This window comes from Sulfurimonas sp. (assembly GCF_041563035.1).
Taxonomy (GTDB): domain Bacteria; phylum Campylobacterota; class Campylobacteria; order Campylobacterales; family Sulfurimonadaceae; genus Sulfurimonas.
In genome coordinates this window covers 1-57671 of the sequence record NZ_JBFFNS010000015.1, presented here as the reverse complement: position 1 = coordinate 57671, position 57671 = coordinate 1, and the positions used below count along the sequence as shown (strand labels likewise).

Here is a 57671-nt window from a genome sequence, read left to right as displayed (position 1 = left end):
TGCTGCTATGAAATCAATGTCAATTCTTGTTGATGAAGGCAAAAGTTCTAAGTTAGAAGCCAGTATTGATAATATCAAAGTAAATATATCTTCAAATACTCAAGGAACAAAAGCAGAGTTTTACGTGAAAAGTTCTCTTGGTGAGTTTAAATTTAATTCTAAAGATGCAAATGTTGCAGCTTCAGGCTTTAACTATGATATCTCTTTAGATGGTGTTGAAAAAGATTCATATGAAGAGTTTAGAAAACTGACTTCTCATACAAATGCAAACTACTCTCCTGAGTTTGAGCAGAAGCTTCAAGAATCAGTTATAAAGCTACTATCAAAAGGTTTATCACTTAGTGTCGCTGATATGTCGGTAAAAAAGATAACTATAGAGAATCAAAAATCTATTGATGGCTTTAGCTTGATGGCAAAAATGGTTTTAAAAGAAGATGCAGATTTAGCGAGTAAACTAAAGACTTCCCCTATGTCTCTTAGCAAAAATTTAAACCTTGCATCTACTATCAAGTTTTCAAAAGAGTTGTATGCTCTGTTAAATAAAGAAGCACCAGTAACAGGCATGGCAAATTCGCTAGCTCGTGAAGATGGCAACAATCTTATTTTTGAGATTAAACTCAATGATGGCAGATTGAGTGTAAATGATAAACAGTTAAACTAAGAGCTCTATTGTGAGACTTTTACTCTTTCTTTTTTTATCGGTAAATATATTTGCCTCAACCTTGCATCTTGCAACGTCGGCAAATCCTTCTAGGCTAAATCCGCTTCTTGCTACAGACTCTAGTTCATCTGAGATTGCAGGGTTTTTATTTAACGGACTTGTTAAGTTTGATAAAGACTCTTCGACGATAATTGGTGACCTGGCAAAAGAGTTTTATTTTGAAAATGATACTACCCTTATTTTTAAACTTCATGAAAATGTACTTTGGCATGATGGAGAGAACTTTAGCGCCAATGATGTTCTCTTTACGTATAAGATTTTGATTTCACCACAGGTTGTCTCACCATATAGTGCAAACTTTAGATTTATAAAAAATGTAGAGGTAGTTGATGAATTCACCGTCAAAGTGATATATAAACAGCCTTACTTTAAAGCTTTAGAGACTTGGATGATGGGTATTTTACCACAGCACGTTCTAAAGGATGAAAATAATCTGATGAACTCTAAGTTCAATACGGAACCAATCGGGACGGGCGCATACAAACTTCATCAACTAGAACACTCTAAAAATATTATTCTTGTTGCTTTTGATGATTACTTCAAAGGACGAACAAAGATAGATAGAATATCTTTTCATGTAATAGCAGATCCTATGACACGATTTTTGATGCTAAAGTCAGCTGCATTAGATGTTGGTGGAATTGAACCTATGCAGTTTGAGAGGCAGTTAAATCCTGATTTTTTTGATAAGTTTAATATTTATGAAGAGATCTCTCACTCATATACCTATCTCGGGTTTAATCTAAGACGTGAAAAATTTCAAAATCCAAAGGTTAGAGAAGCTCTTTCACTTGCAATAGACAGACAAGAAATAGTGAATATCTTGTTCTTTAAACATGCGAAGGTGTGTACCGGACCATTTCTTCCAAAAACAAAGGCTTTTAACCCTGATGTAAAAGCACCAGTTCCAGACCTGCAAAAGGCAAAAAAACTCTTAAAAGAAGCTGGTTATGATGATAAAAATCCTTTTTCATTTGAGATAGTTACATCAAACTCAAGTGCTATAAGACCATATGCAGCACAGATACTTCAACATCAACTCAAACGTGCCGGAGTAATAGTAACTCTAAGAGTGATGGAGTGGCAGGCCTTTTTAAATATGGTAGTATTTCCAAACAAGTTTGACAGTGTACTCTTAGGATGGGGACTATCATCTACACCAGACCCGTACCTCTTCTGGCACAGTGACAATGACAAGCAGGGCGGCTTTAATCTCGTAGGCTATAAAAATTCCAAGATAGACAAGATGATAGAAGAATCACAAAGTATAATTGACAGAGAAAAGTTATCACAACTTTGGCAAGATATGTTTAAGATTATCGTCGAAGACAACCCATATCTATTCTTGTATATTCCAAACTCTATAACAACTGTAAATAAAAATATTAAAAATGTAGAGCCAAGCCTGAGTGGCATCTGGCATAACTATATAGAATGGGAAAAAAATTGATAATACTTTTTGACTTAGATGGAACTTTAATAGACTCTACAGATGCAATTCTTGAGACTTTTCACCACTCATTTAAAGCACATAATTATCCAAATCCAAAAGATGAAGATATAACTGCTCTTATTGGTTACCCGTTAGATGTTATGTATAGAGAGTTAGGTGTAGATGAAGATGTTGTTTGGGACTATGTGCATACGTATAAAGAGTACTATCGCGTAATATCTACACAAAGAACAACTCTATTACTTAATGCTAAAGAAGCAGTTATTCAGGCTAATGAGTTTGCAATTCTTGGAATTGTCACAACAAAAACAGGAAAGTATTCTAGGGTGTTGATGGAGCATTTTGATCTTATGAAATACTTTGAAGTCTTGATTGGGCGAGAGGATGTTGAGAAGCCAAAACCAGATGCGGAACCTATTAACAAAGCATTGGACGCGCTTGATACTGCTAACAGAGAAATATGGATGATAGGAGATACAAAACTTGACCTTATATCTGCAAAAAATGCGGGTGTAAATTCTATAGGAGTTTTGAGTGGATATGACAACTGTGATATTTTAAAACAACACACAGATGTGATATTTAGTGACGCTCTAGAAGCAGTAAAATATCTCCAAAAGAAGAAAAAAACACACATTTCCTTTACTTAGTAATAAAGTGTATTATTTCAAGCTATATTTAAGAGCAACTTCCCTAAAATACATATAATTAGAACTGAAGATTCTTATGTATTAAAAGAAGGAGAATTTATGCTAGAAATTAGATGGCATAGTCGTGCTGGACAGGGTGCTGTTACAGGAGCAAAAGGTTTAGCAGATGTTATTTCTACAACAGGTAAGCATGTACAGGCATTTGCATTTTATGGATCCGCTAAGCGTGGAGCTGCAATGACAGCATACAATCGTGTTGATGATGCGATGATTATGAACCATGAAAAGTATATGGAACCAGATTTTGTTTTTGTAATTGACCCTGCGTTGGTTTATACAAGTGATGTTACTATAAATCATAAAGATAGTACAAAATATATTATTACCACTCACCTAACTAGAGAGGAGCTTGTTAAGGCTCAACCAAAGCTAGAAGGTAAGGACGTATATACTGTTGATTGTATTACAATTGCAAATGAGACTATTGGTCGTCCTATTCCAAATACGCCAATGCTTGGTGCATTTATGAAAGTTTCTGAGATGTATGATATAGAATTTTTCAAAGAAAGTATGAAGAGAATTCTCGGAAAATTACCACAGAAGATCGTTGATGCAAATATGATTGCAATTCAACGTGCTTATGATGAAGTGAAATAAGGAGCATATGATGGCAAATAGAGGATGGGATGAATTCGAAATTGGAGCTATGCTTCGCTCATTTGATGGTAAAATAGATGATATTGCAGGTACTGCTCAAATAGATCGTGCATATTCTTCAAGTAGTTCATATACAGCAAGTGTTGCTGACTGGAGACTAGTTAAACCTGTATTCAATAAAGATTACTGTATTGATTGTCAGTTTTGTTGGATTTATTGTCCAGATGTTTCAATCATTTCTAGAGATAAGAAGATGATTGGTGTAGATATGGATCACTGTAAAGGCTGTGGAATTTGTGTTGAAGTTTGTCCTACAAACCCAAAATCACTTTTAATGTTCCCAGAACAAGCAGAAGAAGAGGCAGAGATCGCATCATGGCCTGCAAAAGATGAGGAGAAATAGTAATGGCATTTGATAAAATGGAATTAAAAGATATTGAAGTATGGGACGGTAACTTTGCAGCTGCTCAAGCTATGAGACAGTGTCAAATTGATGTTGTTGCAGCTTACCCAATTACTCCATCAACTCCAATTGTTGAAGGTTATGCAAAATTCTTAGCGGACAACTATGTTGAAGGCGAGTTTGTAATGGTTGAATCTGAACATGCTGCAATGTCAGGATGTATCGGTGCCGCTGCTGCTGGTGGTCGTGTTGCTACTGCAACATCTTCACAAGGTTTTGCACTAATGGTAGAGACTCTTTACCAAGCATCTGGTATGCGTTTACCAATCGTTTTAAACGTTGTTAATCGTGCTCTTGCTGCTCCACTTAATGTTAATGGTGACCACTCAGATATGTATCTTGGTCGTGATAGCGGTTGGATTCAGTTTGATTCTTACTGCCCTCAAAATGCTTATGACTTAAACTTTATTGCTTTTAAAGTTTCTGAAGATCATGGTATTAGACTTCCTGCAATGGTACACCAAGATGGTTTTATGACTTCTCATACAGCACAAGGTGTTCAAACATTAACGGATGATGTTGCTTATAACTTTGTTGGTGACTATAAGCCAATGAATGACATGCTTGACTTTGAGCATCCTGTAACTCACGGTGTTCAGACTGAAGAAGATTGGCATTTTGAGCATAAAGCTCGTCAACACAATGACTTGATGACTAAAGTTTTCCCTAAAATTGAAGAAGTATTTGCAGATTTCGAAAAACTTACTGGTCGTAAATATAACATCGTTGAAAAGTATGATATAGATGATGCTGATGTAGCTGTAGTTTGTATGGGTACCTCAGTTGAGACTGCTCGTGAAGTTGCAACTGAGATGAGAGCAAAAGGCATTAAAGCCGGTGTAGTTGGAATACGTGTTATTCGTCCTTTCCCTTTCATGCAAATAGCAGAAGCACTTAAAGATATAAAAGCTGTTGCAACTCTTGACCGTTCAGCTCCTGGTGGAACGGTTGGTATGTTATTTAATGAGTTAGCAGGTTGTATGTATAACTTAGAAAAACGTCCTATGCTTTGTGGAAAAATCTATGGTCTTGGTGGTCGTGATTTAACTAAAGCACACTTAGTAGAGCTATTTACTGAGCTACAGGCAAATGTTGACGCTGGTAAAATAACAACTCCATTACAACAATTTATCGGTGTTCGCGGACCGAAACTATCATATTTATAGGAGAATACTGTGAGTGAAATGAAAAAAATTAAAAACTTAAAAGAGTTCTCAACATCAGCTGACCGTTTTGAAGGTGCAAACCTTTTATGTCCTGGTTGTGCGCACTCGATTATTGTTCGTGAAGTATTAAATGCTACGAATGATGACTTAGTACTTTCAGCATCTACAGGGTGTCTTGAAGTATGTACTGCTGTTTATCCATATACATCATGGGATGCTTCTTGGATTCACATCGGTTTTGAAAATGGTTCTACTGCTGTTGCAGGTGCTGAAGCAATGTATAAAGCACTTAAGAACAAAGGTCGCCTAAAGCAACCTGATCGCAATCCTAAATTTGTATCTTTTGCAGGTGATGGTGCTTCTTATGATATCGGTTTCCAATGGATCTCTGGTTGTATGGAACGTGGTCACAACATGATGCACGTTGTTCTTGACAATGAAGTATATGCAAACACTGGTGGTCAAAGATCATCTTCAACTCCAATTGGTTCTAGTACAACAACTGCACCAGCTGGTCGTGTTAGCTATGGTGAAAAGAAAAATAAAAAAGACATGGTATCTATTATGGCATCTCACCATATTCCATATGCAGCACAAGTTTCTCCAAATAAATGGAAAGACATGGTTAAGAAGATTCAACACGGTTTTGCAGTAGATGGTCCAGTATTTATCAATGCTGTATCTCCGTGTACAACTGAGTGGAAATTTGATCCTAAAGATACAATGATGTTAGCTGACCTATCAACTGATTCATTAGTGTTTCCATTATATGAAATTATCGATGGTAGAGAGTTGAATATTACTTACCGTCCTAAAAATGTTGTTCCAGTTGAAGAGTATTTAGCTGCACAAGGTCGTTTCAAACACTTATTTAAAGATGAGTATAAGCACTTAATCAAAGAGTGGCAAGAGCGCGTTGATGACAATTGGGCATACCTACAAAGACGTGAAGAAGCAAGAGTTTAATCCAAACTTCTAGCTTTCACATATCTTGCACTAAACTCCACCACGGCAGGCTATTAGCCTAGCCTTAGTTGGAGTTTTGCACAATCTACATAAAATCTAAAACTTTTCTTTTTACTATTAACTAACAAACTTCAAAAAACATAACAAAAAATTTGCTACAATACATTCAATAAAATTAAGGATTTATAACTATGCCATTATTAGACTCATTTACAGTTGACCACACTATCATGCCTGCTCCCGCAGTTCGTAAAGCTAAGGGAATGAAAACTCCAAGTGGAGATGATATTACAGTTTTTGATCTTCGTTTCGTAAAACCAAACGAAGACATTCTTTCATCAGAAGGTATTCACACATTAGAGCATCTGTTTGCAGGTTTTATGAGAGATCATTTAAACTCTAAGGATACTGAGATTATTGATGTATCACCAATGGGTTGTAGAACAGGTTTCTATATGAGTGTTCTTGGAAAACCTGATGAAGAAGTTGTTGCTCAAGCTTGGGAAGCATCTATGAGAGATATACTAGAAGTTAAAGAGCAAAAAGATATTCCCGAACTTAATATATACCAGTGTGGAACTTATAAGATGCATTCACTATCAGATGCTAAAGACATAGCTTCTGCTGTACTTCGTAAAGATATTGATATTATGGATAATGAGGCATTGACACTGGATCTATCAAAAGTAGAAGACTAATGTATATATTACTGCCTATGGATAGTGATGAAGTTCAAGAAGCTCGTCTCACTAAGCTTGAAGATGTAAAGATATGGGCTCAGATGCTTATAGAAGAGGGACAGCTAGTAGAAGTAAATCACTCTAGTGATAAAGATAGCTTTGAAAACTTAAGCGAGTGTGTTGTAGTAGCAAATGACAATGAATATGTTTGGCCATTTATGGAAAAAAACATGATGGTTTTAGTTGCTCACACGCAAAGAAGTATAGATGATATTGTTGAAGCCTATCTCTTTAAAGAGCTACACGATTTAGCTTATTAAGATGAACTTAGATAAATTTTTACAATTATTCAATCCTCTTCCAGGGAATCACTATCTACAAGTGGCTCTTTGTGAAGATGAAATAACTGTCGCATTAAGATCTATGATGGATAGTGTTAGCGGTGAATTTAACCTTGCTCTTTATAATGAAGACAACTTAAACTTTTCACAACCTTTTCGTGCAATGCCTAGAGACCATGACATGGTAATTCTAAAAGATATTTTTCATAAACATGAGAATCCAAAAATGATTTTAAAATTAGCATACTTAACACTTGCAAATACCGCACATGTAATCATCATGGAAAAGAAGGGTATTATGGATGTAGAGGCTACAAAAGCTCTATTAGAAGAGTTTGAGTTCCGTGCACCTAATGAAATTGATATAGTTGATGGATATGATTTGGTTATTGCAAAGAAGATGCATATGTGGGGCAACGGGCTTTAGTGGATAAATTTAACGATGAACTACACGAGATAGTTCTAAGTGAAGACGGTTCATTTACAGCATATTCAAAAGAGTATGATGAACACTATCATTCTACAAAAGATGGAGCGATGAAAGAGTCGCTTTTAAAACATGTATTACCGGCTTTTAAAATCAAAAAAAATCAAGAAGAGATAAATATACTAGATATCTGCTTTGGACTCGGCTTTAATACTCTGGCAACAATTTACCATCATAAAAAGAACTCTCTATACTCTAAGCTGAATATTTACTCTCCTGAGTTAGATACAAGCCTTATATCTTCACTAAAAAACTTTACTTATCCAAAAGAGTTTGATGGCTTTGAAAATATCATTTTAGAACTCTCCGAGAAAGGTGTTTATAGTGATGAGAATTTTTATATAGAAATATTTTTAGGAGATGCAAGAGAGTATGTCAAAAAATTTCAAGAAAAGTTTGATATAGTATATCAAGATGCATTTTCACCAAGCTCTAATCCTGGTCTTTGGACATTAGAGTATTTTGCAGATATAAAAAATGCAATGAAGAAAGATGGAATGCTTACAACATATTCTATTTCATTGGCAACTAGACTGGCATTATTTAGAAATGATTTTAAAGTTTATATAAACAGTGCAGACGGAATAAGAGCTGCAACAGTTGCATCTCAAGATGAACTACAAGAGTTTACTCTTGTAGATATGAAACATAAAATATCATGTAATCCAGATGCTAAGCCATTGATGGATTAAGTTTTAAATTTATCAAGCTGAGTTTTTAGTGTTTGACTGACGCTATGTAGTTCATCAGAACTAGTTGATATATTTTGAGCATTTTCTCTATTTTGTTCAACAATGTTGTTTATTTTTTCTATGTTATTAAGTACAATTTGAGCTTTTTCTTGAACCGCTTGCGTACTTGATAAGGATGATGAAGCCAAGTCAGCTGTACTCGTAATAATATCTTTTGTGTGTTGAAGTTTATCTCTCATAAGCTCGGAGTCATTACTCAGAGTTCTTGTTTTTTCAACGTTTGAATTCATCTGGTTATTAGCATCTATGATTGATTGAGTAATAACACTGATAGTTGAGTTTATTTCCCCTACAGCTTTTTGTGTACTTTCAGCAAGTTTACGAACTTCATCTGCAACAACAGCAAATCCACGTCCATGCTCTCCGGCACGCGCGGCTTCAATAGCGGCATTTAGTGCTAGAAGATTTGTTTTATCGGCAATATCTTCTATGATACTCAAGACGTCTCTAACTGAAGAAGCATCTGTTGATAGTTGATTTAGATGACTCGCTATGTCTTCTTCTACTTGTGCATTTTCTTGGATTTTATCAACTATATCCAATACATTTGTTTGTAGTTCTTGAAGGTTATCTTCTGCTTGTCTAGTGACTTCTTGAGTTTTTTGGACATTATGTGTAGTAGTTAGAAGCTTCTCCTCCATATCATCACTCATACTTTTAGTCTCATGGACTAACTCAAACTCATGTTCAGCACCTTTACTGATTGATGAAGCACTGTTTCTCATATCATTTGAATATGAACTGTTTCTTTCTGATGAACCTTTAGCTTCATTTAGAACTTCTTGTACTTCTTGAAGCAGTTTAGTAAAGGCTTCAGATACTTCTCCAAGCTCATCTTGGTTTTTGTACTTTATGCTTTCTTTTGATAAGTCAAGTGAAGTTAACGTTGAGACTATATTATCTCTAATAGTGTTTATGGATTTTTTAATGAAGCTATACAAACGTAAATTTAGTATAGTTGAGACAAGTACAAAAAATATGATTAAAATCAAAATATCATAAAACGTTTTCAAAAGGTTAGAAGAAGTGTCATTGTAGATATCTCTGATTTTTATATTTACTTTTTGCTCTATTATATTGAACTGCTTATTTATAATAGCACTAGATAGCGCCCACTCATTAGATGCAAGCTTTTCTAGAGTCTTTTTATCCTCTTTTGTATATGCAACTTTTAGTTGCTCTAGCAGATTGTTGGAATTTTTATATTCATTGATGATAATAGTAAAAGAGTTTCTAATATTTTCATCTTTATAAAATGAACTATTTTCTATATTGACTATAACATTTTGCATATTTTTTCTAGTTTGCTCGAGAGCAATTCTTGCACCCTCAAAAGCTATTAAACCTGTTAAAGAGTTAGAAAGGTTATTGGATATTGAATTAAAATCATTTATCGCGTGTAGAAGTTCGTTATGAGGTTTAAAATTTTCTTCATAGATCATATTTATGGCTTTTTTACCATCGTTAGATGCATTTAGTGAGAAGTAGCCGATAACTATCATACTGATAGAAACTACAAAGATATTACTTAGTAGTTTTCTAGATATTAGTAGGTCTTGTTTGTTAATTAAAATTTTAAATATAAAATATAGAGCTATAAAAAGAACTAGTGCAAGTATTACTCTGGTTGTAATGTGAGTTGATAAACTGTCGTCTGGCTCTTGAGCTTCGATTTGTGGCATGATGTTTATGCCATCTAGTTTATATCCATCTTTTTTCCACTGTCCTATACCGTCTTGAAGCCAGTAAATATTTGAATAACCATCTTCGGCAGACATAACAGCTGCTTTATAAGACTTCCAGCACTTTGCACCATTACAGTAAAAAATCAGACTTGTTTGTTTATCGCTTGGCAGTCTTGAGTTATGGTATATATCATTTGAATTATCAAAATCGACAACTTTATTTGCGTTGCCACCTTTCTCATCGTAGTATGCGGAGATAGCACCATCAATATGCTCAATAGCATATTCTGGTACTTTTCGAGTATCTACAAAAATAGCACCATTCTTTTGTTTCTCTTGTGCTTGTTTAGTACTTAGGAGTTTTACTTTGTACTTGAGCGCAGTGCTTGCATCTGGAGTGACAGGTTTTGCAACCAAAGTGAGAGACAGAGCACAGAGAATAAATAGTGTCTTAATAATGTTCATTTAAAATACCCATTAAATTGAATTTTATTAAGTATATCAAAAATAAAATAAAATTATTATTTTTAATATCTCGCTGTAATTGAGTCCACATCATCCCACGTAATATTGGAGCTGTTTTTAGATTGATGAGAGATAATATGCGAAACATATCTAGCGAACATGTCAGTCTCTACATTCACTTTAGAACCTTTTCGGTAGTTTTTAAAAAGTGTCTCTTTCATTGTAATAGGTATAATTGTAAGTCTAAAGTTATCCGCATTTACATCATTAACTGTTAGGCTTACTCCATCTATAGTTATTGAGCCTTTTGGCACAATATATGGAATGAATTTTTTGTCAACACTTATAAAAACATCGAAAGAGTTTCCACTGTTTTTTATATCCTTAATTGTTCCAATTGCATCTATATGCCCCTGAACGATATGCCCTTCAAATCTATCACCCATCATCATTGCTGGCTCAATATGAACTTCATTTTTGTAGTTTTCAAGAGCAAGGTGTTTTTGAGATTCTGGAGATAATTCTACACTAAAGCCATCGTTAGAAAGCTTGACAACACTTAAACATGCGCCGTTGATTGCAATTGAGTCACCAAGTTTTGCTTTGTGTTTTGATCTTATACTTAACTCGCTTCCTGAGAAGCTTTTAACTGTAGCAATTTCTCTTATCAGACCTGTAAACATTAGTTGGTACTCCTAAAAAACAATTTTTCCATTTTCTTGTAAGCCTTTGATTATATCTTTAGCTTTAGCATGACCTTTGTAGGCTGCTTTTCTACATAAGTCAAGTGCTTTGTCATGATCTTGTTCGCATCCAAAACCTTGATCGTATAGTTGACCCAGATTGTATAGACCTTCAGCTAAACCACCATCGGCTGCTTTTGAAAAGCAGATAAAGCATCTAGCCTCATCCTGAGGAACTCCATGGCCTTCTTTGTAAAGAACACCTAGATTATTGAAACTCTCAAGGTGACCTCTTTTGGCTCCCTCTTCATACCAAAAAGCAGCCTCAGAGTAGTTTTGCAGACAACCAAGGCCACGCTCTAACATAAGGGCTACCTCATACATTGCAGGAGGTACTTCTCTTGTAGCTGCTTCCATATGAAGTTCATGTGCTTTGAACTGATCGTGTCGAACCCCACACAAGCCATTCATATATAAAATAGCCAGATTAAAAAGTGCGTATGGTTGTTTTAGCTCTGCAGCTTTTTCATAGTACTCTAACGCTTTTTTATCATCTTGTTCGCAGCCTTGTGCATTTTGATACATATAACCCAAAGATGTTAAGGCATCCGGATTTGCTTTAGATGCTAGTTCTGTGTACATTTTTAGTGCTGTTTTATAGTCACCACTGTTGTAAGCTTCATGTGCTTTTTCTATCATTATTTCTCATTCTCAGTTCTAATAGGTTGTCTATAGCTTCTTTTATTCGACTTTTTTCCAATAATCTCTTTAAAAAGATCTTCTTTTGTGCTTAAATGATCTTCTCTAATCTTATGTTCATCACTGCCATCGATTTCTTCATCAAATTCAACAACTTCTGGAACATAATCCTTAAATAAATCTTTTGTATCTTTACTCATTTTGAAAAACCTCAAGTAATTCTATATATATTATGCAAATGATACTGAAAAATGATAAAATTCGGCTAAATTAAAAATTGAATTTTTTTTTCTCGTAAAAGGCGAAGCTTCAGTTTGAGAAGTATAAATATTAGGAATAAATATATGAATTATGATGTAATAATTATTGGAGGGGGACATGCTGGTGTTGAAGCAGCTTTATCATCTGCAAGAATGGGTAATAAAACTCTGATGATCTCAATGCTTGCCGAAAATGTAGGTGCTACAAGTTGTAACCCTGCAATCGGTGGTTTAGCTAAGGGGCACTTAGTACGTGAGTTAGATGCTCTTGGTGGTGAGATGGGTCTTATTACAGATGAAGCAGGTATACAGTTTCGCATCCTTAATCAAACAAAAGGTCCAGCTGTTCGCGGAAGTCGTGCACAAATAGATATGGACAAGTACAGAGTAATAGCGAGAAATAAAGTACTAAATACTCCAAATCTTGATTTAGTTCAAGAGATGGCAGACTCTTTAATTATAGAAGATGAAGAAGTAAAAGGTGTTAAGACTAACCTTTTAAATGAATACAAAGCTAAAAGAGTAATTATTACAAGTGGAACCTTTTTAAAAGGTGTTATTCATATTGGTGAGATTAAACAAGAGGGCGGTCGTTTTGGTGAACAAACCAGTGTCGGGTTAAGTGATTCTTTAAAAGAGTGTGGTTTTGAGATAGGTCGTCTAAAAACCGGAACTTGTGCAAGAATTGACAGCTCATCAATCGATTTTTCTGTTATGGAAGAGCAGGGTGGAGATGAAACTCCCTGTCCATTCAGCTTCAGAACAAATCGCCAAGAGTTTAGAGCTACAAAAAAACAAATACCATGTTTTATAGCTTATACAAATGAAGAGACTCACAGCATCATCGAAGGAAATTTTTATCGTGCTCCACTTTTTACAGGTCAGATAGAGGGAACAGGTCCAAGATACTGTCCAAGTATAGAAGATAAGGTAAACCGTTTTAGAGATAAAGATAGACATCATCTTTTTATAGAGCCTCAGACGATGGATAATACTGAGTGTTACATAAATGGTATGAGTACGTCACTTCCACCTGAAGTTCAGCAGCAGATGATTCATTCGGTAAAAGGAATGGAGAATGCAAAGATCGTTCGTTATGGATATGCAATAGAGTACGACTTTGTTGATCCACGTGAATTAAAACATTCTTTAGAGACTAAGAAAATAAAACATTTATACTTAGCCGGACAGATAAATGGAACTACTGGTTATGAAGAAGCAGCTGCACAAGGATTAATGGCTGGAATCAATGCTTCTCTTTCATTACAAGGAAAGGAACCTCTTGTCCTAAGGCGTGATGAAGCATATATAGGTGTTCTTATTGATGATCTTGTTACAAAAGGAACTAAAGAGCCTTACCGTATGTTTACATCTCGTGCAGAGTACAGATTACTTCTTCGTGAGGAGTCAGCTGACACAAGACTTAGTCATTATGGACACGAACTTGGACTTTTAAGTGATAAATTTTATCAAAGTGTTGAGTTGAAAAACAAACAGATAAAAGAGGGTGCACAACTTTTAGAAGATACAAGGTTTACTCCAAACAAAGAATTTATAGCATTTTTAGATTCAATGGGTGAAGTTCCAATCAAAGATATATCCACAGCTCAACAACTTGTTGCCAGAAAAAGTTTTGATGTCCAAAAGATGATAAAAATAGTTCCCCAACTAGACCAGTATGATGACTATATAAAAGAAGAGATCTTGGTAGAAGGTAAGTATGCCCGCTATATAGATAAGCAAAGCGAAGAAATAGAGCGAATGAAAAAGTATCTTAAAATTGCTATACCAGAAGGGTTTGATTTTAAACACGTAAGCGGCTTATCTAAAGAAATAGTCGAGAAACTAGAAACTTTCAATCCACCTACACTTCAATCAGCAATGCAGATAAGCGGAATAACACCGGCAGCTATAGAGATATTACATATATATATTAGAATAGCAAGTAAGAGAAGATAGATAATGAAGACATATTATTATGTACACACAGGGCACCGTATAGGATTAGATAGATTCAGAAGAGCTTGTACAATTATTCGCCTTCTAAAAGGTGTTGATATTACTTTGCTTTGTTCAGATTTTCGTATTGCACAGATTGCTTCTGAATTTGGTGTAGAGAAAAGTGTTGGAATTGATGTAGTTAGAAATATTCCTCAAATATCACATAATGGTGATAAAATTATATTTGATTCAGATGAAGCAAATCCAATAATGTTAGATGATATGAGAAAGTATTTCTCTAATTTTATTAGAGTCAGTGATAAAATAGATGATAAAAAAGAAAATAATGAGTTCTTGATATCACCATACTTAAATCAAGCTGATGTTTGTAATGTAGTTGTAATTGATGAGAAATATTTTGAACAAGTGGAAAAAACTATAGAATTATCTTTCTTTTTTGGAGATGATGATTATGACAAGCAGCTAGAGCAGAATTTTTCTCTTTTGGATGGTTTAAATCCAGATTTACTTTTAGGATTTTATTACTTTTTTGATTATGAAGACATGCTGAAAGAAAAATTCAAGAATTATCACGAATTTGAAGATTATGATGATGTCATAAAAAGCTCAAAAATTTTAATAACTGCATCTCCACAAGCAGCTTTAGAAAATTTAGCTTCTGGTGGTAAACCGGTTTTTATTCAAAGATATGATTATCCAAGAGATTTTCAAGAATTATTTAAAAAAATGAATGTTCCTATCGTAGAAAACTATGAAAATAGGCAACTATTGACAATATTAGAAAACCTTGCAGAGCACGAGTATTACAAAGTGGAACATAATAGTAACTATTTAAGTAAATTTATAAAAGAGAACTTAAATTTATAAATAATTAAAACTACTTTAGTATATAATCAGGCTTTAAAATTCACACTAAAGTGAGCAGATATGGAAAATAATAGCCGTAGAGGTTTTATGGGGAAAGCATTTGGTGCCGTTGCGGCAGTAGGTGCGGTAGGTTCATTGGTTGCAATGAAAAGTAGTTGGGATCCATTACCAAGTGTAAAAGCTGCAGGTTTTACTACTCTTGATATGTCAACATATGAAGAAAACCAGTTAGTAACGGAGAAGTGGAGAGGGAAGCCAATCTTTGTTCTTAGAAAAACTGCTGAAATGGTTGCTAAACAAACTGATGTACAAAAAGAGCGTGATGTTGTTGTTGATGGTATGCATTTTATGCTAGCAATTGGTTTATGTACACACCTAGGCTGTATTCCAGCATACAAGGGTGAAGAAGATGGTTTCTTATGTGCATGTCATGGTGGTCAGTTCGACTGGGCTGGTGCTGTAACAAAAGTACCACCACCACGTGGTTTTGATATACCTCCATTTAAAATTGACGGAAACAAGTTAGTTTTAGGTGAAGCTGGTCCAGAATACACAAAGATGAAAGAAACTGGCATAACGCTATAGAAAGGGGAAAATAAATGGCACATTTTACAAAGGCGACAAGTGTTAAAGATTGGTTAAACCAACGATTAGCAATTGAAAAAGTTGAAAAAGTTATGGCATCTGAATATTGGATTCCAAAAAACATTAACTTCTTGTGGGCAATGGGTATGGTTCTTGTAATCACATTCGTACTACTTTTAGTTTCAGGTATATTTTTATTGATGTATTATCAACCAAGTGTAGGGGAAGCATTTAACAGTGTAAACTATACAATTATGAGAGAAGTTGGTTATGGTTGGTTATGGAGACACGTACATGGTGTTGCAGCATCTGTTGTTTTCTTAATTATTTATATTCACATGTTCACAGGTATATATTACGGTTCTTACAAGAAGGGTCGTGAGATGATTTGGATTTCAGGAATGCTTTTATTTATTGCATTTTCAACTGAAGCATTCTCTGGTTATATGTTACCATGGGGACAAATGAGTTATTGGGCTGGTATGGTTATTACTAACTTATTTAGTGGTGGTTCATTACATGCAGACGGTTTAGTTGAGTGGATTCGTGGGGATTATGTTCCTGCTCAAGCATTCTTAACTCGTTTCTTTATGCTGCATGTACTTCTTGTTCCAATAGCTATTATGGGTCTTATCGGGCTTCACTTTGCAGCTCTTAGAATTCCACATGTTAACAACCAAGATGGTGATGAAATTGATTTTGAAGCTGAGTCTAAAAAATATTTAGATGGCGACAAAGCTGGCTCAAAAGTTATGAGATTTGCTAATGACTTTATGTCTAAAGATATGATGGTTGTTGGAGTTTACTTAGTATTCTTCTTTTATCTAGTATTTTATAATTATGGTTTTGCAATGGATCCAGTAAACTTTGACCCTGCAGATGGTCTTAAGACACCTGCACATATTTACCCTGAGTGGTATTTCCTATGGTCTTATGAGATTTTACGTCCATTCAATATTGACCTTGGTTTAGCATTATTTGGATTTGCACAAGTTATCTTTGTTTTCTTACCTTTCTTAGATAGAAGTCCTAATTCAGTTCCTGCGTCTCGTCGTGGAGCATTTAAGTACTGGTTCTGGGGAATGCTTATTGTAATGATCGTTCTTACGGCTATGGGTAAACTACCTCCAGAAGGTATATTTAGTACGATTGGTCTTGTTGCAGCTATTATATTTATAGCTATGTGGATTGCATTACCAATTATTACATCATTAGAAAAAAAGTTATAAGGAGATAAAGATGAAAAATAAAGAACCATTAATATTAGCAGTTGTAGTATTCTTTTCACTTGTAACTTATTATTTGGTTGAGCCTTACGCTCACCATGTAATGCACAAGCACGTAGAAAGTGAAAATTTTGCATATGCAGATTTACCGGCGATAACAAAAACTGGAAATGCAGCAAATGGTAAAGAGTTAGTGATGAATGCTGGTTGTGCTGGCTGTCACTCAATAGAAAAAGCTGGAATGCCTGCTCCAATGGACGCAGTAATGGCAGCTCAAAGCTATGGTGTAAACCCACCTGATTTAAGTGATGCTGGTGCTATATATGATGCTAAATTTTTAGCTGATCTAATTAAAAATCCTGCACATGCTTTAAAAGTTGAACATAAATTTGATGCTGCAAAAGGTCAAATGCACCCAATGGTTCCTTTTTATGGAATGGGCGGAGATATAGATCAGGAAGTTGCTGACATGGTAGCTTACTTACAGTCAATTGCAATTAGTCCTGCTGATGTTACACCTAAAATTGCATTTGAAAATGCTTGTGGTAGATGTCATGCTGTTGGTTATGAAAATTGGACTCAAATTGGTACTAAATCAGCGTTTAAACATAAAAAAGACGAGTTGGCATTTGAGATTAAAGTATTAGAATATCAAGATTCACTTAAAGCTTATATGGGTAAATTACCACCAGACTTAAGTATGTATATCCGTTCTCGTAATGAACAGTTTATAAGTACTTTAATTGAGAATCCTCAAAACCACTTAGCTGGTACTGCCATGCCACGTGTTGGTGTTACTGCAGATGCTGCTGCTAAAGTTATTGAGTATATGAAAGATGCTGGTGATACTAAGCGTCACGAAAGAGCAGAAGTAGGTAGAAATGTAATGATTTATGTTATTATCTTCGCTATATTTGCACTTCTATGGAAAAAACAAGTATGGAGAGACTTACACTAGTAAGTCCATAAAATGGAGTAATCCATTTTACTCCGCTTGGACCGCTAAGGTCACTAAAGCTTGCCTCTTTTGAGGCAGACTTTTTACTTTTACACTTTCTTTTTAACTACAATTATAATCTTGCCAAACAAATAATTTAAAACTTTTATCTTCTATATATTAATGCTAACTAGAATGAGTATAACTGTCTGTTTATGTGTAAAGGTAAGATGTACTAATTATGTTTATATCTACTGAGTAATAATTGTGCTTGATTCCAACGCAATAGCGTTAGAAGAGCTGTGAAGTTGTTATTAATTAGAAAGCTTATTTCTTTTCAGTTACTACTAAAGTTCCACATATTAAATCATGAAGAGCTTTTTTATCTTTTCTATAAAACGGAAGAAGTAGACCTAAAAGCGTTGTAGCTGTGAACAAAAATGCTAAAAATCTAAAAGCCGCTTTAAGAAAACCAATGTGTTCACCTGTCTTATGATCTACAACTTTAATCTCATAAGCTTTTTTACCAGGAGTGTGCCCAAATTTGCTTAGCAGTAGAGCGTAAATAAGTCCATATAGAGTAATACCTAGAAGAGGTGCTATTTCTGATGATTGAAAATCATCCTTCCCATCCATTATAATATAAGCAGTTACGTATAGTATAGGTGCATATATCATAAACATATCTGTAATAAATGCTTTTACTCTATCTGTATATTTTGCATATATATATTTTGGCTTAGGTGTTTCAATCACCTGTTTTTGCTGTTTTTTAATATTTCTGAATCTCATATGCTGATTATATCAAATTAATTCTTTGCCTTAAGTTTATAAAGCTTTTTATAAGTTTTTCTACTAAATGTCTTAAAACTAATGAGAAATTGATCTATTAGACCCCAAAAGTAAACAATTAGCTAATAAAACTCATGGTTTAAACTTAATTTAAAAATTACCTCTGTACAATATGTGGTCTCAAAATGTATCACAAGATGAGAAGTGATAGTGGAATAACAGCTTCTGTTACTCTGCTATCACTTCTTTAAGGTGATAACATTTAAATAAAACAGGAGAATTAGAATGAAAAAAACTTTAGTTTCTTTAGCGGCAGCGTCGTTAATCGTTACATCAGCAATGGCTGCTGACAAAGGTATAGATATCGTAACAACTGGTCAAGCAGTAGTTTATTATGAAACACACCAAACAAATGGTACAAATGACAATTACCCTGGAACTGGTGATACTAAATTATTTGACCAACAGAGTTCAACTGCAAATGTTGGAGTTCAGTTAAATTTAGATGCAGATCTTAAAAATAACTTTACTTTTGGTTCTCAACTTACATACTTAGGTACTGCAGGTTTAGAAAAAAATGTTGTTAATAAAGTTAAGCAATCTGGTGGTGCAACTGCAGACACTAAGGATCAAATAAATATAACAAAAATATTTATTGCTAAAAAAATTGCTAATACAACAGTTAAAATAGGTCGTCAAGAACTTCCTAAATCTCTTTCTCCATTTGCTTTCTCTGAAGGTTGGAATGTATTTAAAAATACTTTTGATGCAGTTTTAGTAGTTAACAGTGATATCCCAGATACTACTGTTGTTGGTGCTTATGTTTCTGGTGGAAATTCATCTACTAATATTGGTACAATGAATAACTTAGCAGTTGGTAGAACAAGTGCTGGTGCTGGTGTAGCTGTTAATGGTGCAGCATATATGTTAACTGTTGCAAATAAATCAATTCCTATGACTTCTATTACAGCTTCTTACTATGATTTAGCACAAGTTCAAGCTGCTACTAATGAAGGTGCTTCAGTTATCTGGGGTGATGTTAAAGTAGCTGGTAAAGATTTACCAATGGGTCTTAAATTAGGTCTTCAAGGTGGTCAAATTAAGCCAGAAAATGGTACAGCACTAGCTAATACAACAGGTCTTGGTGTTAAAGTTGGTTTAGCTCCAATTGATGCATTAACTTTATGTTTAGCATATACTACAGTTGACGGAGACAATACTAAAACAAATGTTGCTCTTAAAAATGCTGGTGGTATCAAAACACCTTTATATACTCAGATGATTTATAATCAAGATGCAATTGCTTTAGATAGTGATACATTCATGGTTAAAGCTGCGTACAATACTGGTGACTACGGTAAAATCATCGCTCAATATGCTGGTTCAACAACTGGTAAAAACTCATCTTTAATTACTAGAAATGCAAAAGACACTGATTACGGTGAATTTGACTTAATCTATAAAGTTAAAGCTGGTGGTGTTCAATACTTCGCAGCATGGATTAACCGTTCATGGTCAGAAAAAAATACTGCAACAGCTGATTCTGATAACGTAGTTCGTGTTTGGGCTCGTTACAATTTCTAATAAGCACTTAGTTTAAAAGAAAGACGATAAGTCGCAAAACAAAACCTCATTCCCACACTTTAGGTGTGGGAATACCTTCAATATTAATTTTAATCCAAAAACTTTATGATATAATCTTTCTTATTTTAAAAGAGAGAGAACCATAATGAAAATCACAAAAATACTTATACTATCGATAACTCTTCTATTCATAACAGCATGCGGAAATAGAACGCAATTTAAAGCACAAGAACCACTTGAAAATGCGGCTTTAGTATACATCTATTCTCATATGCAAATTAGTACTGATGACAGCTCTGGCAGAGCTGAATATAATATTCGTATCAACAACAAACCAGTTATGGAAAGAATAAGAGATGGTGAATATATGGTTTTTAATTTAAAGCCTCAACCTATGACTATCTCAGCTACTAAAAATCAGATTCGAGAAAAAGTACTAAACTTAGATTTAAAATCAGGTCAAATTTATTATCTTAAAATTAATGATAGCCAAGATGGCAGTACATTTGATTTTATAGTAGTAAAAAATTCTCTTGGAGCACAAGAAATAGCTAAAACAGGACTTGCAGGTTCATCTGAAGAATCACAAGATAACATAATTACAGAGTTTGTAAACCCTAAAGAAACTGACTCTATGGAAGTAAAACCAACAGTTGCTCCTGCTACTGCTGTAGCACCAATTGCAGTTCCTCAAGCTTCTACACCTGTTCCGGCTGCTTCAGCTGCTACGCCAATGTCAAAAACTGACGAGATTATGAAAGCTTATGAGATGAAAGAAAAAGGTATTGTTAGTGATGAAGAGTTTAAGGCTCTTAAAACTAATATACTAAACAAGTAATAATATGCTTATTGACAGTTATGACAGAGTAGTTGACTATCTAAGAGTTTCAGTAACAGAACGCTGTAATTTTAGGTGTCAATACTGTATGCCTGAGAAGCCTTTTTCTTGGGTTCCAAAAGAAAACCTTCTTAGCTTTGAAGAACTTTTTGAGTTTATGAAAATAGCTATAGATGAGGGTGTAAATAAGATCCGTATAACCGGTGGTGAACCACTTCTGAGAGAAGATTTAGACAAATTCATCAAAATGATTTATGACTATAAAAATGATGTAGATCTGGCAATGACTACAAATGCATTTCTTTTAAAAGGTACTGCTCAGAGGTTAAAAGATGCAGGATTAAAGCGTATCAATGTAAGTATAGATACTCTGAAGCCTGAAGTTGCACAGCAAATCGCTCAAAAAGATGTTTTAAAAAATGTACTTGAAGGTGTAGATGAAGCGCTTAAAGTTGGGCTAAAAGTTAAAGTTAACATGGTTCCGATGAAGAGTGTAAATGCAGAAGAAATCATAGATGTTTTAGACTATTGTAAAGAACGTGGTATGAGCATAAGATTTATAGAGTACATGGAAAATTCTTTTGCAGCTAAAGATATCAAAGGTATGAAGTCAAATGAACTTTTAGAGCTTTTAAGTTCTAAGTATGAGTTTAGTGATGATGGCTTTGACGGCTCTTCACCTTCGCATTACTACACTATGAAAGATGGCTACAGATTTGGAATCATTGAACCTTATGAAGATGATTTTTGTAAGAAGTGTAATCGTATTAGACTTACAGCAGAGGGTAATCTTATTCCATGTCTTTACTTTGATGAGGCTATGAGTATATCAAAGGCTATTAAAGCTGGTGATATTAAAGCTGCTGCAGAAGTGCTTAGGGAAGTTGTAAGAACCAAACCTGAGAAGAACAGATGGGGTGGAGAAGATGGTGAAGTCTCTTCTCGTGCCTTTTATGAAACTGGTGGATGATAGTTGCTATACCTTGTAGAACATTTCTATAGTATTCAAGGTGAAGGTCGTTATACAGGTGTACCTTCGCTTTTCTTTCGTTTTGGTGGCTGTAATATGAAGTGCGAAGGTTTTGGATGTGAAGAAGAAGCAGCTGATGGAACAAAAGTGCTTGGGTGTGACACTGTTTATGCAGTGAATAAAGAGCATTTCTCTTTTAACTGGAGCCCTATACAAAATACTCAAGAGCTTCTTAATGTCTTAGATCTTTACGAACTGCCACAAAGACCCGTAGATATGGTTTTAACCGGTGGTGAGCCTCTTATATATGCTAATGAGGGTATATTTGTAGAGTTCTTGGAAAAACTTCATGAAGATGGTCATAAGATAACTTTTGAGACAAATGGTTCAATAGCAGTAGATTTTGAAAAATATCCTATTTATAAAGAGTGTATATTTGCTCTTTCTGTAAAACTTTCAAACTCAAGCGAACCATTTAAAAAAAGAGTAAATGGTGATGTTATTTACTCTATTGCTTCAAACGCAAAAGAGGCATTCTTCAAGTTTTCTATAGATGCAGACTCGATTAATCTAGGTCTTGATGAAGAGATATTTAACATTACTCTTCACTCTCCAAGAACTGAGGTTTACTGTATGCCTCTTGGTGGAAATAAGGCTGAAGTGGAAGCCAATACAGAACCGCTGATAGAATTTTGTAAAGCTAAAGGTTATAATTTTTCTGATAGACTTCACATAAGAATTTGGGATCAGAATAAGGGTGTTTAATGATAATAAGAAAACTTTTTAAATTTGAAAATGCTCATATTGTACGTGGATGCTCAACTGTAAAGTGTAGAAGTTCTTTGCATGGACACTCATATAATGTTGAACTACTTTTTGAATCTAACTTTTTAGATAACGGTCAAATGGTTTATGACTTTGGATTGATGAAGCAAAATATGAAAGCCTTAGTTGAGAGCTTTGACCATGGTGTTACTATTTGGAGTGGAGATGACTGGGAATACGTGGATAGTATGAAAAAGCATTCTGATAGATGGGTAGAACTTCCAGTTTCTCCATCGTGTGAGCAGTTTTCACGTGTTATATTTGTTATGATTGATAGACTTCTGCAACTTACAAATAGTGTTAATGGTGAAAAAGAAGTAAAACTAAACAGCGTTATAGTACATGAAACTGACACAGGATATGCACAAGCTTTTAGTTATGATGCCTATTCAAAGGATATGGGTTATATAGAGCTAGACTCTATAATATTTTCTGATGAAGTTAAAAATAGTTGGTCTGATTGTGAGTTATGGGAGAGAGTTAAAAGAGGAGATAGTTTTATAAATCCTACAAGTGTTTAGCAGCTGTTTAACAGCTTACTAAATTCATCTCTTTTTCGTTAGTAAAGCAAAACCTTATAGGCATAACTTTTACGATATCTCCAGATGCTATAAACTCAACACCCTCGTTTACCATGATATAAGAGTTTGAAGATGCAAGTGGAGATACCATTCCCGGTGCAAACTTTTTACACGGTTCAAAACTGCTTCCATCAAAACTACCAGGAACTAAAGTTATACGACCTTTTTTTAGTTTGTAGTCATCTTTCATCTTTGTTTCAATCGGATTGATATATTTAGCGCTTACACCACTTAAAGCCAAAATAATACTCTGTCCAAAGAGCTCAAAGTTTAGCGCTGCTGCCATAGGATTGCCAGGAAGGTTTAAAACCAGTGTGTCGTTGATTCTTCCAAATGTAGTCGGCTTACCCGGTTTTATCTCAACCTTGTCAAAATAGGTTTTCATATCAAATGTGCCAAATGCTTCTTTTGTAAAGTCAGCATCTCCGACACTTACACCTCCAGATGTAATGATTAGGTCACTGTTTAATGCACTTTTCACATGCGCTTTTAAATCTTCCAAAGTGTCTTTTGCAGTACCGATGAAATCAACCTCGCATCCAAGCTCCTCTGCACGTGATAGCAGGGTAGGAGTGTTTGTGTTGTATAGTTGATGAGCTTGCACATTCTCAAAGTGCATCTTAAGTTCACTTCCAGATGCAAAGAGTGCAACGTGAGGTCTTTTATAAACTTTTATATGACTAATACCTTGAGACGCTAGAAGAGTAATTTGGTGAGCTTGCAGTTTTTGTCCACTCTTTAAAAGAGACTCACCTTTTTTGATGTCTTCACCACAAAGACGAATATGTCTTGATTTTGCTAAATTATTTGGTAGAGTTACTCCGTTGTTACACTCTGTTGTATCTTCAACCGGAACAATACATTCACAACCCTCTGGGATCTTAGCTCCTGTCATTATTTTGATACCATTTCCTGAAGTAAGAACTTCATCAGAATTATCTCCGGCAAAGATAGTATGAGTAACTTTTACACAATTATCAGCATCCTCTACTTTAACAGCATAACCATCCATAGCAGAGTTATCATATGGCGGTAGATTGTGTGTAGCAATTATGTCTTCGGCTAGTATTGAGCCTAAAGCTTGTTCGATTGGTAAGATTTTTAATGATTTTTTTGTAGTGTGTTCGTGTATTAATTCTAGTGCTTCAAGTATTGTAACTGCCATGTCTCTTCTTTTATTTAATTTATTGTAGTATTTCAGCATGAATGAAATGTATGATATGAGTATTGTAACACATAACTATGGTGTTATTGGAATTTTAGGAACGATTTTTATCAATATTTTGATGCTAGTAAGAGCGACAGATATTAGTAAATATGTGAGAGCAGTAACCTTGTTTATGCCTATAGCTATGACAACAATCGGTACTGTTATATTTACAGGGGTTGTTATGATGGCAGCAAAGCATCTCGACTTTACAGTAGAGAATATTGTAATGATTATATTTGCTATAGTGCTAATTATATTAGAAAATAAACGCTCAAAGAACTTACATGCATTAGATGAAAAACAAGAGGGTGCGTTAGAGCTTCACAAAGTTTATGCATATAAAATGTTTAAGATAGAAATTTTAATAGTTCTTGTAATATCAATCTGGATGTGGATTTGATATATATACTCCATGATGAGGCTTCAAAAGATAGTATAAGCATTAAGGGAGAACTTCACAGATACCTTGTGAAAGTTCGCCGTCACAGTGTTGGAGACCAACTTTTTTTTAGAAATAGAGACGATATGAAAACACTGCATAAGTATAGAGTTTTAAGTCTAGAATCAAGAGCCTTAGAACTTGAACTAATATCATCAAAAGAAGAAGTTACACAGAGTGCAAAGCAGCTTCATATAGCTTGGTGTGTCATTGATATCAAATCAATAGAAAAAGTTTTACCATCCCTAAATGAGATTGGAGTGGAGAGAATCTCTTTTATATACTGTGATAGAAGTCAAAATAATATAAAGTTAGATTTTAAAAGGTTTGAGAGAATTCTAGAAGCTTCGATGCAACAGTGTGGAAGAAGTTCATATATGGAGTTTGATACATATAAAAGCATTGAAGAATTTATAACAGAGTTTGAAGATGTAAAAGTTTTTGATTTTTGCGACAATATTTTAAACTCGGATGCTAATTTTGAAAGAGTGCTAATCGGCTGTGAAGGCGGTTTCTCACGAGATGAGAGAGAACTTTTATCAGAGAAAGAAAACTTTAGACTTGATACTCCTATGGTTCTTCGTTCTGAAAGTGCTGCGGTAGCGATAGCAAGTAAGATTTTACTTTAAAATTAAGAAAAATTTAGATACAATTGCATTTCCAAAAATCCGCACCCATACGGATTTAAAAAATATATAGATATTCGCACATTAACGAGTATCAAAAGGCAAAAAAATGAAAAAAGATCTTCACCCTAACTTAGTAACTTGTGCTGTATCATGTGCATGTGGTAATAGCTTTGAAACAAAAAGCGAACAAGACGCTATGCGTATTGATATCTGTAATGAATGTCACCCATTCTTCACAGGTTCTGAGAGAATGGTAGATACTGCTGGTAGAATTGAGAAATTCAACCAACGTTACGCTAAGAAATAGAAATCTTAATGTTTTCTCTCGCCAAGGGCGAAGCTTTAGTGGCTGAGCATAATCTGAACTCGTTCAGATTATGTGAGAAATGCTAACATTAGTCCCTACGCCGATTGGAAACATAGGCGATATATCACTTAGAGCTATAGAAGCTCTAAGTAACGCCGACACTCTGCTATGCGAAGATACTCGCGTTACAAAAAAACTCATACACATTTTAAAAGAAAGATACAACACTGTTTTTAAAGAAGAACAGAAATTTATATCACTTCACTCTCATAATGAAAAATCTTTTGTTGAAAAATTAGAACCATCTTTTTTTGAGCAAAATATTGTTTATGCATCAGATGCAGGAATGCCGGGAATTAGTGATCCTGGACAACTTTTGATAAAGTATGCTTTAGAAAACAACATAGAATATGATGTTCTTCCTGGTGCAAATGCACTTTTAACTGCTTTTGTAGCAAGTGGATTTGTTGAGACACAGATGCTGTTTTGGGGGTTTTTACCACATAAAGGAAAAGATAGAGTTGCTTCACTTCAAGGTGCACTTCATAATGGTTTTACAACTGTACTTTATGAATCACCACATAGATTACAAAAACTATTGCTTGAGATAAAAGAAGAAGAACCAAATAGAAAGATTTTTTTAGGCAAAGAGTTGACTAAGAAGTATCAAAACTATTTTCTTGGTACGGCAGAAGAGGTGTTAAACACTTTAAATGATAATTTTCGTGGTGAATGGGTTGTAGTTATAGAAGCTGGAGATACTCATAATAGCAGTGCTGTTTCCCAAAATGATATTTTGGATCTTGACTTGCCTAAAAAAGTACAAGCAAAACTTATCTCTAAAATAACAGGTGAAAATACTAAGTCTTGTTACCAAAGATTGTTAAAACTTCAATAAAAACAAAAAAGTGACTATATAGTCACTTTTTTTTGCTAGAATGTCTTCATGTTAATTTATGCTAAACAACCAGTCCAATATATAATAAAAAATTATCCAAATAAGATCAAAACTCTCTATCTTGCAAAAGAACTTGAAAAAAAAGAGTATTCTCGATTAATGAAGATGAATTTTGAAGTCAAGCGCATTCCTCCTGATGCTGCAGGTAAAATGTGTAAAAATGCTAATCATCAAGGCATCTTAGCCGAAGTTGATGACTATGAACTTCATTCTTTCAACTCATTTTTAGATAAAGACTTTGTCTTAATACTATCAGGTTTAACTGATGTTGGAAATATTGGTGCAATTGTTAGAACAGCTTACGCAATGGGTGTTGACGCAATTGTAGCATGTGGAATTAAAAACTTAAATCTTGAACCTGTCATGAGAACAAGCACGGGGGCACTATTTGATATGCCATTTGCATTAGAGCATAATATACATAATGTAATGAACGATTTAAAAACATCCGGTTTTTGTATCTATGGTGCAGATATGGGTGGAACAGATATAAGAGATGTTAAATTAAAGCAAAAAAGAGCCTTAGTTTTAGGAAGTGAAGGAGAAGGTCTGACTTCTCGTATTACCTCAAAACTAGATGAAGTTGTTAGTATAAAAATGTCACATGAGTTTGATTCTTTAAATGTTAGTGTGGCAGGAGCTATTTTAATGGATAGGATGAGAATATGAGTGAGGGACTTGATAAGTTAAAAAGCATTGGCGCTCAAAAGATACATGAGCAGACTCATATAGCAAGACAACATGTTCAAGCTGTGCTCCATGAGACTTTTGATGATATGACTAAGATTCAGCTTTTAGGTTTTATTTCAATTTTAGAGAGAGAATACAGTGTAGATTTAAGTGACTTAAAGGCACAAGGACAAGCGTTCTATGCTGAAGAGAGTTCTAAAATTGAGCATGATACAAAAGTTTTTGTATCTCCGAAAAAGAAAAAAAGTTATACCATCGTTTATATATTGGTCGTTGTAGTTATATTTGCTGTTGCTGTATTATTCACTCTTGATTTAACTTCAACAGCTTCTACTAAAGCTAAAACACACGCCATAGATAATAGTGCTATTAATAATGCTAAAGACAGTATGTCCCAAAATGCCACTATTGAGAATGAAGATGAAAATGCTACATTACCTGCAGTAATAGAAGTAAAGCCAGAGCCTGTAAAGGTAGTAGAAGTGGTGAAATCTTTTAAGATAATACCAAATTCAGAACTTTGGATAGGTTACATAGATTTAAGTAATCACAAAAAATATCAGAAACTTTTTAAAGGTGAACTAGATATTGATCCTAACAAAAACTGGATATTAACACTTGGCCATGGATATGTTAAAGTTGAGATAAACGGAGAAGTCACAGAGTTTAAAGATAAGCTAAATATCAGACTCCTGTATAAAGATTCAAAATTATCAAAAATAACTTTTAAAGAATTTAAAGAATTAAACAAAGGCAGTAAATGGTAAAAGTTTTTTTTGCTATTTTACTATCTTTCTCTCTATCTTTTGGGAATGAAGTAAAAGAGGTTGATCCTCTAACACAAAAAATACAGACTCTTATTGAACCACAGGTTTATGAGCAAAATAGTGCATACATAGGAATTTTATTTTCTCCTGCATCAGATTATTATCTAGGTGAGAGAGTAGACGCCGTTAAAGTTATACAGACACTTAAAGATAACGGACTATTAAATTTGTTTTTCCAAAAACCTAGTGAGTTGACACTTCACTTTAAAACAAGTGGTTCACCTCTGTTCTTCGTAAAAATCATGGGTGACACACTTAGAAATATAGGCTATTATAGATACGTTACACAAGAATCTAATCTTAATAACTCAGAATTTACTTGGACAATAAACTTGACTTCTGAGTATGCCACAGACCCATTGATACTGCAACAAGAACTTGCTAAAAGTGGATGTAATATCGTAGATATTCATAGAAACTCTCCAACAGACTGGACGTATATAGTTGATATGAGAGATGGAGAATTAAATGTTGAAACTCTTGAAGATGGAATTGAAATTAAGTTGAAGAGATCTCTTTATGCTAAATGGATAAACGTTTCACAAGTAAAAAAACTTCGCATTACTTCATCAATAAGAAACAGTTGGTACCCATATATTGCATTTTATGACAGCTCATTACACCTTCTGGAAGTTTTAAAAAAAGATACTAAAAGAAGAGACATATTACTAGAGTTGAAAGATAACGTTCACTATATAAAAATCTCAGATATTTATACTTTGAAGAATATTCGTGATGATTTAATTCTAACCCCTCTAGGTTCAAGATAGCTGTACACCGCAAATAAAAAAGTTATTATCTATTTCTAAACATTTTTCGCTAAAATTACATCAATAATTTAACCAGGAATATTTGATGTTTGATGAAATACAATTTGACAAAATGAAGAGACTACCAAAGTATGTTTTTGCTGAGGTAAATGACCTTAAAATGGCAGAGCGCAGAGCAGGTGCAGATGTTATTGATTTTTCTATGGGTAATCCAGATGGTGATACTCCAGAGCATATTAGAGAGAAACTTATTGAATCAGCCCAAAAAACTAAAACACATGGTTACTCGACTTCGAAGGGTATTCCAAAACTTCTTGTAGCTATCTCTGACTGGTACAAAAGAAGATATGACTGTGATTTAGATCCTATGACTGAGTGTGTCGCTACTATGGGTTCTAAAGAGGGCTATGCACACCTTACTTATGCAGTTACTAATCCAGGTGATACGGCTGTTGTTCCAGATCCTACTTACCCTATTCATGAATATTCTTTCATCTTAGCAGGTGGAAATGTTGTTAAGTTTGGGATAGAGTTTGATGAACATTTCAGACTTGATGAAGATCAGTTTTTTAAAGATTTAGATCGTGTCTTTAAAGAGACTTCACCAAAACCAAAATATGTTTTAGTAAACTTTCCTCACAACCCTACAACCGTCACTGTTACACAGGATTTCTATGTGAGACTTGTTGCTATGGCTAAAGAGAAAAGATTTTATGTAATCTCTGATATAGCATATGGAGACATAACATTTGATGGTTATGTCACACCGTCTATCATGAGTGTGCCTGGCGCGAAAGATGTAGCAGTTGAGTCTTTTACACTTTCAAAATCTTATAATATGGCTGGCTGGAGAGTTGGCTTTTTTGTAGGGAATAAAAAATTAATCGGTGCACTTCAAAAGATAAAATCATGGTTGGACTATGGTATGTTTACGCCTATTCAAGTTGCAGCAACAGTTGCACTAAATGGTGATCAGCAGTGTGTACGTGATATTACGGCTAAATATGACCATCGTCAAGGCGTTCTACTTGAAGCATTTGAAAGAGCTGGTTGGAAGATAAATAAAAACGAAGCAAGTATGTTTGTTTGGGCAAAACTTCCAAAGTGTGTAGAGCATTTAGGTTCTTTAGAATTTTCAAAAAGACTTCTAACAGAAGCAGGTGTTGCAGTAGCTCCAGGGATTGGTTTTGGTGCTTATGGTGAGAATTATGTTCGTATAGCACTTATTGAAAATGACAACCGTATTCGCCAAGCGGCTAGAAATATCAAAGAGTTTTTAAAGCAGTATGAAGAGGGCGAAAAGTAATGATAAAAGTAGGAATAATAGGTGTTGGAACTGTTGGAACAAGCGTAGCTCAGATCTTAAAAGACAATGCTGATGTTATTTCTGCTCGTGCCGGAACTGAGATAGTTGTTAAGAGTGGAGTTGTTAAAAATCTTTCTAAGGACAGAGGCTTAGACATAATCTTAACTGACAATGTTGATGACATATTAAACGATGATGAAATCGATATAGTTGTAGAACTTATGGGTGGAGTTGAAGAGCCTTTTGAAGTTGTTAAGCGTGCACTTAAGAGTGGTAAAGCAGTTGTTACGGCTAACAAAGCACTTTTAGCTTATCACCGTTATGAACTTCAAGAAATCGCCGGGACTATAGCATTTGAATATGAGGCGTCAGTGGCCGGGGGTATACCGATTATTAACGCTCTTAGAGATGGTCTATCTGCAAATCATATTGAGTCAATTATGGGAATTATGAATGGTACTTGTAACTACATGATGACTAAGATGGCTGATGAGGGTGTTGCTTATGACGCTATTTTAAAAGAGGCTCAAGATTTAGGTTACGCAGAAGCTGATCCAACATTTGATGTTGGTGGATACGATGCCGCACATAAACTTCTTATTCTTGCATCTATAGCTTATGGAATTGATGCTAAACCAGAAGATATTTTAATCGAAGGTATTGAGAATGTCAGTCAAGATGACATCACTTTTGCAAAAGAGTTTGGTTACGCTATAAAACTTTTAGGAATAGCTAAAAAAGATGCTAATGAAGTAGAACTTAGAGTTCATGCTTGTTTGATTTCTCAAGACGAGATGATTGCAAAAATAGATGGTGTAATGAACGGAATCTCTGTTGTTGGAGATAAAGTTGGTGAGACACTTTACTATGGACCTGGTGCTGGCGGAGATGCTACTGCAAGTGCAGTTGTTGCAAACATAATAGATATTGCCAGAAGTGGAAAGTCTACACCAATGCTTGGATTTGATAAACCGCTTGAGGGTAAACTTACTCTAAAAGCTACCCAAGATATTAATTCAAAATATTATCTTCGTATAAATGTATCTGACCGCGCAGGTGTATTGGCAAAGATAACTAAAATATTTGAAGAAAATAATATTTCAGTTGAGACTATGCTTCAGCGTCCAGCTTCAACTAACTCGGCGAATCTTCTTATTTCTACGCATATTGCACTGGAAAAAGATATTCAAACTATGATAAAAGAGATAGCGGCTTTAGAGTTTGTGAACTTCACTCCTGTGATGATTAGGATAGTATAGGTTTAAAGATAAGATTTTTTTTAATCTTTTTATTTTTAAACTTTCTTTCAACATATTTAAGAGATAAGACTGTAAACTCTCTTCATTAAATTTTAACTGGATTCTGCTATGGAAAATATTGTAACAATAGATAGTGTATGTACTTACTGTGGGGTTGGTTGTGATATAGCTGCCAATGTTGATACTAAAGAGAATAAGATAGTAAAGATCTTTGCTCATCCAGATGGTGTAGTTTCGCAAGGTAAACTATGTATCAAAGGTAAGTATGGTTTTGATTTTGTAGATGCAGATGATAGACTTCGCATCCCTCGTATCCGTAAAACATGGTTAGAAAAAAATCCAGAGATTAAAGAGACAATAGCTTCTTCACTAACTGAGCTAGATGATACTTGGTATGAAACAGATTTAGATTCTGCTACAACTGCGGCATCTATGAAGTTGAAAGAGATTCAAAAAAAGTATGGTCGCAAGTCTATTGCATCTATAGGTGGAGCTAGAACATCTTGTGAGTCTGTTTATCTTTTCCAAAAATTTACACGCCATACTCTAAACTCTCCCCATGTTGATAACTGTGCTAGAGTTTGTCATTCACCATCACTTAGTGGTATGAAGCGTACTATTGGTGAGGGAGCTGCTACTAATCCTTACAGTGATATATATAATACTGAGTTTATGATAGTTATTGGTTCAAACACTACAGAGGCTCACCCAATCATCGCAAATCGAATCATTGATGTTGCACGCGAACACGATAATTTAGCTGTGTTTGATGTGCGTGAGATTAAACTTCACCGTGTTGCAAAGTACAAGGCTATAATGCCACATGAAGCGAATTTGCTTATACTTAATATGTTAGCGTATGTAATCATGGATGAAGAACTATATGCTGAAGATTTCATAGCAGATAGAACAAAAGGTTTTGCAGAATATAAAGACAAAATCATGAATGATCCTTATGCTAATCCTGATTATTTTAATGAGATAGAAGGTTATGAATATCTTTCAAAAATGGTTAGAAAAGTAGCTCGTGAATATGCACTGAAAAAGTCTATGATCTTTTGGGGTCTTGGTATAACTGAACATATAGATGGCTCATACGCTGTAATGGCGATAGTCCATTTAGCTCTTATGACAGGAAATATAGGAAAAAATGGAGCTGGACTTATGCCTCTTCGTGGTCAAAATAATGTTCAAGGTGCTTGTGATATGGGTATGCTTCCCTACTTTGACCCTGACTATCAAGAACCAAAAGAGATTGGTCTTATGACTCCTCAGTTAGTTGATGAGATGTTAGAAGATAAGCTAAAAGCAGTTCTAAATATAAGTGAAGATTTAACGCACATACACCCAAATTTAAATAAAGTAGATCGTGCTTTTGAAAAGTTAGAACTTCTAATGGTTCAAGAACTCTTTATGACAGATGTAGCAAAGAGAGCGGACATAGTTATAGGTGTGAAATCAGCTTATGAAAAAACAGGCGTATATGTAAATGCTATGCGTCGTCTGCACCTATCACAGCCACTTGTAAAATCAGACCTTCCAGATGATTGGGAAGTTCTACAGCAGATGGACAATAAGATGGGTGGTAATGCTTCATATGCTAGTTCTAAAGAGATATGGGATGAGGTGCAAAAAGTAGCTTACAGACGTTTTAGCGGAGCAGACTATCATAGACTAGAGAAGCATCGTAAACGTGGATTACAATGGCCTGTACATACTGAAGATACACCAATCCTTCACCAATTAGACTTCCGTACAGATGATGGATTAGGTCAGTTCCACTATCACCAGTATAAACTTCGTGGAATGATAAAAGAGATTTGTGAGAAAAAACTTACAGGTTATCACTTAAGTACCGGTAGAACAATAGCTCACTATAATAATGCAGCACAAACTTCTAGAAGTGAATCGTTAATGAAACGTTACGATGAAGATGTTTTATTAGTTTGTGAAGAAGACGCTGCGGACTTTAGAAGTGATAGAGTAATCCTTAGAAGTGAGTTTGGTGAAACTACACCGCTTACTATCAAGATCACTGATAAAGTTCAGCCAAAAACATTGTTCTCAACTTTTCACCATGCAAAAAGTAAGATTAATGCACTCTTTGGAGATGCACGAGATGAGGTTATATTAACTGCTGCATTTAAAACTATAAAAGTAGAAGTTATTAACTGCTAATATGTCTAGAGCCAAAGGAAATTTAGCTGAAGACAGAGCGTGCAAATTTCTCGATGAAAATGGCTTTATGATCGTAGAACGAAATTTTTACTCACGTTTTGGTGAGATAGATATTATCGCTACAAAAGATGAAGTGCTCCACTTTGTTGAAGTAAAAAGCGGACTCGACTTTGAGTCTGCTATACAAAACATTACACCAAGAAAATTATCAAGACTACTCAGAACAGGTGATGTTTACATGAAAAAGAACTCTCTAGATGTAAACTTTATGTACGATGCTATTGTGGTGACTCCACGAGATGTGGAGCTTGTTCAAAACATAACGATATAAGTCTATTTTACTCTTCTAACCCTTGCATTTCCAAAAAACAGTATACCGTCAATCCTAGTTTCATGTAAGATGTTCTCATCATCCAAAACAAAGGTAGCATCTTTAGAACCACCACTCAGATAGTCTTTTTCAACAGTTACGCTGAACACAGACTTATCGTTTTCATGTTTAATGTGTTTGACTATCACACCCTCTTGTGTATCTTCACTGCCAAGAGCACTCATACGTTTCGTTTCATTGTCCTTCATAGAAAGAAGGTTATGCTTCTTGTTGAAAAACATACTTATCATATCGTCTTGATAGACAGCATCTAAGACTTCCTCTTTTTTCGTCTCTACATCCTTATACGTAACGTTATATCTCACATGAATAAGATCAAACTCCGACTCTTCAACCTTCTCTTTCTTATACTCACTTACCAGAGTCTTATTATTAGCATGGTCAATCGTATACGTCTTTATCTTCTTAAAGTCTTTGCCATACTCAGAATTAACATACTTATGAGGAATTAACACACCGTTCTTCACCAACCCAACGCTTTGCAAAACATACCGCTTGTTGTTGGTAAGCTTTCCAACTATACCAGACCCACTGGCAGTAATCTTAATGCTGTACTTCTCCCCGTCATTATCGTACACGACTTCAGCATCAGCAATTTTACCAAATAGCGATAACTCCCCGACATAGTCCATTTGTATGGTACCTGCACTTAGAGTTAAAGACATTATCATTAATATTATAAACTGTTTCATATATCCCTCCTCTATACTGATAGGGTAGCACAATTTTGTGTAGATAAAATGTTATTTGAGGTCGTCTTTTTTTAAATCAGCTTCATCAAGCATGTCATAAAAGCCAGCAGGTTCTCTACTTCCTCTATCATCGTGATAAACCTTACCAGTAGGAGTTATAAAATAGTGTCTTGGAACACCTTTTATAGCAAAATATTTTGGAATATAGTGTTGGTCTCTTGATAGGTATAGAGGTATATATTCTTTTCCAAGTCTTTTCATAACTTCTTTTTTTGAAAGAGTTAACTCTTTAAACATATCGCAAAATCTACATACATCTGCACCTACAAATAAGTAAACATCTTTATTTTCTTTCTTAGCTTTTTCGAGTGCTTTATTGTAGTCATGCATCCAGTTAAGTTCATAACTGTAAACAGATGAGATAAGAATAATGGTTAATATAAAAAATTTCATAGACGTATTTTACAAGATAATATTTAAAATGATATAATTTGTAAAAATAAATTATTATTATTTAGCTAAAAGGATTTTATTCCTTTTATAAAAGGGAATAAAGATGGATGCAAAGATATTTTTTGGCTCAACAGAGGCGGTAAGTAAAAATTTTAGTGAAAGAAAAAGTCCATATAGCGGGGATGTAGTTTCTCGGGCCTGTATATGTAATGAAGAAGATGCAATTCGAGCTTTGAATATCGCACAAGAAGCAGCAAAAGTAGCAAAAAAATCAACACTTTCTCAAAGATGTAATTGGCTATTAGATGTAGCAAATAAGCTAAAAGAAAATAGGGAGGATATTGCGCATACTATTACAGATGAAGTCGGAAAGCCTATAGCTTTCGCTCGTATCGAAGTGGATAGATGTATAGAAACAGTTACACTCTCTGCTGAGACGATGCGTACTATGCATGGTGAGACCATTAACACAGATGCTATGGCAAGTGGAAAAAAAACAACTGCATTTTTTACGCGTGAAGCGGCTGGCGTTGTTGTTGCCATTACTCCATTTAACTTTCCGTTAAATCTTGTAGCTCATAAGCTTGCACCTGCTCTTGTTTCAGGTAATGCTGTAGTTTTGAAACCTACTCCTGAAGCACCTCTAACAGCTTATAAGTTCGCAAAATTATTTATTGAGAGTGAATATGCTATAAAAGATGCTCTTAGTGTTGTCTATGGAGATGCTGAGGTTGGTGGTGCTCTAATTATAAGTGATATTCCAAGAGTTATTAGTTTTACTGGTTCAGTCCCAGTTGGAAATATAATCATTAAAAGTGCAGGAATAAAAAAGGTCTCACTTGAACTTGGTGGAAATGCCGCGACATACATAGATGCGAGTGCAGATTTAGATCTAGCGGCGGCTCGTTGTGCTTTTGGTGCTTTTGTTAATTCAGGACAGGTTTGTATATCTCTTCAGCGCATCTATGTAAACGCTCGTATATACGATGAATTTGCTCTTAAGATGGCTGAAGAGACTAGGAGACTTGTAGTCGGTTCACCATATGAAGATGATACTTTCTTAGGTCCGCTTATCGATGATGAAGCTGCTTCTCGTGCTATGCGTTGGGTAGAGAGTGCTGTGACTGAGGGTGCAAAACCTCTACTTCCTCTGCAACGTAATGGAAGAATGTTTAACCCATGTGTAATGGTTGATGTTAGAGATGATATGGCGATAGTTTGTGAAGAAGTTTTTGCTCCAATAGTTTCACTTGTAAAAGTAGATAATTTTGATGATGCTATACCTCGTATGAATAACTCACCTTATGGCCTTCAGTTCTCTGTATTTACAAATGATTTAAAAATCACTCAACGTGCTATCTCAGAGTTAGATGCAGGTGGAATAGTTATAAATGATATTCCAACACTTAGATTTGATATCCAACCCTATGGCGGTGTGAAATTAAGTGGAGTAGGACGTGAAGGTCCAAAATTTGCTATTGAAGAGATGACAGAAATAAAAAGTGTTATAATCTGCTGATGCGTAAAAAAGTCATAATATCTGCATGTTTGCTTGGGCATTTATGCCGCTATGACGGTAAGACAAAAAAAACAAATGAAATTATAGAAGCATTTGAGGAATATGAAATTATACCTTTTTGTCCAGAAGCACCTATTTTCGGAACTCCTAGAGAGAGAATAAGTGTTATAAAAATCGATGAAAAAAACAGAATAATAACTGATGAAACAAACAGGGATGTTACACAGCTTTTAGAAGATGAGATAAACTCATATATAAGAGCCAACCCAGATGCTGAAAAAATAATTTTAAAGTCCAAAAGTCCAAGTTGTGGATTTGGAACTACCCCTATTTTAAACGAAAAAAGAGAGATTTTAAACTACTCAAATGGAATTGCAGCAGAAATATTCCAAAAAAATTACATAAACAGCAAAATAGAAGACGAAAACTCTTACCTTTAACTCATTTTATCCCCAATTTTAGATATAATCGCGTAATTTTATAAAAGAGAATAATAGATGGATATTAGAGAAGAGTACTTAAAATTTTTTGAGTCAAAAAACCACGACAGAATTGCGTCTGCGCCACTAGTGCCAGAAGATGCAACACTTCTTTTCAACAATGCAGGAATGGTACCTTTTAAGTCAATATTTACAGGTGAAATTCCAAGACCTGCAAACCCACGTGCTACTTCATGTCAAACATGTTTAAGAGCCGGTGGAAAGCATAACGATTTAGAAAATGTTGGACATACTGCAAGACATCATACTTTCTTTGAGATGCTGGGTAACTTCAGCTTTGGTGATTACTTCAAAGAAGAAGCAATTGACTATGCTTGGGAATTTATTACTGAGGTAATTAAACTTCCGGTTGACAAGCTTTGGGTAACGGTTCATGATAGTGATGATGAAGCTGAGCTTCTTTGGCAAAAACATGTTTCTAAAGATAGAATCCTTCGCCTTGGTGATGATGATAACTTCTGGCAGATGGGTGATACTGGACCATGTGGACCATGTAGTGAGATTTTTTATGACCAGGGTGCTGAGAATTTTTCAGGCGAAGAAGATTATCTTGGTGGAGAAGGTGACAGATTTTTAGAGATATGGAATCTTGTTTTTATGCAGTATGAAAAAAGTGCTGATGGAACTATGACAGAACTTCCAAAACCATCTATCGACACTGGTATGGGTCTTGAACGTGTTGTCGCTATTAAAGAAGGCGCTCTTAGCAACTATGGTTCATCATTGTTTATGCCGATAATCAAAGAAGTTGAAAAACTTATTGGCAAAGAGTATGTTTATGAGAGCGGTGCATCTTATCGTGTAATTGCAGACCACATCAGAACTGCACTCTTCCTTTTAGCTCAGGGCATAAACTTCTCAAATGAGGGTCGCGGCTATGTTCTCCGTCGTATCCTTCGTCGTGCAGTAAGACATGGTTACCTTCTTGGATTTAGAGAAGCTTTCATGTACAAACTGGTTGATACAGTTGTAGAGATTATGGGTGGCGAGTATGAGTATTTAAAAGAAAAAGCAAAAGTTGTTAAAGAACAAATAGAACTAGAAGAAGCTAGATTTTTCAAGACTATTGAGTCTGGAATTGCTCTGTTTGAAGAAGAAGTTTTAAACACTAAAGAGACTTTTTCAGGAGAAGTGGCATTTAAACTTTATGACACTTTTGGTTTCCCACTTGATCTTACAGAAGACATGTTGAAAGGTAAAAATCTTAAACTAGATTCTGCAAAATTTGAAGAGTTGATGTTAGAGCAACGTACTCGTGCAAAAGCTGCTTGGAAAGGTAGTGGAGACAGCGAAACACATGGAGACTTTAAAGAACTTTTAGAGAAATTTGGCGAGAATACTTTTGTAGGTTATGAGTTTATGGCACATTCTGGTGAAGTACAAGCTCTTCTTGATGAGAATTTTAAAAGTGTAAAAACTCTAGAAGCCGGTACAACGGGTTGGGTACTTTTAGATATCACTCCTTTTTATGCTGAGAGTGGAGGACAGACAGGTGATATCGGAGAGCTTGAAGGTTTTGCCAAAGTAGAAGATACTAGAAAATTTTTCGATCTTAACCTATCACAGGTCTCTGTTACATCAAATATAAAAGTTGGAGATGTTGTAGATGCAAAGGTAGACATCTCAAGAAATGAAATAACTAAACATCACTCAGCCACTCACCTTTTACATGCTGTTTTATTTGATGTTTTAGGAGATCATATCTCTCAAGCAGGTTCACTTGTTGAAGCTGACAGACTTAGATTTGACTTCTCTCATCCAAAGGCTCTTACTCATGCAGAGTTAGTAGAAATAGAGACTAGAGTAAACAATGACGTGCTTAGAGGAATAAGTGCTAAAACTGAAGTTATGGGTATAAAAGATGCTAAAAACAGCGGTGCAAAAGCTCAGTTTGGCGAGAAGTACGGAGATGAGGTTCGCGTTGTAAGCTTCGCAGATGCATCTGTAGAGTTCTGTGGCGGTGTTCATGTTGACAACACTGCAAATATTGGCTCATTTATCATTACTAAAGAGAGTGGTGTATCTGCCGGTGTAAGAAGAATAGAAGCAGTTTGTGGTCAAGCAGCATACAAACACTTCTGTGAGCAGAGAATGCTAATCAAACAAGTGGAGTCTGAAGTTAAAAACTTGGATGTTTTAGCTGGTATAGCAAGACTTAAATCAAATGTAGCAGAGTTAAAAACAGAACTAAAAGAAGCACAAGAGAGTTCCAAAGTAGAGATTACTGCAAATGAAATAAATGGTGTAGCTGTTGTGGTTGAAGAGCTGATTTCTGGTGACATAAAAGAAAAAATTGATGAGCTTAAAAATCAAAATGATAAACTTTGTGCAATGCTTTTTCAAGTAAAAGGTGATAAGGTTCTTATAGCTGCAGGTGTAAAAGATGCAAATGCTAAAGCCGGTGACTGGATAAAAAAAATAGCTCCAATATTAGGTGGAGGGGGCGGTGGTCGTCCAGACTTTGCACAAGCCGGTGGAAAAGACAAAAGCAAACTTCCCCAAGCTAAAGAGGAGGCGCTTGCCTTTATTACAGAGGTTCTGTCTTGATGCAAGAGGTCTTTGTAGAGTATAAAACTTTTATAGTTTTTTTACACGTTATCTCAGCTGTTGTGTGGGTTGGTGGAATGATAGCAATGCGTTACGCTGCTCATCAATCATTCATAGAGATAGAGTCTCCTGCCAAGAGATTAGAGCGTATAGCTCATGCTCTTAAGAGACTATTTACTATAGTACTTCCGTTTGTTATCCTTCTGCTTCTTACTGCTGTTATGATGATAAAGGGTTACGGCCTTTCACAAAGTGAATTTAGTGTTTTATCACATGCTAAAGAAGGTATCTGGTCTGTTATGTTTATTAACTTAATTGTTATGATGAAAAGAAGAAACAGAGCTGAGAAGATGCTTAGTGATGGTGACTTTGCAGGTGCTAAAGGTCAGCTGGAGCTTATTGGAAAATATATGGTTCCAATAAATATTATCTTAGGTATTACTGCTATTTTTATCGGAGCGTATTTTTCTTCTACTCTTTAACATTAATGTAGTAGTATAATATATAATATTTAGAATAAAGGATTTTTTTATGGAAACAAGTTTTGATACATTTTATGAGACTGAAGTACCTGAAGATGAACTTATTGTCTCTCGTGCAGATTTTTCAGGGAAAATAACATACGTAAATGAGACATTTGCAGATATCTCAGGATATGAACCAAATGAACTTATCGGACAACCACATAATGTCATAAGACATCTAGATATGCCAAAATCAGTGTTCGCAGGTTTGTGGGAAACTATCAAAAATGGAGATGTTTGGCACGGTTATGTAAAAAACTGTCGTAAAGATGGTGGATACTATTGGGTATATGCTAGAGTATCTACTGTTATGAAAGATGGAAAACCTGTAGAGTATAAATCTGTAAGAGAACCTATATCGCGCAAAAAAGCAACAGAGATGCAAGACCTATACGATAAGTTAAGAAGTGAAGAAGAGGGTACGACAAGGGTTGTTCTCTATATTGCCAATGATAAACTTGAAGCAGCTAAGGCTCTTGAAGAATAGTTAAAAAGACTTAAGGCGTTTACTATATGATAAGACTTGCATCTGGCTCTTCTACTCGTGCTTTTCTTCTACGTGAGGCAGGTATTGAGTTCATTCAAGAGGCAATAGACTTTGATGAGGACGCAATTATAGCCTCATCTCCTAAAAATTTTGTGTATCAGGCTACGCTCGGTAAGTATGAAGTAAATCTAAAAGAATTTGGGTTTGAAGACTATCCTCTATTAGTCGCAGATACCGTTGTGACCGCACAGGGACAAATACTTCGTAAAGCCAGATGCACGGATGATGCCAAAAATATTCTGATGACTCAAAGCGGAAATATTACTTCGATAGTCACTTGTATGATATACCACTCGAAAGAAAAAAAGATTATTGATATCTCTCAAACAGACTATATATTTGATGAATTTGATCTTGATGATTTAGAAGATTATCTGCAAAGCGGTGAGTGGAGAGGAAAGGCTGGAGCTTGTATGGTAGAGGGCTTTTGTAAGCAATACATCAAAGAAGTAAGAGGCTTTGAGAGTACTGCTATGGGATTAAACACAGAAGTTCTGAAAGCTTTTATCTAGTTATTTACACAAATCCTATTTCTGCCGCTATCTTTTGCCTTGTAAAGAAGAGCATCTGCTTTTCTGTATAGTTCATTTTCATCTTTAACAGATAACGCATCTTCAATGACTAAACCAAATGAAGCAGTTATATATTTACTTACGCTATTTTTTTCATGTTTAATTTTTAAGTCTTCAATGTTTTGTTTCATATGTTCAATAAGTATTGTAGCTTGCTCTTTGTCTAGACCTTTAAAGAGTATACCAAACTCCTCACCGCCGAGTCTAAAGCAGTAATCATCTGCTCTTGTTAGAGAGCTTTTTAAAGATCGTGAAATGCTTTTAAGTGCATTGTCACCACTTATGTGACCATATGTATCATTATATAGTTTAAAATAATCGATGTCCATAACGGCAAAACATATATTTTGATTCTCACGCTTTGCACTGTTAATTAGTTTTGGAAAGATTTCATTAAAATATCTTCTGTTGTAAAGGCTTGTAAGTTCATCTGTAATTGATATCTCTTGTAGTTTTTGTTCTGCCTCTTTACGGATTTGTATCTCTTTTTTGAGTTTTGTGTTTATTCGTAAGATTATTAATAGTATAGAAATAAAAACGAACACTATTCCAGCAATCCAAATCAAAATAGGTGTGTAATTTATTTCTTTATCGTAATTAACAGAAATCCATTTATTTAAAATTTCTTGTCGTTTTTTAGATGATATTTGTTTTATTGCTTTATTGAAAATATTTTTGAGCATGGGCTCATCATTTCTTGAGCCAATTCCCAATTCCCACTTTTCATCGAACTTGCCTGCAATTTTCAGTTCTCCGATATGATTTTTTTGAATGTGATATCCAGTAGTAGCTAAGGTGCCGATGAAACCAAACAACTCTTTATCTATAACTTTTTGAAGCCCATCTTTTAAATTATCTACTTTAACAAGATTCATTTTTGGATATCTTTCTTGTAAGATCTCTCCATATGCATAACCTTTTACTATGCCTATCTTCTTATCTACGAGAGTTGAGATATCATTTATAAAAAACTCATCAAGATTTGTCACAATAACTAAAGGTATCTCTAGGTATGGTTTTGTGAAATCTAAATATTTTTCTCTCTCTTTAGTAGGCATAACAAGAGAAAAAATATCACACTTTCTCTCAACTCCTAGCTTTAAAGATTCACTCCATGTTTGAGTAGGTATCATTTTAATCGGAGTGCCTATTTCTTTTTCTATGATCTCTATATACTCAGCACTCATCCCGATATGTTTGCCCTTTTCATTTTTTTCAAATGGCATCCAGTCTGGATCAATACACATCTTAATAACTTTTTTATTTTTTAAATAATTATTTTCTTCATTGCTTAGAATCTTATTTTTTCGTAGCTTTTTGTTTTGAATTTTATTTGGATCGAATGGTTCAAAGATATATTCATCTACATCAATCTCATTTTCTATCAATCCATGTTCTTTATAAATTTGAAGTGTATATTTAATGCGTCCCTTATCTAGTGTCCCAATTGGAATAGACTTTCTCTGTATAATATCCTCTATAGCCTCTGCTTCATATCTTAAGTGCTCTATAGATTTGTTTTTTGCGTATTTCTCTTTGATTAGTTTGATGATCTCTTCTTTATGCTCTAAAGCATAATACCAACCTTTTATGGTCGCTTTTTTGAACTTCTCTACTCTCTTAGGGTGCTCTTTTGCTTCTTGCATATTTGTAAAAAGCATGTCACCATATAGATCTAAACCATAATTAGAAGGATTGATAATATTTATATCTATCCCTTTTTCTCTAAAATAAAAGGGCTCATTAGTAAGATATCCGGCATAAGCATCTACTTTGCGGTTTATTAGTGATGTATAGTTTTCTTTGTCTTTTGTTCTATGAAGGTTTGGTGCTACAGCAATATGCTCAAGCATTGATAAGATTCCAAACCCATCAGTGTCTTTTTTATAAAACATTAATTTTTTATTGTTTAGTTTATATGGAGAGTCTATTCCACTACTTTTTAGAGTCAGTATAACACCTGGAGAATGTTGAAAAATTGGTGCTACTATAGTTAAAGGCTCTTTTTTAGCTTTGTATAAAAGTAATACTGAGTCAGCTATACCATACTCAGCTTCGCCATTTATGACCTGTTCTATATTGTTTTTTGTTCTGTCTCTTTCTCGTATTTCAACATCAAGTCCAAGATCCGAGTAAAAGCCTTTTTCTTTTGCGGCATAGTAACCGGCAAATTGAAACTGATGCAACCATTTTAACTGTAAAACAATCTTTTCATTAGCCAAAAGAGATGCCGATAGCGTGAAAAATAAAATAAAAAATATTCTCATACAATCCCTATTATATATTTGACTTAATTGTACTGAAAATGTGTTAATAAGCTTGTGAAGTTTGCAGTTTGCCATAAATTTCACAGAATATAATAAGTTTATAAATATGTACTAGTAGATTTATACAAGATAAAACTATTTAGTGATAAAATAGTAACAAAAAGGGGTCTTATATTTTAAAGCATTATAAATTATATCTACTTATATCAGCAATATTTTTACTCCTTATATATGCCAGTTGGCAGTATATAGACTTTTTGAAATCAAAAAGAGATTCTTTAGCAGTGTCTAAGCACAGAGTCCAAGCTCTTTCCATGCATGAAAAAGTAAGCAGTATGATTTTACAAAAGCAAAAGGCTACTGTTGCAATGGCTCTCAGTATAGCAAGTGACAGGTATTTGGCAGAAAATATTAAAAACAAAACGATTAAAGAAAATTACTATAGAAATTTGATTGCTCAGTATAGGGAAAACACACTTTATAAGAACATTTGGATTCAGCTTTTAGACAAAGATATAAACTCACTTTACAGAAGTTGGAGTCCTAAAAGGGGAGATAATCTTAGCAAAATCAGACAAGATCTTGTTAATGTTGCTACGACTAAAAAAGTAGCGTACTCTGTAAGTGTCGGTAAGTTTAACTTAACCATCAAAGCTATAGTTCCACTTTTTATAGGTGAAGAATTTATAGGGATTATTGAGGTTATCTCACACTTCAACTCTATCTCTAAACAGTTGAAAAAATCAGATATAGACTCGGTTGTTGTACTAAAAAAAGAGTTTAAAAAACAACTTTTATATCCATTTACAAAGCTCTTTATAGATAACTACTATGTGGCAAACTTTGATGCACCTAAAGAAGCAATGGACTATTTGAAAGAAAATGGAGTTGAGAAATATTTTAACAACTCGTATAAAATAGAAAATGGTCAAATTATAGCCTCTTATGAACTTAAAAATAAAAATGAGAAAGCTGTAGGTTACTACATAATGTTTAAGAAGATAGATACTATCTCAAATATGGACTTAGACTTTTTCATGTTTAAGTGGATGGCTCTTGGAATTATAGTTATGATGAGTATTGCGATTATTGTTAGTTCAATGCTATTTTTTGCTAACAGAAGACAGAAAAAATACTTTCATAATATTATAAACTCTGCTACAAATATTGTACTCATTAACAATAGAAAATCTCTTTTAGATGTTAATAGAATCTTTTTTAAATATTTTGACAAATATAAAACTCTTGAAGAGTTTTTAGAAGATAATGAGTGTATATGTGACTTTTTTGTAGAAGAAGATGGATATATACAGGCTAATATGAGTGGTACCAAATGGGTAGATTATCTCGTGGAAAATCAATCTAATATACATAAGATGAAAGTAGATATCTTTGGTAAGGTTTACTATTTCTCTGTAAGTGCATCTAAAGTTTTAAAAGAGAAAAACTACTACAGTATAGTTCTCACAGATATCACAGAACAGGAAAACTATAGAAAAGAGTTAGAGCACCTCAGTGTGACTGACAGCCTGACTGGAATCGGTAACCGTAGATATTTTCATCAAAAAATAGAAGAAGAGATTCAACGTGCTAAGAGGTACAAGCATCCTCTATCTTTAATAATGTTTGATATAGACTACTTCAAACAGGTCAATGATAAACATGGTCACAGTGTAGGTGATGAAGTTCTTATTGAGTACACTAAACTAATAAACTCACTACTGCGTGAAGGTGATGTCTTTAGTAGAATCGGTGGTGAAGAATTTATTATTATATTGCCACATGCAAGAAGAGATGAAGCACAAAAAATAGCTGAAAAATTAAGAGCTAAGATAGAATTTTTTCAAAAAATTCTTCCGATTACTATGAGTTTCGGTGTTGTTGAGTACATAGTGGGTGAGGAAATAGAGTTTATCTTTAAAAGAGTAGATGATGCGCTTTATAAAGCTAAAGAAAGCGGAAGAAATATAGTTGTTGTTGGGTAGATATGTATTATGAAAATGAATTAAAAGCTTTAAAACGCTCGGCTAGATATAGAACTAGAGAAGTAGTGGACAACGATGTTTTAGACTTTGCATCTAATGACTACTTAGGTCTTTCACACAACAAAGAACTGCATAACAAAACTTGCCAAACGTTATCAGAATTCCCTATTCACAGTTCAAAAGCTTCTCTTTTAGTAAATGGTTACCATCAGATACATAAAGACTTTGAAGACTCTTTAAAAGAGGCAAATGGATTTGAAGATGCAGTAGTGTTAGGGAGTGGTTTTAATGCTAATATAGCTCTTATAGAAGCACTTGTCAGACGTGGCGATGATCTTTTTATGGATGAGTTTTACCATGCCTCAGGAGTGCTCGCATCCCAGATTAACGGTATAAATGTAAAGTATTTTAAACACAACGATATGAAAGAACTATCTGAGATGTTAAAATCTTCAGATGCTAAGAGAAAGATAGTCGCAGTTGAGGGCATCTACTCTATGGATGGCGACTTAGTAGACTCTGAGGTTTTTAGCATCTGTGACAATGAAGATGCTATTCTTATCGTGGACGAAGCGCACAGTAGCGGTGTTGTTGGAGATAAACTTATGGGTGTCTTTGATCTTTACAACATAGGTGCAAAACCAAACCACATAAAGATGGGAACTCTTGGTAAAGCATACGGAAGTTTTGGTGCATATATCTTAGCATCTGAGCATATAGTTGACTACCTTATAAACCGTGCAAAGCCAATCATCTACGCTACGTCACTATCTCTTTATGACACTCTGCTGGCGCATAATTCTCTGAAGTACATACTCTCAAACATAAACTCTTTAAAGGGCGAAATAGCAGTTCGTCAAAGAGTCGTCTATGAGGAGCTTGGCATCAGTGTTGAAGGTCTAATAGTCCCAATACTAATCGGTGACAATACGAAGGTTATAGAGATTAAAAACAGACTTTTTGCAAACGGTTATGCAGTCGGTGGCATCAGACAGCCAACTGTCAAGAGTGCTATTATCAGACTTATTGCAAGACTTGGACAGAGTGAAGAAGAGTTAAGAACTCTGTGCAAATCAATTAAAAGTATGACAGTTTGAAATATTTAACAAGAGAGGCGCATTTTTTTTGTACAATTGTACCAATAAAAAGTTGGAGATAATTCTTGTATAAAATATCGCAAAGAAGATACCTAGGCAATAAAAACAGAATTTTGGATTTTATAGCCGAAATCATAAAAGAAGAAGTCGGAGATTTTAACTCTCTATGCGATATCTTCTCTGGAACAGGTGTTGTCGGAGAGTATTTTAATACAAAAAACAAGAAGATAATCTCTAATGATCTGCTTTACAACAACTATGTCTCACTAAACGCTTTTTTAAATCCTGAACCATTCAATGAAGTAAAACTCTTAAAGATCATAGATGACTTCAATAACCTAGAAATTGAAGAAGATAACTACTTCTCAGAAAATTTTGGAGACAGATATTTCTCCATGAGAGTTGCAAAAAAAATAGGTTATATAAGAGAAAATATTAGAGACCTGTTTGTAAATAATTTTATTAATCAAAAAGAGAAAAATATACTTCTGACATCTTTGATGTACTCAGTTGACAGAATAGCAAACACTGTAGGACACTACGATGCCTACATAAAAAAAGATATAAAGAAGCAAGAACTGGTTATGAAAATGCTTGAGATTGCCAGCGACAAAAACGCAAAAAATGAGATTCACAATAAAGATGCAAACCTTTTAGTTAGAGATATAGAGTGCGATGTTCTGTATCTTGATCCTCCGTATAACTCAAGACAGTATTGTGACGCATACCATCTTCTTGAAAATCTATCTCTTTGGAATAAACCTGAGGTTTTTGGAGTGGCAAAAAAGTTTGATAGAACAAAGATAAAAAGTGACTACTCAAAGATAAATGCAGCTGAGAGTTTTGATGACCTTATTCAAAATGCGAAGTGTAAATACATACTACTTTCATACAACAACATGGGCGAAAAAGGCAATTCCAGAAGTAATGCCAAAATCACCGATGAAGATATTATAAAAAGCATGTCCAAACGAGGTGAAGTGAAAATTTTTGAGAAAGAATACAAAGCGTTTACTACAGGAAAAAGTAAGCATAGCGATAACAAAGAGAGAGTGTTTTTTGTTAAGGTAGAAGTTTGAGAAAAGCTTGGTCTATCTCAACGACTGTAAGAAATCCAGAAAGACTGCGTAATTTTCTAATAACTCTAAAAGAGATTGAAAATGAAGAGTGGAATCATAAAACACAAATAGAGTTTCAAGCTAGACTTGTTAAAAATAGATATTATGGATTTGGGAGTACTCAATTTTATAATAATTTACCATCACATCTTGTTGAGCATATTCAAGATATTAATCATATTATTACTTTGGATGAAGCTGTACATATTTTAGAAGAAAGAAATTATCCAGAGGGAATAGCTATAAGAGGCAGAACATCATATAAGCCTCTTGAAAAAATAGGATTAGCTTCTATTGTCGATAAAAAAATAAAATTAACCTCACTTGGCAAATATCTATTAGAAGATGATTACGACTTAGGTGAAATGTTTTTCAAAAGCTTTTTAAAGTGGCAATATCCAAATCCCGTAGATAGAGATTTTAGAGATTCTGAGATTTACAATCTAAAGCCATTTATCTTGACTCTGCACCTTATAAACGAAGTGAACAAGCTTTGCAAATCAAAAAGTATAAATGCAGTAGGCATCTCAAAAACAGAGTTTGAGATTTTTGGACAGACACTTCTGAACTACAAAGATTTAAAGACTCAAGCTAAGACTTTAGTCGAGTTTAGATTGGCACTTAAAGCACTTAAAACTTACAAAGAAAAAAAAGAGTTCATTCAAAAATATATAGAAGAATTTTTAGCAGATTTTACAAATATAGATAACAATAATCTAAGTGATTATGCTGATAACACCATAAGATATTTTAGACTTACAAGACTCATTCATATTCGTGGTAATGGTTTTTATATAGACCTTGAACCAAGAAGAATGGTAGAGATAAATGCACTCTTAGAGACTTATGATGGAAGCAGTGACGAGTTTAGTAAAAAAGATTATATAGAGTATATATCAGATATAAATTTACCAGTTTTACCGTGGCAGAGTGAGCAAGAGCAGAAGAAGATCTCAGATGCTATAAAAGTGGAGATAGAAGCTTTAGAGTCTGAGTTACAGATGCAAGTACCTCTAGATGCAAAGAATGTAGAAGAACTTAGAGAATACCGAAAAAAACTCCAAAATATAAAGATAAAAAAAGAGCTTCAAAATCTCTCTAAAATAGATGAGACCATAGAAGCACTAAACAACATAAGAAACTTAGATCTCAAGCCTAGTATAGCTCTTGAGAAGTACATAACAATGGCTCTAAACATTATCAACGATGCAAAAGAGATAAAAGCTAACTCTCTGGTTGGAGATGACAATGAGTTCATATTTACAGCTCCCGCAAATAAGCCGGATATAGAGTGTTATTATGAGAGTTTCAATAGCATCTGTGAAGTTACAATGTTAAACGGAAGAGATCAGTGGCATAATGAAGGTCAACCAGTCATGAGGCATTTTCGAGATTTTGAAAATGCATCATCAACTGAGCTGAACTATTGTCTATTCATAGCTCCAAAACTTCACCGTGACACTATAAATACTTTCTGGTTTTCGCTAAAATACGAATACGAAGGAACTAAGCAAAAAATAGTTCCATTTACGATAAATCAGATTATAGAAATACTAGAAGTTATTAAAAAGTTAAAAGAAGACGGTAAGCTCTTTTCGCATCTACAGTTTCAAAAAATACTAGATGAAATAGTCGCCTTAAAAGATGAAGATAGCGTAAACAATTCTGATGATTGGTTAAGAGCCATTCCAGAGCAAATAAATAAATTTAAGAGAGAAGTTTTATGAAGTTAGACAAAATTTATAACGCCGACTGCATCAAAACTTTACAAGATACAAAAAAGATAGAAAAAGAGAGCGTTCAGCTTATTTTTGCTGATCCTCCATACAACTTGTCTGGAAATGCTCTGAAGTCTACAGGAAGTAAGACCGGTGGTGATTTTACAATGGTAAATGAAGACTGGGACAAGATGGAAGAACAAGAGTTCATCATTTTTACAAATGAATGGGTAAAAGCTTGCAAGGATGTCTTAAAACCAAACGGTTCAATCTTCATTGCCTGTTCTTACCACAATATTGGTGAGTCTATTATGAGTTTGAAGCTCAATGGCTTTGATATAAAAAATGTCATTACTTGGAACAAATCAAACGCGATGCCAAACCTTACTCGAAGAGTTCTGACTCATACTACAGAGTTTGTTATATGGGCTGTAAAAGGTAAGGGCTGGATATTTAACTATGATGTTTTAAAAGAGCTAAATCCTGAGAAACGTCAAGATGGAACTGATAAGCAGATGCGAGATATCTGGACTATGCCGCTATGTCAGGGTAAAGAGAGACTTCGTGATGAAGACGGTAAAAAAGCTTTGCATCCGACACAAAAACCAGAAGAGCTTTTAAAGAGGATTATATTAGGTTTTTCGAACGAGGGCGACATTGTCCTTGACCCGTTTGGCGGGAGCGGTACAACGCCTTTTATAGCTAAAAAATACAAGAGAAGTTATATAGCTATTGAACGTGAGAAAAAGTACGCAGATGCTATAAGGCAGAGAGTAAGTTAAGTGTTACTTGAAATTGGATAAAATAAAAAATGAAAATTTCTAAACTGCATATCACCTTCAAAGATAAAACTTTAGTAAATATAGCTTTTGATATAGCCTCTTCTCTAGCTCTTGTAGGACAGAGTGGAAGCGGAAAAAGCTTAACGCTAAAAGCCCTTCTTGGGATGTTGCCTAGCAGTATGGCGTATGAGTTAGAAGTAGATTCAAAGTTTGAGCTAAAAACCGGAAAGGATCTCTCTTTTGTTCCTCAAAACCCATTTACAGCTCTCTCTCCACTTACAAAAATAAGAAAACAATTTTTTGTAGATGATGAAAGAATCCAAGAGCTTTTCGCTCAAGTAGATCTAGATATAGAACTCGCAGATAGATTTGCTCCTGAGCTTTCAGGTGGGCAACTTCAAAGAGTAGTTATAGCAATGGCTCTAGAACAAGATCCACAACTCATTCTTTTAGATGAGCCGACAACTGCCCTTGATCCTGAGACAAGAATCCTTATCTTGGATCTGTTAAGAGATCTGCAAAAGAGGCATGGGTTTAAGATGCTGTTTGTCACACACGATATGAACTCTGCAAAAGCTATTTGTGATGAGATATGTGTGATAAAAGACGGAAAAATAGTAGAAAGTGGAAATATGGAAACTGTTTTAAACTCTCCACAAGAAGAATATACAAAAACATTAATTGACGCAAACTTTGCAAACAGGGAATTTAGACAATGAGCAAACTTAAAAATATTTTTTTAAGCATATTACTACTGGGGTTTTTATCTCCATTTTTACTATTAGGATATTTCTTAACTGCACACACTTATGATATATCAACACTAACGGACTATAAGCCAGATGTAACAACTAGGATTTATGATAAAAATGGCGATAAAATAGCAAATATATTTGATGAAAAACATAGATATTATGCATCTTTTTCAGAGATTCCTCCAAGAGTTATTGAGGCACTTGTAGCCATAGAAGATACAACTTTTTTTGAGCATCCGGGAATAAACGTAGACGCTATCTTTCGTGCGGCTATAAAAGTTATAAAAGCTGGGAGTGCTGTCGAAGGTGCAAGTACGATTACTCAGCAGTTAGTAAAAAATGTACTTTTAACAAGAGAGAAAAAACTTTCACGTAAGATAAAAGAAGCTATATTTGCTCTAAAGCTAGAACGCGCACTTACAAAAGAGCAGATACTGGAACGCTACTTAAATGAGATCTACTACGGTCATGGATATTATGGTATCAAAACAGCTGCAGATGGCTATTTTCACAAAAAACTAGATGATCTTACTTTAAAAGAGATGGCTATCTTAGTCGGACTTCCAAAAGCTCCAAGTACTTATGCACCTACAAAGAACTATGAGATATCTATGGGCAGAGCAAATCGTGTAATCTCTAGAATGTATACACTAGGTTGGATAGATGAGAATACTTATAAAGAGGCTTTAGAAGAAAATCCGGAAGTCTTTGATGATACTCTTACTCAGAACAAAGCACCGTTTATAGTTGATGAAGTTGCAAGACGTGCACATGGACTTGGGATAAAAGATATGAAAACTGGTGGTTATGAGATATATACTACCATAGATATCAGACTTCAAGAAGTAGCAAGAGAAGCACTTAAAGATGCATATGACAAGTCGTTAGAAAGAATAGAAGGTTACAAAGTAAGAGAAGCAAAAATACTTGAGACAAACCCTGAATACGAAATATCTCCTGATGTAAATACATCTTTGCTAAATGGTTCAATTGTCTCACTTGATTCAGCAACAGGAGATATCTTGGCTCTAGTCGGTAGTGTTGACTATAAGACTTCTTCGTACAATCGTGCGACTCAAGGAAAGAGACTTCCAGGTTCTGCATTTAAGCCGTTCATCTATCAAGTAGCAATTGATCTTGGTTACTCTGGGGCTACTGAACTTGTAGATATATCGAGAACTTACACATATGAAAAAGATGGTGAAGAGCTAAAATGGCAGCCTAAAAACTATGAGAAAAACTATAAGGGTCTTATCTCTCTGAGAGAAGCACTAATCCACTCTAGAAATCTTGCTACTATTAACCTTGTAAATGACATAGGTTTACAACAATTACTTAAAGAGTTGGATAAGTTTGGTATAAAAAATCTTCCTAGAGACCTTTCTATTTCTCTTGGAACTATTTCTCTCTCGCCTTTGGAACTTGCAAAGTACTATACATCTTTTGCAAATCATGGCTTGCAGATAGAGCCGCATCTTATAAATTCTATAGATAAAAACGGAAATACTATTTATGAAAAGACTGAGCAAACTCAATTTATTACTGAACCGACACAAGCTTTCATAATGACTACTATTTTAAGAGATGTAGTTAACCGTGGTACTGGTAGAAGAGCAAGAGCAAAAGGCATAGAACTAGCTGGAAAGACAGGAACAACAAACAACAACATCGATGGTTGGTTTGCAGGATATTCACCTACTATAGAGACTATAGTCTGGTTTGGAAATGATGACAATACTCCTATGCACAGATGGGAGACTGGTGGTAAGATATCCGGTCCTGCATTTTCTCAGTACTATGAAAATGTTATCAAACTATATCCGCAGATCCAAAGGGAGTTTATAGCTCCTGAGGGAATCGTTGAAGTTGACGTAGGAAGCAGAAAAGAGTATTTTAGTGATATCTCTAAACCACCACGAACTGAAAACGATGCAAAACCGGAAGAGGAGTTGTTGTTTTGATGAAAAATATATTACTAGCTTTGTTACTACTTAGCAGTGTGGCAAACGCAGAACTATTTAAAAAGTCAAATGTAGGAGTAGGTGTAGCTATCGGTGGTGGTACTGTAACTACAGTTAGAGACGGACAACAAAACTACACAATACTTGGTGTTAATGCTGATTATTTCGTAATAGATAACTTGTCTGTAGGTATTGGCGTTATGAGTTGGTTAGGTGCTACTCCTACACTAAACCAGATTACTGTTCCTGTTACTTACTACATGCCTCTGAATGAAAAATTGCGTCCATATGTTGGAGCATTTGTAAGAAAGACTTATGTGAGTGATGGTTATGAAGATTTTGAGTCGTATGGTGGAAAACTTGGTGTGGCTATGATTTTATCTCCGAACTCTTATATTGGTGCGGGGATGATAAGCGAACACCAATCGTCTTGCTCTAATTGGCAAGATAGTTGCTCAAGAACATACCCTGAGTTTGTGTTCGCTTTTTCTTTTTAGAAGTAGTAACCGATTTTTACAGCGGCGTAGTTGTCACTCGCTGTATCGCTTAGTCCGTAGGCGTAGTTTAGAGTTGTGAACCAGTTTGAGTCAATACTGTAAAAAAGGTAAAAAGATGCAGTATCTATATCGTCTATGCCTTTATAGATGCTGTCGCTACTATTGTATGAAGCACTAACATAAACTTTTGAACTTGGGTAAAATCCTACACCGGCGTTATATGAGTTTGTATTTTGATATAAAATGGGTGTCACCGTCTTAATATCATCGTCATTAATGATTGTATAGCTATAACCGCCAAAAATATTTACATTATCCAACATATAGCTAAGACTTAGCGATGAGGTATAGTCAGTGTTATTATTATTTAAGTCTGTATCATATGTTGGGAGAATAACTCCAACGCCCAAACGAACACTAAGATTCTCTACAGGGTTTAGTTTATAGTAAGCACCTAAAAATGAATCATTCATTCCATCGCTACTGTAAATAATACTGTCGGAGTTATAATAGGATGTAGCTGCTTGAAGTGAAAAGTTTTTGTAGTAGTAGTCCATCTGGATACTTTTAGAAGTGACATCAGTATCTTCGAGCGTTGTATAACTTTTTTGGGAATAATCAATACCCAATATAATATCAAAATGATGCGGAGACTCCAAATATTTAGTAGTACACCCATTTATGTCTACTAATTCGCTGAACGGTGTATTGGGACATTGGTCCAACTTGTCATCAACTCCATCCATATCAGAATCACTATATGCCAATAGACTGACCGAGAGGGTCAACAGTAAAAGTAATGTCTTGTTCATTCATATCCTTTAGTATCGCTATAAAAGCGATACTGTATAGTTTTATTTGTTACCCATAAACTTATTAGGAGTGTTTCCGCCAGACCCAAGTCTGTTTTGCTGCATCTGTTGAGTTCTTTGCATATTCTCAGTTTGCTCCATTTGGTGAATACGACTTCTCTCTCTAGTTCTTTCTCTAGTTTGAGTTTGTACCTGATCACCCTTAGCATTCATGCTTGAGCGCAACTGCGCAATAGCCTCAGCCCTTTCTTCGGTACTAAGAGTAGAGACTGTCTTCTTGAACTCGTTTACAAGTGCTACTCTTTCTTCCGGTGTAGCACTTCCAATAGCGGCAACTTGCTCATCTATCGTAGCTGACATACCTAGTGTTAAACTTCCCAGCAACATTAAAGTTGCACTTAATTTTAAAGTATTCATTTCATATCCTTTTGTTTTGATAGTGTTATTATTACATAAGAGCGTTAGTCCTTTGTAAGCTGTATGCTAGCTAAGTGTTAGTTTTGATAAATCAAGAGAGAATGTACTGCCTTGATTTATTTTACTATTTACACTTAGTTTGATATCAAGCTCATCACATAGTTTTTTCACTATATGAAGACCGATTCCTATTCCTCTGTCCTGCTCTTTATAAAATCTGTCAAAGATTTTTTTTGGATTCTTTATACCTTTCCCTGAGTCTATGATATCCAGAGTTTTAATAGTGTTCTCATATATAATATTTACATAGCCCTTGTCCCTGTTATATTTAGCGGCATTAGTTAAAATATTGCTTACAATACGTGTAAACGCTTCTTTATTAGTTAGAAGTTTAACATCTTTGGCATTTATCTTAAAACTGATTGCAGAGTAGTTCTTTTCCAGTAAAGAGACCTGTTCTTTTAGTACTGATTCGAGAGAGAACTCTTCTTTTTGCATATCATGGTTTTTGAGGTATGAGCGTAGATGTTTTTGAAGAGAGAGTACATTTTCTACACTCTGCTCGATTCTATCTACTTTTTCATTTTCACCTATCTCTCTTTTTAGCATAGAAGAGTTAAGCCTCAAAGTGGCAAGCGGAGTGTTGAAATCATGCAGTATATCTTTTATAAACTCTTGAGTCAGAAGAAGTGCATTTCTAAGAGGATAGAGAGCATAAATAGAAAATAATATAGAGAGTATAAATACTATGGCTAAAACAGCAGAAAATCTCCAAATGTTATTACTTTTGAGTAGAGTGATCTCTTTATTGTATTTTTCACGCTCTAAACGAAGAAGCATGATGTTTTTAGTTGAACCTGGTATGGGATAGTAGCTGCTTAGTCCATATTCATCTTTGTACAAAGAGTATAGTTTTTCCTCCTTGTGTTCCAAGAAGTCTATGTAAAACTGTTCACACTTTAAATCAAAACTACATACCCGCATCTCAGATAGAAGTTTCTCATCAAGTGTCTGTACTTCTTTTGTGAAGTTTATATAAAATAGAGTTGCAATAAGAACTCCCAGTGAAGTAAAAAAAAGTAAAAAGCTTTTTAAAAATGATTCTCTTTCAACTCTATTCAATGATATATCCTATACCTCTAAGGTTTTTTATATCTAAGCCTGTCGTCCGTTTTAGTTTTGTTATAGCTACTCTGAGAGCTGTTGGAGACGGCTTTTCCAAACACTCCATGAGTATGTCCCTATCTAGGACTTGACCTATGTTTTGTATGAACATATCAAAGAGTTTTTCTTGTGTTTCACCAAGTGATAGAGCCCGACCATTTTTTCTTAAAAGCTTGCTTTGCGGGTTATACTCTAAAGAGTTGTAAGTAATGTTTGAACTCTTAGATGCAAGTTTTGCATTTACTCTTATAAGAAGTTCTTCCGGAAAAAATGGTTTTTTGAGGTAGTCTTGAGCCCCGATTTTAAAAGCTTTTGAAATAGATTCCAAGTCAACAAGAGCACTTATAAAAATTGTTTGCGTCTTATCGTCGGCATCTCTCAGGCTCTCTAACAGCTCAAGACCGTTCATGTCAGGTACATTTATGTCAAATACATAGAGATCGAACCTGTTTTCGTAGGTCTCGTCTATTGCTGCGTTTCCAGATGTCACTAAAGTGACATCATAACACTCAGATACTAAGAGATCCTGCAAAGTTTGTGCTAGTAGCTTGTCATCTTCAAGAAGTAGTATTTTTTTACTCATACCTTATTATAAGGTATAAGTGTTAGCGAAATGTTAATGATGGTTTATTATTAGTCTTTTTTATCTTCAGATTTTTTAAGAGATTTGATGTTGATTTTTCTTCCAACTTTTTTTGGAGGAAAACTTGCATCTCTTGGGCTTCCATCATGACGGTGGTTTCTCTCTCCTGATTTCCCTGAGAAGATTGCTTTACCGTTTTCATCTTTACCTAGATACTTGTTAGGCTCTTTTTTCTTTTTAGCCCACTTGTCGTCTTTGTCGGATTTGCTAAAGTCTTTTTTGAAATCTTTCTTGTCATCTCTTTTGAAGTCTTTTTTATCGTCTCTTTTGAAATCCTTTTTAAAGTCTTTCTTGTCGTCAGAGTATTCTCTTTTTGGCTTTGGCTCACCAGTCTCTTTGTCGTAACGTTTTTTAGCTTCTTCTTTTATCTGACTCTGAGTCATTTTCTTAGGAGCAGGTCTTGCATCTGTTTTTGGTTTTTCTTTAACTTCATACTCAAAACCTTCTATGATGTCTTGTTTGATTACACGACCTAAAAGAGTCTCTATTGGGTAAAGAAGATTCTGCTCAGTCTCATTTAAAAGAAGAAGAGCTCTGCTAGTCGTGTGAGAGAGTCTAGCCATATATACAATAGCTTTACCGGGTACATCAAGACTGATTAGCAAGTCACAAGTCATGCTCTCATCTTTGATAAGAGTTTTGTCATCTACAACTTGTACATTCTCCAGCGCTTGAGAGTTTTCATTTTGCAGATAATCTTCAACACTTTTAGCATCTATAGATGTTACTACGATGATTTTACTCTCTCTATTATCAGATATAAGTTTGTTGACTAGAGATAATTTCTTATCATTAGGACATGGATGCACGCGGTGGTTGTTAGGTTTGATAGTTGGTTGTGT

The 57671-nt window shown here is 34.7% G+C and carries 60 protein-coding genes (1 of these 60 running past the window's edge); 46 read left to right on the top strand and 14 right to left on the bottom strand.

What is annotated here, in order from left to right; translation table 11 throughout:
• The 11 genes from ABZC13_RS10260 to ABZC13_RS10210 form a co-directional block, all read left to right on the top strand.
• Nucleotides 1-661, top strand: the final stretch of a protein-coding gene (locus tag ABZC13_RS10260) for a DUF945 family protein (RefSeq protein WP_373003113.1). 719 nt of this gene lie to the left of the window's left edge; only the last 661 of its 1380 coding nucleotides appear in the window; its start codon lies off the left edge, out of view; its stop codon occupies nucleotides 659-661.
• Between the two features lie 10 nt (nucleotides 662-671).
• Nucleotides 672-2171 (top strand): peptide-binding protein, encoded by a 1500-nt coding sequence (locus ABZC13_RS10255; RefSeq protein ID WP_373003110.1) that lies wholly within the window; start codon nucleotides 672-674, stop codon nucleotides 2169-2171.
• Nucleotides 2168-2824, top strand: a complete 657-nt coding sequence (locus tag ABZC13_RS10250) for an HAD family hydrolase (RefSeq protein ID WP_373003107.1) — start codon at nucleotides 2168-2170, stop codon at nucleotides 2822-2824. Before ABZC13_RS10255 ends, ABZC13_RS10250 begins: the two co-directional genes overlap by 4 nt.
• Nucleotides 2825-2923: 99 nt before the next feature.
• Entirely contained in the window at nucleotides 2924-3481 is a 558-nt protein-coding gene (locus ABZC13_RS10245) for a pyruvate flavodoxin oxidoreductase subunit gamma (protein WP_373003104.1), read from the top strand.
• A 10-nt stretch (nucleotides 3482-3491) separates the two neighbouring features.
• Nucleotides 3492-3884: a 4Fe-4S dicluster-binding protein gene (locus ABZC13_RS10240; RefSeq protein ID WP_373003102.1), complete on the top strand. Its 393-nt coding sequence runs from the start codon at nucleotides 3492-3494 to the stop codon at nucleotides 3882-3884.
• Between the two features lie 2 nt (nucleotides 3885-3886).
• Entirely contained in the window at nucleotides 3887-5110 is a 1224-nt protein-coding gene (locus ABZC13_RS10235) for a 2-oxoacid:ferredoxin oxidoreductase subunit alpha (RefSeq protein ID WP_373003099.1), read from the top strand.
• A gap of 9 nt (nucleotides 5111-5119) precedes the next feature.
• The gene (locus tag ABZC13_RS10230) at nucleotides 5120-6076 is read left to right on the top strand and encodes a thiamine pyrophosphate-dependent enzyme (protein ID WP_373003096.1); all 957 of its coding nucleotides are present in this window, start codon (nucleotides 5120-5122) and stop codon (nucleotides 6074-6076) included.
• 191 nt (nucleotides 6077-6267) lie between these two features.
• Nucleotides 6268-6774, top strand: coding sequence for an S-ribosylhomocysteine lyase (gene luxS / locus ABZC13_RS10225; protein ID WP_373003093.1), 507 nt, complete (start codon nucleotides 6268-6270; stop codon nucleotides 6772-6774).
• Nucleotides 6774-7076 (top strand): hypothetical protein, encoded by a 303-nt coding sequence (locus ABZC13_RS10220; RefSeq protein WP_373003090.1) that lies wholly within the window; start codon nucleotides 6774-6776, stop codon nucleotides 7074-7076. Before luxS ends, ABZC13_RS10220 begins: the two co-directional genes overlap by 1 nt.
• A gap of 1 nt (nucleotide 7077) precedes the next feature.
• A complete protein-coding gene (locus ABZC13_RS10215; protein WP_373003087.1) occupies nucleotides 7078-7524 on the top strand; it encodes a hypothetical protein in 447 nt (148 codons plus the stop codon).
• On the top strand, nucleotides 7524-8276 hold the full coding sequence (locus ABZC13_RS10210) for a tRNA (5-methylaminomethyl-2-thiouridine)(34)-methyltransferase MnmD (protein WP_373003084.1): 753 nt from the start codon (nucleotides 7524-7526) through the stop codon (nucleotides 8274-8276). Before ABZC13_RS10215 ends, ABZC13_RS10210 begins: the two co-directional genes overlap by 1 nt.
• Here the strand turns inward: ABZC13_RS10210 and ABZC13_RS10205 are convergent.
• The 4 genes from ABZC13_RS10205 to ABZC13_RS10190 all read right to left on the bottom strand — a co-directional run bounded on the left by ABZC13_RS10205 (nucleotide 8273) and on the right by ABZC13_RS10190 (nucleotide 12068).
• The gene (locus ABZC13_RS10205; RefSeq protein WP_373003080.1) at nucleotides 8273-10486 is read right to left on the bottom strand and encodes a methyl-accepting chemotaxis protein; all 2214 of its coding nucleotides are present in this window, start codon (nucleotides 10484-10486) and stop codon (nucleotides 8273-8275) included. The genes ABZC13_RS10210 and ABZC13_RS10205 overlap by 4 nt on opposite strands.
• A 62-nt stretch (nucleotides 10487-10548) precedes the next feature.
• Complete coding sequence (gene ribE, locus ABZC13_RS10200) at nucleotides 10549-11169, bottom strand: riboflavin synthase (RefSeq protein ID WP_373003076.1); 621 nt, start codon at nucleotides 11167-11169, stop codon at nucleotides 10549-10551.
• Between the two features lie 12 nt (nucleotides 11170-11181).
• Nucleotides 11182-11868 carry a tetratricopeptide repeat protein gene (locus ABZC13_RS10195; protein WP_373003073.1) on the bottom strand — a complete coding sequence of 229 codons (687 nt, stop codon included), beginning with the start codon at nucleotides 11866-11868 and terminating at the stop codon, nucleotides 11182-11184.
• Nucleotides 11868-12068: a hypothetical protein gene (locus tag ABZC13_RS10190; protein ID WP_373003070.1), complete on the bottom strand. Its 201-nt coding sequence runs from the start codon at nucleotides 12066-12068 to the stop codon at nucleotides 11868-11870. Before ABZC13_RS10190 ends, ABZC13_RS10195 begins: the two co-directional genes overlap by 1 nt.
• A gap of 144 nt (nucleotides 12069-12212) precedes the next feature.
• Here ABZC13_RS10190 and mnmG point away from each other — a divergent pair, with 144 nt between their 5' ends.
• Genes mnmG through ABZC13_RS10165 form a run of 5 tightly spaced genes read left to right on the top strand, consistent with a single transcriptional unit; the run spans nucleotide 12213 to nucleotide 17726 of the window.
• The gene (mnmG, locus tag ABZC13_RS10185) at nucleotides 12213-14087 is read left to right on the top strand and encodes a tRNA uridine-5-carboxymethylaminomethyl(34) synthesis enzyme MnmG (protein WP_373003068.1); all 1875 of its coding nucleotides are present in this window, start codon (nucleotides 12213-12215) and stop codon (nucleotides 14085-14087) included.
• Nucleotides 14088-14090: 3 nt separating this feature from the next.
• Complete coding sequence (locus tag ABZC13_RS10180) at nucleotides 14091-14957, top strand: hypothetical protein (RefSeq protein ID WP_373003065.1); 867 nt, start codon at nucleotides 14091-14093, stop codon at nucleotides 14955-14957.
• Nucleotides 14958-15017: 60 nt separating this feature from the next.
• Nucleotides 15018-15542, top strand: coding sequence for a ubiquinol-cytochrome c reductase iron-sulfur subunit (gene petA, locus ABZC13_RS10175; protein ID WP_373003062.1), 525 nt, complete (start codon nucleotides 15018-15020; stop codon nucleotides 15540-15542).
• 14 nt (nucleotides 15543-15556) lie between these two features.
• Nucleotides 15557-16771: a cytochrome bc complex cytochrome b subunit gene (locus tag ABZC13_RS10170; RefSeq protein WP_373003059.1), complete on the top strand. Its 1215-nt coding sequence runs from the start codon at nucleotides 15557-15559 to the stop codon at nucleotides 16769-16771.
• Between the two features lie 10 nt (nucleotides 16772-16781).
• On the top strand, nucleotides 16782-17726 hold the full coding sequence (locus tag ABZC13_RS10165) for a c-type cytochrome (protein ID WP_373003056.1): 945 nt from the start codon (nucleotides 16782-16784) through the stop codon (nucleotides 17724-17726).
• A 306-nt stretch (nucleotides 17727-18032) separates the two neighbouring features.
• Here the strand turns inward: ABZC13_RS10165 and ABZC13_RS10160 are convergent, their stop codons facing one another.
• A complete protein-coding gene (locus ABZC13_RS10160; RefSeq protein ID WP_373003054.1) occupies nucleotides 18033-18461 on the bottom strand; it encodes an RDD family protein in 429 nt (142 codons plus the stop codon).
• A gap of 321 nt (nucleotides 18462-18782) precedes the next feature.
• Between ABZC13_RS10160 and ABZC13_RS10155 the strand changes: the two genes are divergently transcribed.
• The 5 genes from ABZC13_RS10155 (at nucleotide 18783) to ABZC13_RS10135 (ending at nucleotide 23235) form a co-directional block, all read left to right on the top strand.
• Nucleotides 18783-20081: a hypothetical protein gene (locus tag ABZC13_RS10155; protein WP_373003052.1), complete on the top strand. Its 1299-nt coding sequence runs from the start codon at nucleotides 18783-18785 to the stop codon at nucleotides 20079-20081.
• A 145-nt stretch (nucleotides 20082-20226) separates the two neighbouring features.
• Nucleotides 20227-20919 carry a hypothetical protein gene (locus tag ABZC13_RS10150; RefSeq protein WP_373003050.1) on the top strand — a complete coding sequence of 231 codons (693 nt, stop codon included), beginning with the start codon at nucleotides 20227-20229 and terminating at the stop codon, nucleotides 20917-20919.
• A 4-nt stretch (nucleotides 20920-20923) separates the two neighbouring features.
• Nucleotides 20924-21889 carry a GTP 3',8-cyclase MoaA gene (gene moaA, locus ABZC13_RS10145; protein ID WP_373003048.1) on the top strand — a complete coding sequence of 322 codons (966 nt, stop codon included), beginning with the start codon at nucleotides 20924-20926 and terminating at the stop codon, nucleotides 21887-21889.
• Between the two features lie 3 nt (nucleotides 21890-21892).
• Nucleotides 21893-22654: a 7-carboxy-7-deazaguanine synthase QueE gene (locus ABZC13_RS10140; RefSeq protein ID WP_373003046.1), complete on the top strand. Its 762-nt coding sequence runs from the start codon at nucleotides 21893-21895 to the stop codon at nucleotides 22652-22654.
• On the top strand, nucleotides 22654-23235 hold the full coding sequence (locus tag ABZC13_RS10135; RefSeq protein ID WP_373003044.1) for a 6-pyruvoyl tetrahydropterin synthase family protein: 582 nt from the start codon (nucleotides 22654-22656) through the stop codon (nucleotides 23233-23235). Before ABZC13_RS10140 ends, ABZC13_RS10135 begins: the two co-directional genes overlap by 1 nt.
• A gap of 7 nt (nucleotides 23236-23242) precedes the next feature.
• Here ABZC13_RS10135 and glp read toward each other — a convergent pair whose 3' ends face one another.
• Nucleotides 23243-24460, bottom strand: a complete 1218-nt coding sequence (gene glp / locus ABZC13_RS10130) for a gephyrin-like molybdotransferase Glp (RefSeq protein WP_373003042.1) — start codon at nucleotides 24458-24460, stop codon at nucleotides 23243-23245.
• Between the two features lie 37 nt (nucleotides 24461-24497).
• On the opposite strand from glp, the gene ABZC13_RS10125 reads away from it, so the two are divergent.
• The 11 genes from ABZC13_RS10125 to ABZC13_RS10075 all read left to right on the top strand — a co-directional run bounded on the left by ABZC13_RS10125 (nucleotide 24498) and on the right by ABZC13_RS10075 (nucleotide 34199).
• Nucleotides 24498-24905 carry a hypothetical protein gene (locus ABZC13_RS10125; RefSeq protein WP_373003040.1) on the top strand — a complete coding sequence of 136 codons (408 nt, stop codon included), beginning with the start codon at nucleotides 24498-24500 and terminating at the stop codon, nucleotides 24903-24905.
• On the top strand, nucleotides 24896-25573 hold the full coding sequence (locus ABZC13_RS10120) for a 16S rRNA (uracil(1498)-N(3))-methyltransferase (RefSeq protein ID WP_373003038.1): 678 nt from the start codon (nucleotides 24896-24898) through the stop codon (nucleotides 25571-25573). The genes ABZC13_RS10125 and ABZC13_RS10120 overlap by 10 nt, the downstream gene beginning before the upstream one ends.
• 106 nt (nucleotides 25574-25679) lie before the next feature.
• Entirely contained in the window at nucleotides 25680-25880 is a 201-nt protein-coding gene (gene rpmE / locus ABZC13_RS10115; RefSeq protein WP_373003036.1) for a 50S ribosomal protein L31, read from the top strand.
• 79 nt (nucleotides 25881-25959) lie between these two features.
• Nucleotides 25960-26778: a 16S rRNA (cytidine(1402)-2'-O)-methyltransferase gene (gene rsmI / locus ABZC13_RS10110; RefSeq protein WP_373003034.1), complete on the top strand. Its 819-nt coding sequence runs from the start codon at nucleotides 25960-25962 to the stop codon at nucleotides 26776-26778.
• Between the two features lie 48 nt (nucleotides 26779-26826).
• Nucleotides 26827-27507, top strand: coding sequence for a 23S rRNA (guanosine(2251)-2'-O)-methyltransferase RlmB (gene rlmB / locus ABZC13_RS10105; RefSeq protein WP_373003032.1), 681 nt, complete (start codon nucleotides 26827-26829; stop codon nucleotides 27505-27507).
• The gene (locus ABZC13_RS10100; RefSeq protein WP_373003030.1) at nucleotides 27504-28295 is read left to right on the top strand and encodes a hypothetical protein; all 792 of its coding nucleotides are present in this window, start codon (nucleotides 27504-27506) and stop codon (nucleotides 28293-28295) included. The genes rlmB and ABZC13_RS10100 overlap by 4 nt, the downstream gene beginning before the upstream one ends.
• Entirely contained in the window at nucleotides 28289-29125 is an 837-nt protein-coding gene (locus ABZC13_RS10095; protein WP_373003028.1) for a hypothetical protein, read from the top strand. The genes ABZC13_RS10100 and ABZC13_RS10095 overlap by 7 nt, the downstream gene beginning before the upstream one ends.
• Before the next feature lie 85 nt (nucleotides 29126-29210).
• Nucleotides 29211-30431, top strand: coding sequence for an LL-diaminopimelate aminotransferase (locus ABZC13_RS10090; RefSeq protein WP_373003026.1), 1221 nt, complete (start codon nucleotides 29211-29213; stop codon nucleotides 30429-30431).
• On the top strand, nucleotides 30431-31690 hold the full coding sequence (locus tag ABZC13_RS10085) for a homoserine dehydrogenase (protein ID WP_373003024.1): 1260 nt from the start codon (nucleotides 30431-30433) through the stop codon (nucleotides 31688-31690). The genes ABZC13_RS10090 and ABZC13_RS10085 overlap by 1 nt, the downstream gene beginning before the upstream one ends.
• Before the next feature lie 108 nt (nucleotides 31691-31798).
• On the top strand, nucleotides 31799-33868 hold the full coding sequence (locus ABZC13_RS10080; RefSeq protein ID WP_373003022.1) for a molybdopterin oxidoreductase family protein: 2070 nt from the start codon (nucleotides 31799-31801) through the stop codon (nucleotides 33866-33868).
• A 1-nt stretch (nucleotide 33869) separates the two neighbouring features.
• Entirely contained in the window at nucleotides 33870-34199 is a 330-nt protein-coding gene (locus tag ABZC13_RS10075; protein ID WP_373003020.1) for a YraN family protein, read from the top strand.
• 2 nt (nucleotides 34200-34201) lie between these two features.
• Here ABZC13_RS10075 and ABZC13_RS10070 read toward each other — a convergent pair whose 3' ends face one another.
• Together ABZC13_RS10070 and ABZC13_RS10065 are read right to left on the bottom strand one after the other, a co-directional pair.
• On the bottom strand, nucleotides 34202-34951 hold the full coding sequence (locus tag ABZC13_RS10070) for a DUF3108 domain-containing protein (protein WP_373003018.1): 750 nt from the start codon (nucleotides 34949-34951) through the stop codon (nucleotides 34202-34204).
• A 51-nt stretch (nucleotides 34952-35002) separates the two neighbouring features.
• Nucleotides 35003-35404, bottom strand: coding sequence for a thioredoxin family protein (locus ABZC13_RS10065; protein ID WP_373003016.1), 402 nt, complete (start codon nucleotides 35402-35404; stop codon nucleotides 35003-35005).
• 103 nt (nucleotides 35405-35507) lie between these two features.
• On the opposite strand from ABZC13_RS10065, the gene ABZC13_RS10060 reads away from it, so the two are divergent.
• Genes ABZC13_RS10060 through maf form a run of 6 tightly spaced genes read left to right on the top strand, consistent with a single transcriptional unit; the run spans nucleotide 35508 to nucleotide 41553 of the window.
• A complete protein-coding gene (locus ABZC13_RS10060; RefSeq protein WP_373003014.1) occupies nucleotides 35508-36923 on the top strand; it encodes an aldehyde dehydrogenase family protein in 1416 nt (471 codons plus the stop codon).
• Nucleotides 36923-37363 (top strand): DUF523 domain-containing protein, encoded by a 441-nt coding sequence (locus tag ABZC13_RS10055; protein ID WP_373003012.1) that lies wholly within the window; start codon nucleotides 36923-36925, stop codon nucleotides 37361-37363. The genes ABZC13_RS10060 and ABZC13_RS10055 overlap by 1 nt, the downstream gene beginning before the upstream one ends.
• 57 nt (nucleotides 37364-37420) lie before the next feature.
• Entirely contained in the window at nucleotides 37421-39970 is a 2550-nt protein-coding gene (gene alaS / locus ABZC13_RS10050) for an alanine--tRNA ligase (RefSeq protein WP_373003010.1), read from the top strand.
• Nucleotides 39970-40452, top strand: coding sequence for a hypothetical protein (locus ABZC13_RS10045; protein WP_373003008.1), 483 nt, complete (start codon nucleotides 39970-39972; stop codon nucleotides 40450-40452). The genes alaS and ABZC13_RS10045 overlap by 1 nt, the downstream gene beginning before the upstream one ends.
• Nucleotides 40453-40501: 49 nt before the next feature.
• Nucleotides 40502-40981 (top strand): PAS domain-containing protein, encoded by a 480-nt coding sequence (locus ABZC13_RS10040; RefSeq protein WP_373003006.1) that lies wholly within the window; start codon nucleotides 40502-40504, stop codon nucleotides 40979-40981.
• Nucleotides 40982-41007: 26 nt separating this feature from the next.
• A complete protein-coding gene (maf, locus tag ABZC13_RS10035) occupies nucleotides 41008-41553 on the top strand; it encodes a septum formation inhibitor Maf (RefSeq protein ID WP_373003004.1) in 546 nt (181 codons plus the stop codon).
• Here the strand turns inward: maf and ABZC13_RS10030 are convergent.
• The gene (locus ABZC13_RS10030) at nucleotides 41550-43880 is read right to left on the bottom strand and encodes a diguanylate cyclase (RefSeq protein WP_373003002.1); all 2331 of its coding nucleotides are present in this window, start codon (nucleotides 43878-43880) and stop codon (nucleotides 41550-41552) included. The genes maf and ABZC13_RS10030 overlap by 4 nt on opposite strands.
• Nucleotides 43881-44164: 284 nt before the next feature.
• On the opposite strand from ABZC13_RS10030, the gene ABZC13_RS10025 reads away from it, so the two are divergent.
• The 8 genes from ABZC13_RS10025 (at nucleotide 44165) to ABZC13_RS09990 (ending at nucleotide 53793) form a co-directional block, all read left to right on the top strand.
• A complete protein-coding gene (locus tag ABZC13_RS10025) occupies nucleotides 44165-45865 on the top strand; it encodes a diguanylate cyclase (RefSeq protein WP_373003000.1) in 1701 nt (566 codons plus the stop codon).
• Nucleotides 45866-45867: 2 nt separating this feature from the next.
• Nucleotides 45868-46962, top strand: coding sequence for an aminotransferase class I/II-fold pyridoxal phosphate-dependent enzyme (locus ABZC13_RS10020; RefSeq protein ID WP_373002998.1), 1095 nt, complete (start codon nucleotides 45868-45870; stop codon nucleotides 46960-46962).
• A gap of 65 nt (nucleotides 46963-47027) precedes the next feature.
• A complete protein-coding gene (locus tag ABZC13_RS10015; protein ID WP_373002996.1) occupies nucleotides 47028-48041 on the top strand; it encodes a DNA adenine methylase in 1014 nt (337 codons plus the stop codon).
• Entirely contained in the window at nucleotides 48038-49807 is a 1770-nt protein-coding gene (locus tag ABZC13_RS10010; protein ID WP_373002994.1) for an AlwI family type II restriction endonuclease, read from the top strand. Before ABZC13_RS10015 ends, ABZC13_RS10010 begins: the two co-directional genes overlap by 4 nt.
• Nucleotides 49804-50580 carry a site-specific DNA-methyltransferase gene (locus ABZC13_RS10005; RefSeq protein WP_373002992.1) on the top strand — a complete coding sequence of 259 codons (777 nt, stop codon included), beginning with the start codon at nucleotides 49804-49806 and terminating at the stop codon, nucleotides 50578-50580. Before ABZC13_RS10010 ends, ABZC13_RS10005 begins: the two co-directional genes overlap by 4 nt.
• Before the next feature lie 29 nt (nucleotides 50581-50609).
• Nucleotides 50610-51299 (top strand): ATP-binding cassette domain-containing protein, encoded by a 690-nt coding sequence (locus tag ABZC13_RS10000; RefSeq protein WP_373002990.1) that lies wholly within the window; start codon nucleotides 50610-50612, stop codon nucleotides 51297-51299.
• Entirely contained in the window at nucleotides 51296-53296 is a 2001-nt protein-coding gene (locus tag ABZC13_RS09995) for a penicillin-binding protein 1A (RefSeq protein ID WP_373002988.1), read from the top strand. Before ABZC13_RS10000 ends, ABZC13_RS09995 begins: the two co-directional genes overlap by 4 nt.
• Nucleotides 53296-53793 (top strand): hypothetical protein, encoded by a 498-nt coding sequence (locus ABZC13_RS09990; RefSeq protein ID WP_373002986.1) that lies wholly within the window; start codon nucleotides 53296-53298, stop codon nucleotides 53791-53793. The genes ABZC13_RS09995 and ABZC13_RS09990 overlap by 1 nt, the downstream gene beginning before the upstream one ends.
• Here ABZC13_RS09990 and ABZC13_RS09985 read toward each other — a convergent pair.
• From ABZC13_RS09985 to ABZC13_RS09965, 5 genes are all read right to left on the bottom strand, one after another.
• Nucleotides 53790-54605 (bottom strand): DUF3187 domain-containing protein, encoded by an 816-nt coding sequence (locus ABZC13_RS09985; protein WP_373002984.1) that lies wholly within the window; start codon nucleotides 54603-54605, stop codon nucleotides 53790-53792. The genes ABZC13_RS09990 and ABZC13_RS09985 overlap by 4 nt on opposite strands.
• A 42-nt stretch (nucleotides 54606-54647) precedes the next feature.
• On the bottom strand, nucleotides 54648-55022 hold the full coding sequence (locus tag ABZC13_RS09980; protein WP_373002982.1) for a hypothetical protein: 375 nt from the start codon (nucleotides 55020-55022) through the stop codon (nucleotides 54648-54650).
• Between the two features lie 66 nt (nucleotides 55023-55088).
• Nucleotides 55089-56144 (bottom strand): sensor histidine kinase, encoded by a 1056-nt coding sequence (locus ABZC13_RS09975; protein WP_373002980.1) that lies wholly within the window; start codon nucleotides 56142-56144, stop codon nucleotides 55089-55091.
• Entirely contained in the window at nucleotides 56137-56769 is a 633-nt protein-coding gene (locus ABZC13_RS09970; protein ID WP_373002978.1) for a response regulator transcription factor, read from the bottom strand. The genes ABZC13_RS09975 and ABZC13_RS09970 overlap by 8 nt, the downstream gene beginning before the upstream one ends.
• A gap of 50 nt (nucleotides 56770-56819) precedes the next feature.
• A partial coding sequence (locus tag ABZC13_RS09965; protein WP_373002976.1) for a hypothetical protein occupies nucleotides 56820-57671 on the bottom strand: 852 nt, incomplete at its 5' end.

Excerpts from the sequence above, each read along its gene's own strand:
- ABZC13_RS10020 (WP_373002998.1), top strand. The coding sequence starts at position 45,868 with ATGTATTATGAAAATGAATTAAAAGCTTTAAAACGCTCGGCTAGATAT.
- ABZC13_RS09980 (WP_373002982.1), bottom strand. The coding sequence starts at position 55,022 with ATGAATACTTTAAAATTAAGTGCAACTTTAATGTTGCTGGGAAGTTTA.
- ABZC13_RS09995 (WP_373002988.1), top strand. The coding sequence starts at position 51,296 with ATGAGCAAACTTAAAAATATTTTTTTAAGCATATTACTACTGGGGTTT.
- ABZC13_RS10070 (WP_373003018.1), bottom strand. The coding sequence starts at position 34,951 with ATGAAACAGTTTATAATATTAATGATAATGTCTTTAACTCTAAGTGCA.
- ABZC13_RS10180 (WP_373003065.1), top strand. The coding sequence starts at position 14,091 with ATGAAGACATATTATTATGTACACACAGGGCACCGTATAGGATTAGAT.
- ABZC13_RS10005 (WP_373002992.1), top strand. The coding sequence starts at position 49,804 with ATGAAGTTAGACAAAATTTATAACGCCGACTGCATCAAAACTTTACAA.
- petA (WP_373003062.1), top strand. The coding sequence starts at position 15,018 with ATGGAAAATAATAGCCGTAGAGGTTTTATGGGGAAAGCATTTGGTGCC.
- ABZC13_RS10220 (WP_373003090.1), top strand. The coding sequence starts at position 6,774 with ATGTATATATTACTGCCTATGGATAGTGATGAAGTTCAAGAAGCTCGT.
- ABZC13_RS10170 (WP_373003059.1), top strand. The coding sequence starts at position 15,557 with ATGGCACATTTTACAAAGGCGACAAGTGTTAAAGATTGGTTAAACCAA.
- rlmB (WP_373003032.1), top strand. The coding sequence starts at position 26,827 with ATGTTAATTTATGCTAAACAACCAGTCCAATATATAATAAAAAATTAT.
- ABZC13_RS10150 (WP_373003050.1), top strand. The coding sequence starts at position 20,227 with ATGAAAATCACAAAAATACTTATACTATCGATAACTCTTCTATTCATA.
- luxS (WP_373003093.1), top strand. The coding sequence starts at position 6,268 with ATGCCATTATTAGACTCATTTACAGTTGACCACACTATCATGCCTGCT.
- ABZC13_RS10045 (WP_373003008.1), top strand. The coding sequence starts at position 39,970 with ATGCAAGAGGTCTTTGTAGAGTATAAAACTTTTATAGTTTTTTTACAC.
- ABZC13_RS10100 (WP_373003030.1), top strand. The coding sequence starts at position 27,504 with ATGAGTGAGGGACTTGATAAGTTAAAAAGCATTGGCGCTCAAAAGATA.
- ABZC13_RS10095 (WP_373003028.1), top strand. The coding sequence starts at position 28,289 with ATGGTAAAAGTTTTTTTTGCTATTTTACTATCTTTCTCTCTATCTTTT.
- moaA (WP_373003048.1), top strand. The coding sequence starts at position 20,924 with ATGCTTATTGACAGTTATGACAGAGTAGTTGACTATCTAAGAGTTTCA.
- ABZC13_RS09990 (WP_373002986.1), top strand. The coding sequence starts at position 53,296 with ATGAAAAATATATTACTAGCTTTGTTACTACTTAGCAGTGTGGCAAAC.
- ABZC13_RS10060 (WP_373003014.1), top strand. The coding sequence starts at position 35,508 with ATGGATGCAAAGATATTTTTTGGCTCAACAGAGGCGGTAAGTAAAAAT.
- ABZC13_RS09985 (WP_373002984.1), bottom strand. The coding sequence starts at position 54,605 with ATGAACAAGACATTACTTTTACTGTTGACCCTCTCGGTCAGTCTATTG.
- ABZC13_RS10240 (WP_373003102.1), top strand. The coding sequence starts at position 3,492 with ATGGCAAATAGAGGATGGGATGAATTCGAAATTGGAGCTATGCTTCGC.
- ABZC13_RS10165 (WP_373003056.1), top strand. The coding sequence starts at position 16,782 with ATGAAAAATAAAGAACCATTAATATTAGCAGTTGTAGTATTCTTTTCA.
- ABZC13_RS10055 (WP_373003012.1), top strand. The coding sequence starts at position 36,923 with ATGCGTAAAAAAGTCATAATATCTGCATGTTTGCTTGGGCATTTATGC.
- ABZC13_RS10135 (WP_373003044.1), top strand. The coding sequence starts at position 22,654 with ATGATAATAAGAAAACTTTTTAAATTTGAAAATGCTCATATTGTACGT.
- mnmG (WP_373003068.1), top strand. The coding sequence starts at position 12,213 with ATGAATTATGATGTAATAATTATTGGAGGGGGACATGCTGGTGTTGAA.
- ABZC13_RS10075 (WP_373003020.1), top strand. The coding sequence starts at position 33,870 with ATGTCTAGAGCCAAAGGAAATTTAGCTGAAGACAGAGCGTGCAAATTT.
- ABZC13_RS10065 (WP_373003016.1), bottom strand. The coding sequence starts at position 35,404 with ATGAAATTTTTTATATTAACCATTATTCTTATCTCATCTGTTTACAGT.
- ABZC13_RS10195 (WP_373003073.1), bottom strand. The coding sequence starts at position 11,868 with ATGATAGAAAAAGCACATGAAGCTTACAACAGTGGTGACTATAAAACA.
- ABZC13_RS10190 (WP_373003070.1), bottom strand. The coding sequence starts at position 12,068 with ATGAGTAAAGATACAAAAGATTTATTTAAGGATTATGTTCCAGAAGTT.
- ABZC13_RS10040 (WP_373003006.1), top strand. The coding sequence starts at position 40,502 with ATGGAAACAAGTTTTGATACATTTTATGAGACTGAAGTACCTGAAGAT.
- ABZC13_RS09970 (WP_373002978.1), bottom strand. The coding sequence starts at position 56,769 with ATGAGTAAAAAAATACTACTTCTTGAAGATGACAAGCTACTAGCACAA.
- ABZC13_RS10090 (WP_373003026.1), top strand. The coding sequence starts at position 29,211 with ATGTTTGATGAAATACAATTTGACAAAATGAAGAGACTACCAAAGTAT.
- rpmE (WP_373003036.1), top strand. The coding sequence starts at position 25,680 with ATGAAAAAAGATCTTCACCCTAACTTAGTAACTTGTGCTGTATCATGT.
- ABZC13_RS10000 (WP_373002990.1), top strand. The coding sequence starts at position 50,610 with ATGAAAATTTCTAAACTGCATATCACCTTCAAAGATAAAACTTTAGTA.
- alaS (WP_373003010.1), top strand. The coding sequence starts at position 37,421 with ATGGATATTAGAGAAGAGTACTTAAAATTTTTTGAGTCAAAAAACCAC.
- ABZC13_RS10030 (WP_373003002.1), bottom strand. The coding sequence starts at position 43,880 with ATGAGAATATTTTTTATTTTATTTTTCACGCTATCGGCATCTCTTTTG.
- ABZC13_RS10245 (WP_373003104.1), top strand. The coding sequence starts at position 2,924 with ATGCTAGAAATTAGATGGCATAGTCGTGCTGGACAGGGTGCTGTTACA.
- glp (WP_373003042.1), bottom strand. The coding sequence starts at position 24,460 with ATGGCAGTTACAATACTTGAAGCACTAGAATTAATACACGAACACACT.
- ribE (WP_373003076.1), bottom strand. The coding sequence starts at position 11,169 with ATGTTTACAGGTCTGATAAGAGAAATTGCTACAGTTAAAAGCTTCTCA.
- rsmI (WP_373003034.1), top strand. The coding sequence starts at position 25,960 with ATGCTAACATTAGTCCCTACGCCGATTGGAAACATAGGCGATATATCA.
- maf (WP_373003004.1), top strand. The coding sequence starts at position 41,008 with ATGATAAGACTTGCATCTGGCTCTTCTACTCGTGCTTTTCTTCTACGT.
- ABZC13_RS10080 (WP_373003022.1), top strand. The coding sequence starts at position 31,799 with ATGGAAAATATTGTAACAATAGATAGTGTATGTACTTACTGTGGGGTT.
- ABZC13_RS10125 (WP_373003040.1), top strand. The coding sequence starts at position 24,498 with ATGAATGAAATGTATGATATGAGTATTGTAACACATAACTATGGTGTT.
- ABZC13_RS10155 (WP_373003052.1), top strand. The coding sequence starts at position 18,783 with ATGAAAAAAACTTTAGTTTCTTTAGCGGCAGCGTCGTTAATCGTTACA.
- ABZC13_RS10205 (WP_373003080.1), bottom strand. The coding sequence starts at position 10,486 with ATGAACATTATTAAGACACTATTTATTCTCTGTGCTCTGTCTCTCACT.
- ABZC13_RS10085 (WP_373003024.1), top strand. The coding sequence starts at position 30,431 with ATGATAAAAGTAGGAATAATAGGTGTTGGAACTGTTGGAACAAGCGTA.
- ABZC13_RS10235 (WP_373003099.1), top strand. The coding sequence starts at position 3,887 with ATGGCATTTGATAAAATGGAATTAAAAGATATTGAAGTATGGGACGGT.
- ABZC13_RS10215 (WP_373003087.1), top strand. The coding sequence starts at position 7,078 with ATGAACTTAGATAAATTTTTACAATTATTCAATCCTCTTCCAGGGAAT.